The organism is Burkholderia cepacia, assembly GCF_001039005.1.
GTDB lineage: Bacteria > Pseudomonadota > Gammaproteobacteria > Burkholderiales > Burkholderiaceae > Burkholderia > Burkholderia theae.
In genome coordinates this window covers 56,252-113,922 of sequence record NZ_LDWR01000016.1, presented here as the reverse complement: position 1 = coordinate 113,922, position 57,671 = coordinate 56,252, and the positions used below count along the sequence as shown (strand labels likewise).

Genomic DNA, 57,671 nt, shown 5'->3' with positions numbered 1-57,671 from the left:
GTCACGGTCGTTGCGGTCGCGCTGTCCGCGTAATAGGTCGTGTACTGATATGTGCTGTTCCACTGGCCACCGTGGGGCGGATCGGTATACACGCCGCCGATGCTGGTCGGGTCTTTCACGCCGACTTGCCCGGTCTGGCCTTTAATGGGAACGCCAAACTGTGCCAACGTCGACGGATCAATCGAGCCGGTCGAGGTCGTCATTACGCGACGTGTGTTCGTCACCTTGTCGGCATGCAATTCCATGTCGCCGCCGGACTGGATCAACGCCGACGAGTTGTTGACCAGCGCCGCGTTCGTGTAATTGCCGCTCGCATCCTTGCCGCCCGCGAGCACGACCTTACCCATACCGAAAATCGCCGTCGTCGCCATCGTGTCGGCCGCGGTCGTATCGTCGCGGTTCTCGATGTCGTTCGCGAGGATTTCAAGTGTGCCGTTGCTGTCCGATGCGCCAATCAACGCAGTCGGCCCGACGTTCGACACCGTTCCCGTCGCGTTGAGCGATACGCTACCGCCAACCAATGCCCCTGTGTTGAACAGGTTGCCCGATTGCGTATGCAGCAGCCCACCCGCCGACAACGCGCCGGTATTGACGATGTTGCCTGCGTCGACGCTCAGGCCGTTGACCGATTGCAGGGTCGCGTTGTTCGTGAAGGTGCCGGGCAGCGTAAAGGCAAGGTTGTTACCGACGTTGAACTGAGTATTGGACGTTGCCGTGTAGTCGCCTTGCAGGTTCACGTTGGCATCGTGCGTCGCGCTGTACGCGCCTCCGCCTTGCAGCGTCGAGGCCGTTACCGTCAGGTCGTGCGTCGAGCTGATTTGCCCGTTTGTGTTCGTGATCGCGCCGCTCGTCGTCACATCCACGTTTCCGCTCGAATTCGTGACGTTACCGATTTGCCCCCCACTGTTGTCCAAGGTCGCCCCGTGAACGTGGAGGCTTGCGCCGCTCAGTTGCCCGCCTTGCGTGTTGGAAATCGATGCCGCGCTGACCGTTACATCGCCGTTGCCGGTGATCGCGCCCATGCCCTGCACGTTGCCCGCGTGGCTGTTGGTGATCTGGCTAGCACCTTGCACGGTCATCTTGCCGCCGCCAAGGTCGGCAATCGCGCCGTCAGCGTTGTTGATCGAACCGGATTGAATGGAGAGCGTGTTCGCGTCACCCGCCGTTTGCTGACCTGCCTGAATATGCCCGGTCTGGTTCACCAACACGCCACCATTCGTCAGCGACAATGACGTACCCGAGCGAATCAGCCCTTGCGCGTTGTTCACGTCGCCCGCGATCGTGCTGGTAATGCCGCGCTGAGCGGCAAAAATGCCGCCTGAGTTGTCCCAGCTGCTCGCGTCGACAACCGCTTGCCCCTTGGTGACGATGGTCCCCGCTGCGTTGTTAAGCCCGCTCGCGCCGTTGCCTGGCTCGATCGTCAGCGTCCCCGTGCCGGCATGCGTAATCGTACCGCCCGCATTGTTCAATTGGGCCGGGGCGAGCGTAAGGTCCGTGCTGTTCGTCTGGATGACGCCGGCCGCCGAGTTATCCAGCGTGTCGCTGACATTGACACCCATCGCCCCCGATCCATACTGCGTCACGGTACCGCCGTGATTCGTCAAATCCTTCGCTGTCAGCGCGAGCTGATTGGCTTCGAGTTTGCCGCCACTATTGTCAAGCGTCGAATTCGCAGTGACCGACAGATTGGGGGCGACAATCGATCCGCCTTGGTTGGTCATCGACCCGACCTGAATCGACGCGTTCGTGCTCGCGCCAATCTGGCCGCCATCATTCGTCAGCGTACCGCTGGTGATGCCGAGGTCCGTATTGGACAGCAGCTTGCCGTTTGTATTGTTCAGCGCGCCGCCAACCGTGGCCGTCAAGCCGGTTTGGCCGGTAATCGAACCCAAGGTGTTGTTCAACGAGCCGGATTGAGCGACGACATGCCCGTTGCTCGCGATCGCCCCTCCAACGTTCGATATCGACCCCGTTCCGTTGCCGAGCGTCAACGTACCGGTGCCCGCATGCGTGATCGTGCCTCCGTCGTTCACCAGCGTTGCGGGAGCAAGCGTCAGGTCGGTACTGTTGGTTTGCAGCGTACCGCCGTTCGAATTGTCGAGCGTGTCAGAGACGTTGACGGCCATCGCACCGGTTCCGGTCTGCGTGATGGTGCCGCCTTGATTCGATACATTGCTCGCCGTCAATCCGACTTGAGCGCCCTGAATCGTGCCTGAATTGTTATCGACTGATGTCGCGCCGATAGTAGCCGTTTGGCCCGCCATGATCTGGCCGCTGTTGGTCAGTGTGACGACCTGAATCGTCGCGTTGGCGGCCGAGCCGATCACGCCGTTTGCATTCGTCAGCGTGCCGCCCTCGACGCTCAGGTTTCCGCTCGACAGCAATTTGCCGCTCGAATTATTCAGCGTACCGGTTACGGTTGCCGCGAGGCCCGCCTTACTGCTGATGGTTCCGTTCGTGTTAACAAGCGTCGCGGATTGAGCCGAAATTTGTCCGTTGCTGACGACCTCCCCTCCCGCGTTGCTAATCGATCCCGATCCATTGCCGAGCGTCAGCGTGCCGGTACCGGCATGCGTGATCGTGCCTCCGTCGTTCACCAGCGACGCGGGAGCAAGCGTCAGGTCGGTACTGTTGGTTTGCAGCGTGCCACCACTCGAATTGTCGAGCGTGTTCGACACATTGACCGTCATCGCACCTGTGCCGGTCTGCGTGATCGTCCCTGCGTGGTTCACCACGTTGGTTGCGTTCAACGACACTTGATCCGCCTGCACGGTGCCCGAACTGTTGTCGAGCGTCGTGCCGGACAGGGTGGCCGTCTGGCCGGTGATCGCGCCGCCGCTATTCGACAGGTGCGCGCCCGCATCGACCGCGACGTTCTGCGCAGCCTTCAGCGTCCCGCTGTCGTTGTCGATCGACTGGCCGGCAACACGAAGATTCGTGTTCGACGTGATCGTCGCCCGGTTGACGATATTGCCGCCTTGCACGGTCACATCGCCGTTGCCACCGATCACGCCGCCTTGTGCACCGTTCGCCGTCGTGCCGGCCACGTTCGTGAGCTGACCGGTCGCCGTCAACACCAGCCCATCAGTACCGACAGACGTTACCCGTCCCGCTGTATTGTCAATCGTGCTTCCGTCGACAGTCGCGCGGCCCGCGCTCTGGATCGTGCCTTGATTGTTCGCGATGGTGTTACCGCGCAGTGCCATCGTGCTTTCGGACACCAGCAAGCCGGATTGGTTGGCAATCTGTCCAGCGGCCGTCACCGACAGCGGCCCTTGCGACGACACACTCCCGCTCTGGTTCGACACGTTGGCCCCCGTCAGCGTCGTACTGCCACCGCTCGTCAGGTTGCCGTGGTCGTTGATGACCGTGCCGGCGGCGTTTGCCGTCACCGCCCCTTGGGCGCTCGTCGTCGCATTCGCGAGATTCACGTCGCCGCCCGTCGCGGTCATCGACAGGTTACCGTTCGCGGCCGTCGTACTGCCTGCGAGGTTCACGCCGTAGCCTGTCGCCGAAACGTTGCCACCCGCAACGTTCTTGCCCGTCGCGTTCAATTGGCCCGTCGTCGTGACTTGCAGGTCGCCGGCTTGCGTGACGGCACCGTTACTGTCCACGCCCGCGCCGAGCAGACCCGTCGAGTTCAGCGACCCCGCCGTCACGCCCACGTCGTGCTGCGCGGCTACCGTGCCGGTATTGACAACATCGGCACCGGTATTCAGCGATACCGACTGCTGACCGTAAGTCGTACCGCTGTTCTCGATGCCGCCTGCTGCCGATATCGCGACGCTACCGAGCGAACTGACCTTGCCCGATTGCACCAATCGACCATCCGTCGTCAGCGTCAGGCCCATTGCATCGGCCGCGATCGTCCCGGCGTTTCGGACCCCGACGCCCCCCTCGGTCCCGACCAGAAAAATCCGGTTGCTGTACATACCGCCCAATTGACCCACGTCGATCGCGACGGCAGGGGCGGTGCCGTCGCCTTGAATTCGGGTCGTCTGGAGCGTGTCGTGATTCACCTGATTCGCGCCAGTCACGACATTCAGGTTCGACGCGTAAATGGCGGCATTCGCCTGCACTGCCCTGGAAATCAGATCGACCTGATCCACATTCGTGGCATTCAGGCCCGCGCCTTGCACGGTAATCAGGCCGCGGGTGACGTTGAAACCGGCCAACGATCCGTCTGCATTCAGATTCGGGGTTCCCGTCGTGAGGATTGCGCGCGATGTATTGATAAAACCACCACCGTCCACGACCAATCCGGACGGATTGGAAATAATCATTTCGGCGCGCTGCCCGGCAATTTCGACAAAACCTTTCAGTTGCGAAGGATTATTGCTGTTGACCTGATTGATGATGATCTTGGCCGCATCGTTCGCGCCGAAATTCGGATTGCCGTTGATATAACCCGCTTGCTGCGTGTTCGTCAGCACCGGCGAGTTATTGACGATAACGCCAGCCTTCGGTACATCGAATTGCGAGTAGGTATTAAGAGAAACCCCCGCACCCGAAGGTTTCGTAATGTTGACCTGTTGAATACCGTTTTGCGTCTGAATCACCGACGGCGCATGCGCGCCGGCGCCGACCACCTGGGCATCGACCCAAACCGGCGTTGCACCGCCTGCCACCAATGCCGCAAAGGCCACGTGACGAAGCGCGAACCGCGAGAGCACACGTTGAACACTGCCAGCCGTCAAGCAAACCGACTCTCCCCGGCTGGTCTTCCCCGTTGCATTTGCCGTTTCTTCGACAGCGACCAACATGCCGCGCACGCGGCTGAACACCAGACGATATTGATTCTTGTTCATTATTTTTATCTACCCCGAGATTCCCGATTCGCACTACGGCGACTGGATCGCCAAATGATCGACTACAAAGCTGACACGCGGCCGTGAATACGCGTTAAAGAATGTCAAGCGTTGTTCAGGCGAGACGGCAACGTTTGCGCAAATGGGCAGGATTCAATGCACGGTGCATTCGATGCTTGAGACCATGCAAGCGTTTTTCAGAGCGCGTTGCGCGATGGCTTCGAGCACGGCAGCATTGTTGATCGATGAGCGGTAATGCTCGACAAGATTTTCGTTATATGAAGTCATACGTCCGGCTCTCTCAGAAGCGATCGGCTGAATGGTCTGGACCAGCCGACGCACGGCATGTGCGCGCGAAGTGGGCGCGAGCGGACATTAATACATCGGCAAACACACCGCCGTCCATCGAAACGACACGATTTATCAATTCTTGATATTCTCTGTCTTTCAACGATTATCAAGAATCAATTGACATTTGATTTACAGATAATCGAGATGCAGTGTGTGAAAGACCTGTACGTGGTGCGTCATGTTCGTCCGGAACGGATTCACGACCGTCGGGCATTGGCCATCGCCGGGAGAAGGCCATGCGCAGTGATGGGGGATGCGTGCGTCGGGTTCCCCCTCACGGGAGAACCCGCCACGCCAACAGAGAAATCGGGCCGCGGCCCGAGCAAGCCGATTTGCGAGTTGCAATTCATGCCGGGCACCGTCGTGAAGTCGGTGCTATACGGCGACGCTGACGCATGCGTGATCGGGCTTCATGACGCAGTACGCCGGACCGGCACGGGATGCGCGCCGGTCCGGCGTTTCAGTGCACGTGTCGCGCTTACGGGTGATGCCGCACGCCCGCCACGGCCTCTTCCCTCGCGCCCTTCCGACTCAGCATCAGCGTGACGATCGCCGACACCGCGAGCGTGCCCGCCACCACATAGAGCCCTGCCGCATACCCGCCCGTCACGTGCTTCAGCCAGCCGATCGCGAACGGCCCGACGAACCCGCCGAGATTGCCGATCGAGTTGATCATCGCGATCCCGGCGGCCGCGCCGGCGCCGGACAGGAACGCGCTCGGCATCGCCCACAGCGGCGCCTTCGCGGCACTGATCCCGATGTTGACGACGACCAGCGCGAGCACGGTCAGCAGCGCGGTGCTCGCCTGCCCCGCGAACACGAAACCGATGCACGCAAGCACGCACGGAATCACGACGTGCCACGTGCGCTCGCCGGTGCGATCCGAATGCCGCGCCCACGCGATCATCGCGATGACGGCGGCAATGCTCGGGATGCCGGTGAGCAAGCCCGTCTGCAACGCGGTGAAGCCGAACTGCTTGACCATCAGCGGCGCCCACAGACCGAGCGTGTACAGCCCGGCCGACGTGCCGAAGTAGATCAGCGCGAGCGCCAGCACGCGCGGATCGCGCAGCGCCTGCCACGCGCCGGCCGTATGCCCGACATGCGTGTGGCGCGCGTCGGCTTCGGCCTTCAGCTTCGCGATCAGCCAGTCGCGCTCTTCCGCCCGCAGCCACGCGGCCTTCGACGGCGAATCGGTCAGGCACTTGAGCACGACGAAGCCGAGCACGACCGCCGGCAGCGCTTCGACGATGTACAGCATCTGCCAGTCGGCGAGCCCGAACATCGGCGGCATCTGCATGATCGCGCCGGACAGCGGCGAACCGATCGCGGTCGAGATCGGCGCGGCCGCCATGAACCACGCGGCGGCCACCGCGCGCTGCTTCGCGGGGAACCACAGGCTCAGGTACAGGATGATGCCGGGGAAGAACCCGGCTTCGGCCACGCCGAGCAGGAAGCGCAGCACGTAGAAGCTGGTCGGCCCGGCCGCGAATGCGGATACTGCCGACACGAGGCCCCATGTGATCATCACGCGCGCGATCCAGATGCGTGCGCCGACGCGGTGAAGGATCAGGTTGGACGGCACCTCGAACAGGAAGTAACCGATGAAGAACAGCCCGCCGCCGAATCCGAACGCGGTCGGCGACAGGCCGATCGCGTGGTTCATCGTCATCGCGGCGAACCCAACGTTGACGCGATCGAGAAAGCTGACGAAGTAAAGCAGCATCACGAACGGAATGATGCGCCACATCAGTTTCCGCGCGACGCGGGTTTCGAGTTCCGCTTGCATGTGTCTCCTCCTTCGAGGTCGAGCCGTGCTCTGTCTGTGAATGCTCGCCGGCGCCGCCACGAAGCGTGCGGGCCGGCGCCCGGCTCACGTCGAACGCGCGAGTCGCGGGCAGGAAAATACGGCGGACGATGAACGGGCGGCAGCCGCGTTACCGGTTGCGCGCACGCACCGCCGTGATCGGCAAGATCGTCAGGCGGTGGTCACCGCGTTCGCGACGCGCTCGCAGACGGCCGCCGTCACCTGCGCGGTGGTCGCGCTGCCGCCGAGATCGCGCGTGTGCAGCGACGGGTCGGCCGTCACGGCCTCGATCGCCTGCATCACGCGCGCGGCGGCCTCCGTTTCGCCGAGATGCTCGAGCAGCATCACGACCGACCAGAACGTGCCGACCGGATTCGCGAGCCCCTTGCCCATGATGTCGAACGCGGAACCGTGGATCGGCTCGAACATCGACGGATAACGACGCTCGGGATCGATGTTGCCGGTCGGCGCGATGCCGAGGCTGCCGGCGAGCGCGGCGGCGAGATCGCTGAGGATGTCCGCGTGCAGGTTGGTCGCGACGATCGTGTCGAGCGACGCCGGCCGGTTGACCATGCGCGCGGTCGCCGCGTCGACGAGTTCCTTGTCCCACGTGACGTCGGGGAATTCCTGCGCGATCTGCTTCGCGATCTCGTCCCACATCACCATCGCGTGCCGCTGCGCGTTGCTCTTCGTGATCACGGTCAGCAGCTTGCGCGGACGCGACTGCGCGAGCCGGAACGCATAGCGCATGATGCGTTCGACGCCGGCGCGCGTGAGGATCGACACGTCGGTCGCGGCCTCGATCGGATGGCCCTGGTGCACGCGGCCGCCGACGCCCGCATATTCGCCTTCGGAGTTCTCGCGGACGATGACCCAGTTCAGGTCGTCCGGCCCGCAGCGCTTCAGCGGCGCGTCGATGCCGGGCAGGATGCGCGTCGGGCGCACGTTCGCGTACTGGTCGAAGCCCTGGCAGATCTTCAGGCGCAGCCCCCACAGCGTCACGTGGTCGGGCACGTCGGGGTCGCCCGCCGAGCCGAACAGGATCGCGTCCTTGTCGCGCAGCGCGTCGAGGCCGTCGGCCGGCATCATCGCGCCGTGCTGGCGGTAGTAGTCGGCGCCCCAGTCGAAATCCTCGAACGCGAATGCAAAGCGGTCGCTGCCGCGGGCCAGCGCTTCCAGCACCTGCTTGCCGGCCGGCACCACTTCCTTGCCGATGCCGTCGCCGGGAATCGTTGCGATACGGTAGGTCTTCATGCGGACATCCTCGATTGATCGTGAGCGTGAACGCACTTTACCGAACCGGTAGTGCAGGAACCGGTGCTAGACTCAAAGCATCTTTAACTTCAATTCACGAATCCCGTCATGGCGGATACCGTCCAGCCGGCCGATCTCGGCTTCTTCTCGACGCTGGCCGCATCGGGCAGCCTGAGCGCGGCCGCGCGCGAACTCGGGCTGACCGCGGCGGCCGTCAGCAAGCGGCTCACGCAGATGGAGCGGCGCGCGGGCGTGACGCTCGTCAACCGCACGACGCGGCGGATGATGCTGACGCCCGAAGGCGACGTGTATCTCGATTACGCGCGCCGGATCCTCGACCAGATGGACGAACTGGGCGAACTGCTCGGCAGTGCGAAGCAGCGCCCGAAGGGGCTGCTGCGCGTGAACGCGACGCTCGGCTTCGGGCGCAGCCACGTCGGCCCCGCGATCTCGCGCTTCGTCGCGCGCTATCCGGAGGTGTCGGTGCAACTGCAGTTGTCGGTGATGCCGCCGCCGCTCACCGACGATGCATTCGACGTGTGCATCCGCTTCGGCGAGCCGCCCGACACGCGCGTCATCGCGCGGCGGCTCGCGCCGAACCGTCGGCTGCTGTGCGCGGCGCCCGCGTATCTCGCGCGGCACGGGATTCCCGCCACGCCGCACGACCTGACGCGGCACAACTGCATCGGCATCCGGCAGGGCGACGAGGGCTACGGCGTGTGGCGGCTGACGAGCAGCCGCGGCGCGGCGCGCAACACGGAAGCCGTGCGGATCAACGGCAACCTGACGACGAACGACGGCGAAATCGCCGTGAAGTGGGCGCTCGACGGGCACGGGATCCTGATGCGCGCGGAATGGGATATCCGCGACTATCTTGCCGACGGCCGCCTGGTGATCGTGCTGCCCGACCATGAAACACCGAGCGCCGACATCTACGCGGTGTATGCGCAGCGTCACCAGATGTCCGCGCGGATTCGCGCGTTCGTCGATTTTCTGGCGGAGGAACTGGGGCGGTTGAGGGCAGTGTAGGGAGCACAGTGCGGATCGCGCGAACCGCGGTCGCTACATGCGTCCGGCATGGACAACGCGCGGCGGCCGAAGCGCTCTGCACCTGGCGCTTCGCTCCGAATGCACACGGGCTTGTCTCGACTGGACTGACATCAAAAAGAAAATATTCTGGCGAAACACGACCAATAATCGCCAGAATATTTACATCGCCATGCACCGGACCTCACCCTGCGACGCGACTCGCACTGCCCGCGCGGGAACAGGAGCGGATGGCCGGCGCATTCCACCTCGCGAACGATTGATCCGCCTTCGTTCAGCGCGCCTCGTTCACGCCATCGCCACCTGACTGTCCTCGCGGTCGTTCATCTCGATGATCTCCGGCACCGGCCGTCGCGCCATGGCCCCCGCGACGACCACGCCCTCCCGATCCTGCTCAAACCGCTCGACGATCCAGTCGACGAACGCGCGCACGCCGGGCGATACGTGCGGACGCTTCACGTAGACGGCCGACACGGCGATCACGCCCGGTCGCCAGCGCGGCAGCACTTCCCGCAGCCGTCCCGCGTCGATCAGCGGCTGCGCGGCGATACGCGGCGGCTGAATCAGCCCGAGACCATGCACGCCGCACGCCAGATACGCTTGCTCGTCGTCGACGCTGACGATGCCGTCGAGCCGGACCTTGCGCACCGCGCCATCCACCGTGAAATCGAGTTCGGCCACGCGTTGACCGGGCACGAACGCCCCGCTGACCGCGCGATGCGCGGCAAGCTCGTCGAGCGTGCGCGGGGCTCCGTGGCGGTCGAGATACGCGGGGCTCGCGCACGTCACGCGTTCGAGCGCGCCGAGGCGGCGCGCGACGAGCGACGAATCGGGCAGCTCGCCGAGCCGGATGCTGCAGTCGGTCGAGTCGCCGACGCGATCGGCCGCGCGCCCGGACACGCCCAGCATCAACACGAGATCGGGATGCCGCGCGTGAAATTCGCCGAGCGCCGGCAGCACGATCGCACCCGCCACCGATCCCGGCAGCTCGACGCGCAGCGGCCCGCTCGGACGCAGCGCGGCGCCGCGGATACTGGCTTCGAGTTCATCGACGTCCGCCGTGATGCTCAGGCAGCGCCGGTAGTACGCGTCGCCTTCAGGCGTCGCACGCAGCGCACGCGTCGTGCGCACCAGCAACGGCATGCCGAGCGCCGCTTCGAGCTCCTGCACGGTGCGCGTCGCGGTCGCGCGCGAAATGCCGAGCACCTGCGCCGCGCGCGTAAAACTGTTCATTTCGACGATGCGCGTGAAGATGCGCATCGCGCGGATCGGATTGTCCACCGGACACCCCTGCGTGGTTGCAGCATGCCGCGACGCGCGTGTGTGCGCGCCGTGCATGCATGTCGAGGAAAGCCGCGCCGCCGGCGCGGCCGCCGGTTCAGCCGGTTCAGCCGTTCGCCGCCGCGGCGCCGCGCGCCGGTTCGTCGAGCAGCCGTTGCGCCAGCGCGAGCGCGTCGTCGCGGGTCGCCGCCGCGTGCAGCGGATAGCCCCAGACCTTCGCGAACGTGCCCGAAAACGCGTCGAGCGCGACGCGCCGCGATGCATCGGGCTCGATCGCGATCATCGCGGGGATCCATTCGCGCGACTGCGCGCGGTTGGCCTTGCTCCACTTCGCGAGCTGCTTGCGCAGTTCGTGGTCGCCGGCGTCGTGATCGTCGCCGGACGGCGCGTCGTCGGTCAGAAGAACGAAGCGTTCGCGGCGCGCCAGCAACGCGTCGAGTGCATCAATCAGGTGGGTAGGATCGGTGTGCGGCGAGCGCGCGTAACGCAACCAGACAAACGGGAATTCAGTCGTGACGATCTGCATGTCGGCCTCCAGATGAGAACGATTCTCATTTTATGGATCGAGGCCCGACACGTCATTTCTCATCCCGGCCAAGAGCTTTTTCAATCCGGCCAATCGCGCGCGCCGGCGCGATCCGCGCGTTCAGCGTTGCCGGTCGGTCAGGAATTGCGTCGGCGACTTGCCGGTCGCCTTGCGGAACATCGTCACGAAGCTGCTCGCGCTCTCGTAGCCTAGATCGATCGCGATCTGGTGCACGCGGCGGCCGGTCGTCAGCATCCGCAGCGACAGCGCGACGTGCAGGCGCCGGCGCCAGTCGCCGAGGCTCATCCCAAGCTCCTTGGTGGCGAGCCGCGTCAGGCTGCGCTCGCTGATGCCCGCGCGTCGCGCGAGTTCGGGCAGCGGCGACTTGTCGGCCGGATCGTCGAGCAGGTGGTCGACCAGCTTGCGCAGCCGGCGGTCGGCCGGCATCGGCAGGTACAGATCCTCGACCGGCGCCGCGACGAGTTCGTCGAGCAGCGTCGCCATCAGCCGCCCCTGCGGCCCGTCGACGTCGTACAGGTTCGGGAAGCTCGCCGCCTTCAGCAGCAGCTCGCGCAACAGCGGCGACGCGGACAGCGTGCAGCAGCGCGCGGGCAGGTCGAGCGCGGCGTCGGGTTCGACCAGCACCGCGTAGAACGTCGCGCCGGCCGAGCCGCGCGCCGCATGCGGGACGTCGCCCGGTATCCACACCGTGCATTGCGGCGGTGCGCTCCACACACCACCGTCGATCTCGCAATAGATGACGCCGCTCAGCGTGTAGAGCAGTTGCGCCTGGCGATGGCTGTGCCGCTCCAGCCGCCATTCGGGCTCGACGACCGAGCCGCCGAAGACGACGAGCGGACGCGGCACGTGATACACGGCGGCGTCCGCTGCGGGATCGGTGTGCGGTGGAAGGTTGCGCATGAAACGGTCGACGAGGGAAGAAGCCGGACGCCGTGCCCGCGCGCCCTTTCGTGCTTATACCAGAAAGGCGCAGGCGCAGCCGGGCCGTTCGCCGGCCGCGCCTGCGGCCGCGCGCCGAACCGAATACAATGCCCCGATCCCCGCCGCTGCGCCAACCTGCCGGAGCCGCCATGTTCGACCTGACCACGCTGACCACCTTCACGGCCGTCGTTCTGGGCCTGTTCCTGATCCCCGGCCCCGCCGTGCTGCTCGTGCTGAGCCGCACCGTGCAGGGCGGGCGCAAGACCGGCATCCTGACCGGTCTCGGCGTCGCAAGCGGCGATTTCGTGCACACGCTGTTCGCGGCCGTCGGGCTGTCGGCGCTGCTGATGACGTCGGCGCTCGCGTTCAACGTCGTCAAGCTGGTGGGTGCCGCGTACCTGATCTATCTCGGCGTGCGCGCGCTGCTGGAAAAAGCGTCCGATCCGTCGCTGCCGACAGTGTCGCCCGTCACGCCGCTCAAGGCGTACCTGCAGGCGATTCCCGCCGAAGTGCTGAACCCGAAAACCGCGCTGTTCTTCCTCGCGTTCATGCCGCAGTTCGTGCATCCGGAACGCGGCTCGACGTTCGTGCAGTTCGCGGTGCTCGGGCTGATCTTCGTCGTGCTCAGCTCGCTCTACACGACGCTGATCGCGTGCTCGATCCGCCCGCTCGGCCGCATCGTGAAGCGGCTCACGTGGCTCACGCGCTGGCAGGGAAAGATCATCGGCTCGATCTTCATCACGCTCGGGCTGCGCGTGGCCGTGCAGCAGCGCTGATGCGCGCGGCCGCATGACGTTCGGCACGGCGCCCGCCGGCGAAGCCCTCTACACTGACCCGCGCCTCGTCGCAGTCTACGACCTGTTCAATTCGGGCGATCACGACTTCGCGTTCTACGCGTCCGTCATTGGCACTGCACGCCAACGCATTCTCGATCTCGGTTGCGGCACCGGCACGTTCGCGCGCCGGCTCGCAGCGGTCGGGCACGACGTCGTCGCGATCGATCCCGCGCCGGCGATGATCGATTACGCACGACGCCAGCCGGGTGCCGACGCCGTGCGCTGGCACGCGTGCGCACTCGACGGCCTGCCGCCCGGCGCGCCGTTCGACGCGGTCGTGATGACCGGGCACGCGTTCCAGTGCCTGTTGACCGACGACGCAATCGACGCGGCGTTGCGCGGCGTGCGGCGCGTGCTCGCCGACGGCGGCCGCTTCCTGTTCGACACCCGCAACCCGCGCGTCGCGCCGTGGCGTGCGTGGACGCCCGAGCATTCGGCATGCAGCGTCGAATCGCGCGAATTCGGCGTCGTCGATCTCCATCATGCGGTGAGCGCGGTCGACGGCGCGATCGTGACGTTCGACACGCACTACCGCTTCCGCCGCGACGAATCGCGGCTCACGAACGCGAGCCGGCTGCGTTTCATCGCGCAATCGGAACTGCGGGCACGCGTGGCGGCCGCCGGATTCTCGTCGGCCGACTGGTACGGCGACTGGCTACGCGCGCCGTTCGACGACGCGACGAGCGCGGAGATCATCGCGATCTGCCATGCCTGAGTACGCGTTCGATTACGTCAGCCCGCAACGTTCCGCGTATCCACCGCACACGCATGCGGAGCGTGCGGCCCGATTTCCCGATTAAGGAGGCTCGACCATGCCTTTCCCGCTTGATCCCGCGCCGGTTCGCGCGCTGCTCGAATGCTATTTGCGCGCGAAGGACCAGAACCGGCCCGCGCTGATCGCCGACTGCTTCGCGGCCGATGCCGAGCTGAGCTTTTCGCTTGCGAGCGACGATATCGATTTTCCGCCGCGCGTGGCGGGCGCGGCAGCCATTGCACGCACGCTGGTCGAGGAATTCGGCGAGCGGTTCGAGCGGTGCCGGACCTATTACCTCTGCACGGAACCGACCGTCGACGCGCATGGCGTCAGCACGATGCCGTGGCTCGTCGTGATGCGGCAGAAGGACAACGGCGCGTTGCGAATCGGGCATGGCGCGTACCGCTGGCAGTTCGCGTGTGACGGTGAAGGCGTGGCGCGGATCGCCGCGCTGCACATTCATATCGCGCGGATGGATACGATCGACGATCCGCGGTCGATGAAGCTCGACGTGCTGCATGCGTCGTTCGGATATCCGTGGCTGCCGGCGCATGCGTTTGCGCACGGGTTGGCGGATGTCGCGGCAGCGCAGCCGGACTGGGCATTCCTGGCGCCGTTCCGGCAAGCGGCGGCCGCAGCAACAGCGACATAACCAAACCCGCACCCGCACGCGTACGGAGTCTTCCGGCACCACGCAGCATCCGCGCCGCCGCACTTAACGCGCCGCGTCGAGTGCCTTCCGCACGCCGTCCCAATCGAGCCCGAACCGCGCAAGATACTTGCGCAGCCGGTCCGCATCGTTCGGCTGCTTCTTGCTCTGCCGCGACACCGCGAACAGCGTGCGCCCGGCTTCCGACAAACTCGCCGACACGCGGCACACGTCGAGCACGCGTTCGAGTTGCGCGCGATCGAACAGGTCGAGTTCCGCCGCACGCGCACCGAACACCGCGTCGACGCACGTGTCGCACGCCCCCGCGCCACCCGGTAACGACCACGTGCGCGTCAGCCGCTCGACTTCCTGTTCGGCCAGATCCTCGGTAATCCGCCCCGCATCGGCCAGCGTCGCCATCCGCGTGACCGATGCGGACAACTCGCGGAAGTTGCCGGCCCACGCCGCGCGCGGCGACGCCGCGAACGCGAGATAGCGCCGCTTCGCCTCGACGTTGAAACGTACCTGCTCGCCCTGCTCGCGGCCGAACCGGTCGAGCTCGAATTCGAGGTTCGGCTCGATGTCCTCGCGCCGCTCGGCCAGCCCCGGCAATTCGTACGTCCACAGATTGATCCGCGCATAGAGATCCTCGCGGAACGTGCCGGCCGCCACCATCTGCCGCAGGTCGCGGTGCGTGCCCGCGATCAGCTCGAAATCGCTGGTCGCCTCGACATCCGCGCCGACCGGCAGGAAGCGCTTCTCCTCGATCGCCTTCAACAGCATCGCCTGCTCGTCGAGCCCGAGTTCGCCGATCTCGTCGAGAAACAGCAAACCGCCGTCCGCCGCGCGCAGCAGCCCCGCGCGCGCCGACTGCGCGCCGGTGAACGCGCCCTTCACGTGACCGAACAGCGTCGACATCGCCGCGTCGCCGCGCAGCGTCGCGCAGTTGATCTCGATGAACGGCCCCGCGAGCCGATGGCGGCCGCGCTTCAGCTCGTACACGCGTTTCGCGAGAAACGACTTGCCGGCGCCCGTCGGCCCGACGAGCAGCATCGGCGCGCGCGAACGCACGGCCACGCGCTCCAGTTGCTCGATCAGCGCATTGAAACGCGCGTTGCGCGTCGCGATGCCGGCCTTCAGGAACGACACCGTTTCGTCGCGTTCGCGCGTGAAGCGCTGCGCGATCCGGTTGTAGCGCGACAGGTCGAGATCGATCACCGATACCGTGCCCGGCCCGCTCGGCCCTTCGTCGGTCTGCCGCGGCGGCCCCGTCTGCACGAGGCGCGCGGGCAGGTAGCGCGCTTCCGCGAGCAGGAACCAGCAGATCTGCGCGACGTGCGTGCCGGTCGTGATGTGGATCAGGTAGTCCTCGCGGTCGAGGTCGAACGGATACGCGCGGGCGTAGTCGTGCAGCGTCGCATAGACCTCCTCGAAATCCCACGGATCGTGGATCGTCATCGGCGTGAGCCGCACGTCGGTATGCGGCGACAGGCGCGCGAGATCGCCCCGCACCTGTTCGGCGAGACGCGTGTGGCTCAGCGGATGCAGCAGTTCGAGCCGGTCGATCGGCAGGTCGGGCTGCTCGCACAACGAGATCGTCGGCCGCCATTTGCGGTAGCGACGCGGCGCGCGGCCGCCCTGGTCGAGCACCGTGCCGAGAAAACCGATTGCGACGGTCTTTCGCATGTTTATCTCATGGGATAAGAGGCGATCCGATTGTATCGGATTTTCTCGATTGCTCCGCACAAACAAGGCCGTCGCGACCCCACTCCGCAAACTCAATTTCCCTTTACTTTCAATCGATTAAGAAATTTTTCGAGCGCGGCCGCGCCCACTGGCACGCTCCTCGCTAAATAGAAGGCGCCGGATGTCCCGCTGGCCCGCGAGCCAGGGTTCAAAAAGCCCTGCTGGTGCACCGCCGCCGAACCTCGTTCGTCGCGGCAGCGCATGCCGCCATGGACAGACGAAGGCAAAGGGGCGCGCACAGGCATGCCACGTCCGGGTTCGAATCCCGGGGCGCCCACCGTTCGGTAGCTCATTTGGGTAGAGCAGCCTGCGAAAGCAGGTGTGTAGCGGGTTCGAATCCCGCTCGAACACTGTCCGCAAGGGCAGTCTATTGATGGAAGCAGTACCCGCCGGTGCGGGCCGCAAGGCCCGCCGCGCGTCGGACCGGTTGCGGTTCCGCGCGATCGGCCGGGCGGCCGGACGGCCCGCGCGAATGCGCACGACGACGCGATGCAGGATGCGTCGCCGTGCAGCGTCCGCGCCGGCCCCCGCGCCACCCGCCCGATTGCGTCGCACCGTGATCCGCACGATGCGCGTCACCCGGCGGTCATTTAAAAAAAGGACAAGAATATGTGGAAGCGTCATGTAGTGAAAAAGAACGAACGCGCACTGCTGATGAGCGAGGGCGATTTCGTGAAGGTGCTGGAACCGGGCGTGTTCAAGGCCTTCGATCCGTTCAAGCGCCTGTCGGTGCAGACCGCGCGTCTCGACGCGCCGCTCGCCGACGAGGCGCTGGCCGACTACCTGCGCCACGACGCGCAGGACGTGCTCGGGCAATACTTCGTCGCGATGGATCTCGCCGACGACGAAGCGGGCCTGCGTTACGAAGACGACGTGCTCGTCGAGATCCTCGCGCCGGGCACGCGCCGTCTGTACTGGCGCGGCCTGACCACGCACCGTCTCGAACGCGTCGATCTCGCGGAGAACAGCATGCTGCCGGCCGCACTCGTGAAGCGCATCGTGCAACCGGCGCTGCGTGCGCGCGGCGTGGCGGGCCTGACGGGCGTGCTGCTGGCGCAGGTGCCGGCGTACCACGTCGGCGTGCTGAAGATCGACGGCAAGATCGAGCGGCTGCTGGACGCGGGCGTGTCGGCGTTCTGGCGCTTCAACCGCGACGTCGCGGTCGAATTCGTCGACCTGCGCGTGCAGGCGCTCGAAGTCGGCGGGCAGGAAATCCTGACGCGCGACAAGGTCGCGCTGCGGCTGAACCTGTCGGCGACGTGGTGCTATGCGGACGTGCTGCATGCGTTCGGCCAGTTGCAGAAGCCGGTCGAACACCTGTATCGCGAGCTGCAGTTCGCACTGCGTGCGGCCGTCGGCACGCGCTCGCTCGACGAGCTGCTGGAGGACAAGCAGTCGATCGACGACGTCGTGATCGCGCAGGTGCGTGCACGCCTCGAAAACTCGGGCGTGGACGTGCGCAGCGTCGGCGTGAAGGATATCGTGCTGCCGGGCGACATGAAGACGATCCTCGCGCAGGTGGTCGAAGCCGAAAAGGCCGCGCAGGCGAACGTGATTCGCCGCCGCGAGGAAACGGCGGCAACGCGTTCTCTGCTGAACACCGCAAAGGTGATGGAAGAAAACCCGACCGCGCTGCGGCTCAAGGAGCTGGAAACGCTCGAGCGCGTCGCGGAACGGATCGACCGCATCTCGGTGTTCGGCGGTCTCGACCAGGTGCTGAACGGACTCGTCAGCATCAAGGGCGCTTAGGGCATGAAACGGCGCGGCATAGAGGTGCCGCGCCGGACGAATGAACGAATCAGGTGAAGCAGATGAGCAACATGGATTATCAGTTGATGGAACTGGCGCACGGCAAGCCGGTGAAGATGTGGACGCAAGGTGTCGCCGTCGAGGACGAAGCGCGCGCGCAACTGCGCAACACCGCGCAGATGCCGTTCATCTTCCGCCACGTCGCGGTGATGCCGGACGTCCACCTCGGCAAGGGCTCGACGATCGGCAGCGTGATTCCGACGAAGGGCGCGATCATTCCGGCCGCGGTCGGCGTCGACATCGGCTGCGGGATGATGGCCGCGCGCACGACGCTGACGGCGTCCGACCTGCCGGACTCGCTCGCGAGGCTGCGCAGCGCGATCGAACGCGCGGTGCCGCACGGCCGCGCGCCGGGCCGCCGCGATCCGGGTGCGTGGGGCGATCGCACGCCGGCCGCTGTGACCGAATCGTGGAAAGCGTTGCAGCCGGGTTTCCAGCGGATCGTCGACAAGTATCCGAAGCTGGAAAAGACGAACCACTACGCGCATCTCGGCACGCTCGGCACCGGCAACCACTTCATCGAAGTGTGCGTCGATGAAGCGGACCACGTGTGGTTCATGCTGCACAGCGGCTCGCGCGGCGTCGGCAACGCGATCGGCAGCCTGTTCATCGAACTCGCGCAGGCCGACATGCGGCAGCACATCGCGAACCTGCCGGACCGCAACCTCGCGTACTTCACCGAAGGCAGCCGGCACTTCGACGATTACTTCGAAGCGGTCGGCTGGGCGCAGGACTACGCGCGGCGCAACCGGCAGGCGATGATGGACGCGGTGATCGGCGCGGCGCGCGGCGTGATCGGCAAACCGTTCGCGGTCGACGAGCACGCGGTGAACTGCCACCACAACTACGTGCAGCGCGAACGCCACTTCGGCGAAGACGTGCTCGTGACGCGCAAGGGCGCGGTGTCCGCGCAGAAGGGGCAGCTCGGGATCATTCCGGGTTCGATGGGGGCGAAGAGCTTCATCGTGCGCGGGCTCGGCAACCCGGAAAGCTTCTGTTCGTGCAGCCACGGCGCGGGCCGGACGATGAGCCGCACTGAAGCGAAGCGCCGCTTCACGGCCGCCGACCAGGTGAAGGCGACGCAAGGCGTCGAATGCCGGAAGGACGCGGGCGTGGTCGACGAAATCCCGATGGCCTACAAGGACATCGACGCGGTGATGGCGGCCCAGCGCAGCCTCGTCGAAGTGGTGCATACGCTGCGTCAGGTGGTGTGCGTGAAGGGATAGCGCGACGTGATCGACAGTCCTTGAAAAAACGAACGGCTCGGTGCCTGCGGGCATCGCGCCGTTTCCTCATCTGTACATACCCGGCCGCTGCCGGTGAGCAACGTACGTGCCCGCACACAACGCATCGCCGCGTCGGTCGCTACCCGTTGCGGCGGTATACTCGGTCTCATTCGCCAAAGCGCGCCGCATCATGCACCGCTGCAATCCACGTACACCGCTTGCTGACGATGCGCTTGCAGTCCGACGTCTTCCGCCCGCCCATTCACAGCCGATACGAACCGTCATGTCGCACCGCCTTTCGCTCGCCCTCGCCGCCCTCCTCGTGACTTCCCCGCTCGCTACGCAGGCTCGCCCGCTCGCGCGGCCGCCAGTCGAGCGCGACTTCAAGAGCTGGTCGGTCATCTGCGACAACGGCAACCGCTGCATCGCCGAAAGCCACGCCGACGATATCGACGATGCACGCACCAGCCTCATCCTGCGCGTGACGCGCGATGCCGGCCCCGACGCACCGGCGTCGCTCGACATCTTCGCGTCGGCACCGCTGGACCTGCGCACCGCCCGCGTCGACGGCCGCCCGTTCGATGCGATGCCGGCTCAATGGCATGCATCCGGCGACAAGACCGGCGACGACACGTACCCGTTCCGGATCCGGACGAGCGATCCGGCCACGGTTGCTGCATGGCTCGCGGCGGCGCGCAATGCGCAACTGCTGAGTTTCGGCGATCCGGCGTCGGCGCAAGCCGCCCCCACGCCGTTGTCGGGATTGAATGCCGCGCTGCTGCTGATCGACGACACGCAGGGCCGCGTCGGCACGGTCACCGCGCTGCTGCGCCCCGGCACCCGGCCCGCGTCGTCGGTGCCTGCCGCGCCGGCACTGCCGCCCGCCATCGCACCGGCGCCGCCCGTCGCCGACCTGTCGGCCGCCGAGCCGCGCCCGCTCGTCGACGCGGTGCTCGCGAAATTCGGCAGCGACGTGAAGCAATGTGCGGCCGATGTCGAAGACGAGATGTCGGCCGGTAATCGCAGGAAGGTGTCGCGCGCCGTAGCGATCTCGGCCGACGAAGCGCTCGTCGCGATACCGTGCCAGACGAGCAGCATGTATAACCACACCGACCTGTGGTACCGCGTGCGACGTACCGCGCCGTACGCGCCGACGGCAATGAATTTCGGCGAGAACGCGAACGCGGGCCTCGATTCGGCGTCGTTCGCGAACGAACTGACCGAGGCCGGCTACGATACCGCCAACGCGACGCTGTCGAGCAAGGTCAGGCTGCGCAGTGCCGGCGATTGCGGCTCGACCGCGTCATGGATCTTCGACGGCCGACGCTTCGTGCTCCACGACATCGCCACGCACGGCACGTGCAACGGCCTGTTCCAGGATCAATGGCCGCGCCTGTATCGCCGGGCCGACGCGACAGGCAACCACTGACGCGCGCATCGCGCCGATACGCACCGAAAAAAGCCACAACAATCCGAGGGGCCGCCCCATGCATCTCCCGTCCATCAACGCGTCGCGCGCCGCAACCGCGACCGCGACGCAGCGCACGCTCGGCTGGCGCTTCGCGCTTTCGTGCGTGCTGGTCGCCGTCACCGCATTCGCGTTCGCGCCGGCTCACGCGGCAAGCGCCGACGATTCGGTCGAGATCCCGTTCTGGTCGCGCAACTGGACCGGCACGATCGGCAACCGGCACGTCGACGTGTCGCTGTCGCGTGTCGCCGACACGGTATCCGGCTGGTACTGCTACGTGCCCTGCGCATCGGACAAACGCTATCGGCTGGCGCTGAAGGGATCGCTCGATGCGCACGGCGCGACGCTGTCGGAACGCGACATCGGCGCAAAGACGGATGCCGATCGCACGACAGGCACATGGCGCGTCGCGTCGCTCGACGGCACGGCGACCGGCACGTGGGCGTCGCCGGACGGCAAGCGCACGCTGCCTGTCTCGCTCGCGCTGAAACACGATGGCCAGCCGTTTCCTTACGAGATCCGCCTCGTTGCGGACAAGCTGCCGGACGATAGCGGGTCATGCAACGACGTGCCGCACGTCAGCGCGATCCGCCTGTACGATCACGGCCGCGTCGTGCAAACGCTGCAGACCGACTCGCACGGCACCTGCAACCTGTTCACGCCCGAATTCGCCGACGTGAACTTCGACGGCTGGCCCGACCTGATGCTCGCGCAATCGATGGGCGCCGGCCCGAACATTCCGTACCAGACGTGGATCTTCGACCCGAAGACGCGCCGCTTCGTCGACGCCCCGCAAGGGCTGCAGGACATCACGTCGCCGGACTTCGATCCCGTGCACCGGATCATCTGGACGAGCTGGCGCGCGAGCTGCTGCGAGCACGGCGTGACGACCTACCGCTGGCAGGGCAACGACGTGAAGGAAATCGATTCGGCCAGCAGCTACATGCTGCCCGTGCTCGACGGGACCACGCGCCGCTATTGCTACGTCATACCCGGTTACGGCGACGGTTATATCGAGTTTCCGGAGCGCATCGAACAGACCGGCACCGGGCTGCGGTCGACGCTGGGCAACCCGAAAGGTTGCGACGCGAGCGATTCGCCGTCCATGACGCGGGTGTATATCGACATCTGGAAACCGGGCACGCCCGGCCACGCACCGACGCTCGTGCGCACCGAGAAGGTCACGTGGAAGCGTACGCAAACCCGTGCCGGCATGAAGTTCTGCCCCGATGTGCCGTTCTACGACAACGGCCGCATCCGCCGCATCGTGCTGAGCGACGATCCCGACCAGTGCAGCGCCGAGAATCCCGACAAGAACTAACGCGACGCACGCCCGCACGGGCGTGCCGCCGTCACGTCACGCGCCGACGATCGAGATCGAGAAGCCGTCCCAGCCCTTCTGCCCGACCGTCTGCACGGCCGTCGTCGTGAGCTTCGGTTCGGCCACGAGACGCGCGAACCCGTCGCGCACGCCGACCACATCGGGTTCGCGATTGTCGGGATCGGCCACGCGCCCGCCGCGCACGACGTTGTCGACGACGATCACCGTGCCGGGCCGCGACAGCTTCAGCGCCGCGTCGAGATAAACGGGGTTGTTGTCCTTGTCGGCATCGATGAAGATGAAATCGAACGGCGGCTCACCCGCGTCGACGAGCCGTGCAAGGCTGTCCTTCGCGCTGCCGACGATCACCGACACGACTTCCGCGAACCCGGCGCGCGCGATGTTCTGCGTCGCGACCTTCGCGTGCTCGGGGCTCAACTCGAGCGTCACGAGCGTGCCGCCCGGCGGCAACGCGCGCGCGAGCCAGATCGTGCTGTAGCCGCCGAGCGTGCCGACCTCGAGGATGCGCCGCGCACCGCGGATCGTCGCGAGCAGCTGCAGCAGCTTGCCCTGGTTCGGCGCGACGTTGATCGCGGGCAGCCCGGCCGCGTCGCTCGCCGCCAGCGCGGCGTCGAGCGCGTCGTCGGACGGCACGAGCGTCGCAGAGAAATACGCATCCACCTGGTTCCACTGATCCTGATCCATCGCGCCCCCCTAGTCTGCGGAAAAAGGCATTCTATGCGCCGCGAACCCATAAGCAACAAACCATTCGTTCTAAGGACAGCAGCGCACGTGCTCCCATAATCGCCGGACAGCCGGACTCTCGACCTTCACAACAACAAACGGAGCACCCATGACCAATCAGGCCTCTTCGAACTGGCGTCTCGAAACCATCGCCGTGCACGGCGGCTATCGTCCCGACCCGACCACGCGCGCGGTCGCGGTACCGATCTACCAGACCGTTGCGTACGCATTCGACGACACGCAGCACGGCGCGGACCTGTTCGACCTGAAGGTCCAGGGCAACATCTATACGCGGATCATGAACCCGACAACCGACGTGCTCGAGCAGCGGATCGCCGCGCTCGAGGGCGGTATTGGCGCGCTCGCGCTCGCGTCGGGGCAATCCGCCGTCACGTATGCGATCCAGACGATCGCCGAAGCCGGCGACAACATCGTGTCCGCGAGTTCGCTGTACGGCGGCACCTACAACCTGTTTGCGCACACGCTGCCGCAGTACGGGATCACGACGCGCTTCGCCGACCCGCGCGACCCCGCGTCGTTCGAGCCGCTGATCGACGCGCGCACGAAAGCGATTTTCGCGGAATCGGTCGGCAATCCGCTCGGCAACGTCACCGACATCGCCGCGCTCGCGGAAGTCGCGCATCGCCACGGCATCCCGCTGATCGTCGACAACACGGTGCCGTCGCCGTACCTGCTGCGCCCGTTCGAGCACGGCGCGGACATCGTCGTGCACTCGCTGACGAAGTATCTCGGCGGGCACGGCACGAGCCTCGGCGGCGCGATCGTCGATTCGGGCAAGTTCCCGTGGGCGCAGCACGCCGACCGCTTCAAGCGGTTGAACGAACCCGACGTCAGCTATCACGGCGTCGTCTATACGGAAGCATTCGGGCCGGCCGCCTATATCGGCCGCGCGCGCGTGGTGCCGCTGCGCAACATGGGCGCGGCGATCTCGCCGTTCAATGCCTTCCAGATCCTGCAGGGGATCGAGACGCTCGCGCTGCGCGTCGAACGGATCAGCGACAACGCGCTGAAGATCGCGCAGCATCTGGCGCACCACGAGCACGTCGAGTGGGTGAACTATGCGGGCCTGCCCGATCACCCGGACCATCCGCTCGTCGCGCGTTACCTGTCGGGCCGCGCACCGGGCATCCTGACGTTCGGCGTGAAGGGCGGCCGCGACGGCGGCGCGAAGTTCCAGGACGCGCTGAAGCTGTTCACGCGGCTCGTCAACATCGGCGATACGAAGTCGCTCGCGACGCATCCCGCGTCGACGACGCACCGGCAACTGTCGCCGACCGAACTCGCGAAGGCCGGCGTGAAGGAGGAAACGGTGCGGCTGTCGATCGGCATCGAGCATATCGACGACCTGCTCGCCGATCTCGACCAGGCACTCGCGCAGCTTTGACCGGAAACGGGCGCGTCGGCCGGCGCGTCCTCTCTCATCAAATGCCTTGACCCTGGAGCGGCTTCAGGGTGTTCAATCCCCGGTTGATGCCGGGGCAACGCCCGGCGCGTACGAACCGCGCGACGCATCGGGTGCAGGACAGTACGCCCGCTGCGGCCCGCCCACTGCCCGAGGCCACATGACACCGACCGCGAAGCTTGCGCTGCTCACGTTACCGCCCGTGCTGGCGGCCTGTTTCGGCGCCCTCGCGGCCGCATGGCGTGCGCCCGGCCCGAAAACGTCGAGCGTCATCCAGCATTTCACCGGCGGCATCGTGTTCGCGGCCGCCGCGCTCGAACTGCTGCCGCAGGACCGCGCGCACGCGCTGTTTCCGGTCGTCGTCGGTTTCGTGCTCGGCATCGCGCTGATGCTCGCGATCCGTGCGCTGTCGGGTGCGATCGAGACGCGCTTCGAGGAGGCACGCCTGCCCTTCAGCCTGATCATCGTCACCGCGATCGACCTCGTCGTCGACGGCCTCGTGCTCGGCATCGCGTTCTCCGCGAGCGACGAAAGCGGCATCATCCTGACCGTCGCGCTGACGCTCGAAGTGCTGTTCCTCGCGCTGTCGGTCAGCGCGGCGCTCGCGGCGGCCGGCATCGGTCGTACGCTGTCGATCGTCGTGCCCGTCGCGCTCGCGGCGCTGCTGAGCATCGCGGCCGTGGCCGGCAACGCGGCGTTCGCGGGGCTGCCGGCGAATATCTACGCGGCGCTGCTGGGGCTGGGCACCGTCGCGCTGCTGTACCTCGTCACCGAGGAACTGCTGGTCGAAGCGCACGAAGTGCCTGAGACGCCGTTCGCAACGGCCGCGTTCTTTATCGGCTTCATCGTGTTCTTCCTGATCGAAGGATCGGTGAAGGCCGGGTAAGCCGCACGCGGCGGCTCGACGGCGCGCCGGCTACCACGTCGTCGCGCCCGCCGGATACGTGTCGACGATGCGCGTGCCGTTGACGGGCGTCACGCCCTCGTTGCGCAGCGCGGCCCACAGGTCGATCGCATGTTCGCGCGACTTGCGGCGGCCGTCGTCGGTCAGCACGTTCAGCGCAATCACTTCGTCGCGTGTCGTCAGCTGCAGTTGCTCCTTCAGCTTGCGCGACTGATGCGACGCGGTACGGACTTCACCCAGCAGAATCCGCTTCTCCGCGACATTCGACTCGCCGCCCGCGTCGGCCGGCACGAACGTCAGCCGGCCGTTGTCGACTTCGCATTGCCCGCGCGTGAACGTAGCGCTCCACTCGCCTGCCGGCACGGCCGCGAATTCGCAGCGCATCCGCTCGTTCGCACGGCTGCCGACGTCGTGCGCCGACGCGTGCGACAGCGCCCGTTCCGGCCAGCCGGCCGCCATCGCCGCCGTCGACATCAAGCAGGCGGCAAACACGATTCCTGTTGCGATAGTGCGCATGGCGCGCTCCTTGTCATAGGGGAAATTGGCCGAGCGGCGTCACCGCGATCGGCCGTGAATGAAGGATCAACGCATCGCGAAGCGGTTGTCGTGCGCATCGACCGTCGGCGCCTTCTCGCCGCGATGCACCGTCGAGCGATGGATTTCCTGATTGCGCGCGATGGTTGCCGGGCTCGCCGGATAGTCGTGATTCGGGCTCGGGATCACGCCGTCGTGCCGCGCGCGCACCAGCTCCTGGCGCACTTCCTGCCGCGTTTTCGCCTGCGCGGCCGCGGCTTGCGAGAAGGCCGCGATCGACAGCGCGGCAACGGTCAAAACGATCATCGGTCGCCGAATGTTCATGGGGTTCGCTCCTTGCTGGTATCCGTGACGGGAGCCTTCACTTTGATCCTGCGGCGGTGCGGAATCGTGAGCGCAGCATGACGGTTTCGTCACGGATTTCTCATGTACTGCATCGCAGTGCGAATGAAACTGCGCATGAATCGATGTCCTCATGACGTCGCGATGACATTTTTCTCATTTGTCCCTCACCTTCACGATCCGAACACTTTCCAGAATCGCCAGCGCGTTCGCGACATTCCCGCTCGCCGGCAAAAAGCGCGGCTCCGGAATCGACCGATGCACGGAACGATCATCTTGAACCTCAGGGACACTCCATGAAAACTCCAGTTCGGCTCGTCATGATGTCAGGTGCGCTGCTCGCGACCGCCCACGCGGCGCACGCGTCGGAAGTCACGCTGTACGGCCTGTTCGATACGTCGCTGACGTATGTGTGGAACGCCAACGCGGACGGCAAAAACCTCGTCGGCCTCGGCAACGGCAATCTGCTCGGCAACCGCTTCGGCGTGAAAGGCTCGGAGGATCTGGGCGGCGGGCTGAAAGCGGTCTTCACGCTGGAGAACGGCTTCAATCCGAACACCGGCGCGCTCGGGCAAGGCAACCGGATGTTCGGCAGGCAGGCGTTCGTCGGTCTCGAAAGCGCGCGCTGGGGCACGCTGACGCTCGGCCGCCAGTACGACGCGCTCGCCGATGTCGCGTGGCCGGTGACCGGCGACTTCCACTTCGGCAGCGTCTACGCGACACCCGGCGACGTCGACAACTACGACACGTCGTCGCGCACCGACAACGCCGTGAAGTACACGTCGCCCGTGATCAGCGGATTCCAGTTCGTCGGGATGGTTGCGCTCGGCGGCGTGGCCGGCAAGAGCGGCGCCGGGCAAACCTGGTCGGCCGGCCTGTCGTACAGCAATGGCCCGATCGACGTGGCCGGCGGCTACTATTACGCGGCCAATCGTTCATCGCTCGCCAACGGGATCCGGACCGGCTGGAACGGCACCTCCGACGGAACGTTCGACGGGTCGCTGGTCAACGGCGGCTACATCTCCGCGAAATCGATCGGCATCTCGCGCGGCGCGCTGCGCTACAACTTCGCGCCGTTCGCGGTCGGCGTCGACTACAGCAACGCGTTGTACAAGGCCGATGCGATGTCCGCGTTTCGCGGCACGCAGAAGTACGACACCGCACGCGGTTTCTTCAACTACCAGGCGACGCCCAGCCTGCTCGTCGGTGTCGGCTACAGCTACACGCGGGCCCGCGGCGATACGAGCGCGACCTATCACCAGGTGTCCGCGGGCGCCGACTACGTGCTGTCGAAGCGCACCGATCTTTATGCGGTCGGCGCGTGGCAACGCGCGAACGGAGAACAGCGCACGCTCGACGGCGGCACGCAAACGGCGCAGGCGTCGATCGGTTCGTATGGCTACGGCGGCACGCGCACGCAAGGCATCGTCAATCTCGGATTGCGCCACCGGTTCTGATCGCGACGGCGGCACGCGCGCCTGCGTGACGAAAATGTCACGTTCCGATCAGGTTCACGATGCGTCGTGCCGCTACGATCGGAACGGTAACGGGCGCGTCCCGTTCCCACCCACGCAGCGGGTCGCTGTCGCACGACACGATCACGCTTTCAGCCCGGACTCGTCGAGTACCGGGCTTTTTTTTGATCGCGAGTCCCGCGCTCACGGCGCGGGATTGCGTTGCGGGAACAGGCAAGGATGCGTCTTCACGTGCAGGTTCGGATTGCCGCAGCGATGCCCGGCATAGTCGATCTGCTCGCCCGGCATCAGGTCGGTCGGCACCGGCTTGCGCGCGGCGGCCGACACGGTCGTGCCGGGATCAGAACGTGTCGATACGCAGCCCGCGAACAACGGGACGATCAGGACTGCGATAAACGACAGGCGAATGGCGGGACGATGCACTTTTCGGTCCGGAATGAAAGTCTGAACGGGACCGCCCGCGTTCGATGCTGCTGTCGCGAGCGGTGAAAAACCGAAGGCCGCGACGGCCATCGGCAGACTTCATGATCCACTTCCCGCTCATTGCGCCCATGACGCGAACATGACGATTGCGTCATGCCGATCGAGCGCGACCCGCGCGTCGTCACGCAATCTGACGTTTTTTTCATCTCCCGATCACGGTGGCGCACGGCTGCTTTCGCATACTGGGTCCACGGTTCGCCACCCGGCGACCCTGATCAAGGAGAGCACTCAATGAACACCGCAAAACTCGCAGCACTGTTCGTCACCGCCACGCTGTCGCTCGGTATGGCCACGCAGGCCGCGTTTGCACAGTCGCAGACGCAAACGCAGGGCAAGACCCGCACGCAGGTCGTCAATGAACTGAAGCAGGCACAGCACGAAGGCGTCGTGCCGACGGGCAAGACGCAGTACCCGCCGACCGGCGAGATGGTCGCGCGCAACAAGGAGCTTCACGGGATTTCGGTGCATCGCGGCGAGAAGGCACCGCAAACCGACAACCACGACGACCTGGCCAAGCGCTGATGTTGCGCCGGCAACCGATCGCGGGTAGCGTGCCGCGCGCGACCGCCTCACGGCGAACGCGCGGGCGTGCCTGCCCGCGGTGTCAGGCGGAGTTGGCCGGCGGCCGCTGCGGCTCGGCCGGCCGCCGCGGAAAGCGCAGCCAGAACGTCGTACGCCGGCCGGGATCACTGTCGACGCCGCATTCGCCGCCGTGGTTGTCCATGATCGACCGGACGATCGCCAGGCCGAGCCCCGTCCCCGACGCCGAATTGTGCCGCGACGGGTCAACGCGGTAGAAGCGCTCGAAGATCCGCCCGACATGCTGCGCGTCGATGCCGGGCCCCGTATCCGACACGGCGATGGTCGTCGCGCCGCCCTGCTCCACGCAGTCGATCGTCACGACGCTGCCGCGCGGCGCATAGGTCAGCGCATTGGACAGCAGGTTGCTCAGCGCGCGCTGGTACAGCATCAGATCCGCATCGACCCACGCGTGGCCGTCGACCTTCACCGACACGCCCTCATCCTCCGCGAGCGACTCGTAGTAGCCGGCGACACGCCCGGCCTCCTCCGCCGCATTCAAACGCCGCACGTCGATCGACGTGCCGGCCTGTTCCGAGCGCGCGAGAAACAGCATGTCCTCGATCATCCGCGACAGCCGCTGGTATTCGTCGATGCTCGACTCGATCACGTTCCGGTATTCCTCCGCGCTGCGCGGCTGCGACAGCACGACCTGCGCGGCCGCCTGCAGGTTCGTGAGCGGCGTGCGCATGTCGTGCGCGAGATTCGACGAAAACTGGCTCAACCGCGTGAACGATTCGTCCAGCCGCGCGAGCATCCCGTTGAACGCATGCTCCAGCTCCTTCAGCTCGCCTGACGTATCGAGTTCCGGCAGCGGATGGGCGAGCCGGCTCGACGACATCTGCTCGGCGCGCGCCGCGAACCGCCGCAGCGGGCTCAGCCCGAGCGCCGCGATGCCGTACGCGATCGCGGCCGCGAGCACCACGCCGAACACCTCGATCACGACGATCGTATAAGCATGCGTGCGCAGCAGCAGCACGTCGGCGCTGCGGTCGTACTGCACCGCGACGCGCACCACGGGCGCGCCCGCGCCGGCGAGCGGCACGGTCGTCACGAGATACTGGTGCCGCGCGCCGGGCGGCGCGACGCCGACCGGCACGCGCCCCGTGTCCATCGACAGCAGCGGCGCATAGAGGCGGAAACCGGGCGTGCCGACGAGGCGCGTGCCCGCCGCATCGTAGATCGCGAGATCCATGTTCGGATGGCCGTGCAGCTGGTCGATCCAGATATCGGTGTTGCGCGCGACCTCGGCCGTCGTGCGTGCGTCGGCCAGGTGAGCGCCCAGCGCCGCGGAAATGCCGGCCATCTGCTCGGCCGCCGTCGTTTCGACGCGGTTGCTCAGCGCTTCGTAGAGTGCGAAGCCGCTCGACGCAAGGATCACCGACGTCGACAGGATGATCAGCGCGGTCAGGCGTCCGCGCAGCGTGCGCGGCAGCAGGCGCGCGATCATGCGGCCGCGCCGCCGCGCGCTTCGAGCACGTAGCCCATCCCGCGCACGGTGTGGATCAGCTTCGGTTCGTAGGCGTCGTCGATCTTCGAACGCAGGCGCCGGATCGCCGAGTCGACGACGTTCGTGTCGCTGTTGAAGTTCATGTCCCACACCTGCGACGCGATCGTCGCGCGCGGCAGGATCTCGCCCTCGCGGCGCATCAGCAGCCACAGCAGCGCGAATTCCTTCGCGGTCAGCAGGATCGTGTCGCCTTGCCGCGTGGCCTTGCGGCGCGTCAGGTCGAGTTCGAGATCGGCCACGCGCAGCGTGTTCGAATCGCGCGGCTGGCCGCGCCGCAGGATCGACTTGATGCGCGCGGTCAGCTCGACGAAGTCGAACGGCTTCGCGAGATAGTCGTCGGCGCCGAGTTCGAGCCCCTTCACGCGATCGCCGACGTCGTCGCGCGCGGTGAGGAACAGCACGGGCGTCGACTTGCTGAGCCGCAAGTTCTGCAACAGCGTCCAGCCGTCCTGCCCGGGCAGCATCACGTCGAGCACGAGCAGGTCGTATTCCTCGGTCTCGGCCTGATGCTGGCCCGTGATACCGTCCTCGACCCAGTCGACGACGTAGCCGGCCTCCGTCAGGCCCTTGCGCAGATAGGCGCCCGTCTTCGGTTCATCCTCGACAATCAGAATTCGCATCACGCATTACCCTTGAAGAAACCCAGCCGGCGCAGCATGCCCATGCCTACGCCGCCGCGAAACGCGGCGCGCCACGACACCGCATGGCTGACGCGGTACAGCACGGGCAGCACCAGCAGCGTCAGCGCCGTGGACGACAGGATACCGCCGATCACGACCGTCGCGAGCGGGCGCTGCACCTCGGCGCCGGTGCCGGTCGCGAACGCCATCGGCAGGAACCCCAGCGACGCAACGAGCGCGGTCATCAGCACGGGGCGCAGCCGCGTGAGCGCGCCTTCGCGCACGGCGACGTCGAGCGGCGTCCCTTCGTCGCGCAGGTTGCGGATGAACGAGATCATCACGAGACCGTTGAGCACCGCGACGCCGGACAGCGCGATGAAGCCGACCGCCGCGGTGATCGACAGCGGAATCCCGCGCAGCCACAGCGACACGACGCCGCCGCTCAGCGCGAACGGAATGCCGGTGAACACGAGCAGCCCGTCCTTCACGTTGTTGAACATCACGAACAACAGCACGAACACCATGAACAGCGCGAGCGGTACGACGAGCTTCAGGCGCTCGCTCGCGCTTTGCAGCTGCTCGAACTGCCCGCCCCACGATACCCAGTAACCGGCCGGCACGCGCACGTCCTGCTGCAGTTGCTCGCGCGCATCGGCGACGAACGAACCGACGTCGCGGCCGCGCACGTTCGCGCTGACGACGACGCGCCGCTTGCCGTCCTCGCGGCTGATCTGGTTCGGACCCGGCGCGACGTCGATCGTCGCGAGTTCCGCGAGCGGCACGTACGGCGCCGCCGCGAGCGGCGCGCGTGCGCCGGCCGCCGGCGCAGGCAGCGCGATCGGCAGCCGCTTGATCGCTTCGATATCCGAACGCAGCTCGTCGGGCAGCCGCACGACGATGTCGAAGCGGCGGTCGCCCTGGAACAGCGTGCCGGCCTTCTGGCCGCCGACGGCCGCGGCCACGGTGTCCTGAAGGTCGGCGACGCTCACGCCATAGCGGGCGAGCTTGTCGCGATCGAGCGTGACGGTCAGCACGGGCAGGCCCGTGGTCTGTTCGACCTTCACCTCCGACGCGCCCGGCACCTTCTGCAGCGCGGCCGCGATCTGCTCGCCGGTCTGGTTCAGCACGGCCATGTCGTCGCCGAAGATCTTCACGGCGACGTCGCTGCGCACACCCGAGATCAGTTCGTTGAAGCGCAGCTGGATCGGCTGCGAGAACTCGTACGCGTTGCCCGGCAGCTCGGCGAGCGCTTCCTCGATCTCGCGCACGAGCGTGTCGCGCGGTTTCTTCGGGTCGGGCCACTGATCGGCCGGCTTCAGCATGATGTAGCCGTCCGACAGGTTCGGCGGCATCGGGTCGGCGGCGATTTCGGCCGTGCCGGTGCGCGCGAACACGCGCTCGATTTCGGGGAAACGCGCCTTCAGCGTCTTCTCGATCGACTTCTGCATCTCGACCGACTGCGACAGACTCGTGCCGGGAATCCGCAGCGCGGAGACGGCCAGGTCGCCTTCGTTGAGACTCGGGATGAACTCGCTGCCGAGCCGCGTGGCGAGCCCGAGCGTGACCAGCACGATCGCGACCGCACCGAGCATCACGCGCGCCGGGCGCGTCATGAACGCGGCGAGCACCGGTTCGTACGCGCGCCGCGCCCAGCCCATCAGCCGGTTCTCCTTCTCCTCGACCCGCTCGCCGATGAACAGCGCGACGGCCGCCGGAATGAACGTGACGGTCAGCACCATCGCGGCCGCGAGCGCCATCACGACGGTAATCGCCATCGGATGGAACATCTTGCCTTCGACGCCGGTCAGCGCAAAGATCGGCAGGTACACGACCATGATGATCAGTTGCCCGAAGATCAGCGCGCGGCGTGCCTCCTGCGATGCACCGAACACCTCCGCGAAACGCTCGTCGCGCGTGAGTGGCCGGCCGGCGGCGGCCTGCGCATGCGCGAGCCGCCTCACGCAGTTCTCGACGATCACCACCGCGCCGTCGACGATGATCCCGAAGTCGAGCGCGCCGAGGCTCATCAGGTTCGCGCTCACCTTCGCATTCACCATGCCGGTGAAGGTCATCAGCATCGACAGCGGAATCACGAGCGCGGTGATCAGCGCCGCGCGGATATTGCCGAGGAACAGGAACAGCACGGCGATCACGAGGATCGCGCCTTCGAGCAGGTTCTTCTTCACCGTCGCGACCGCCTTCTCGACGAGCACGGTGCGGTCGTACACCGGAATCGCCTTTACGCCGGACGGCAGCGTGCGGTTCACGTCCTCCATCTTCGCGGCGACGGCCTTCGCGACCGTCCGGCTGTTCTCGCCCATCAGCATGAAGACCGTGCCGAGCACGACTTCCTCGCCGTTCGAGGTCGCCGCGCCCGTGCGCAGCTCGCGGCCGATGTCGACCACGCCTACGTCCTTCATCCGCACCGGCACGCCACCGACGTTGGTCAGCACGATGTTCGAGATGTCGTCGACGGTACGTGCCTGACCCGGCACGCGCACGAGATACTGCTCGCCGCGCTTCTCGATGTAGCCGGCGCCGACGTTGTCGTTGTTGCGTTCCAGCGCGCGCACGACGTCGGCGAGCGTCAGCCCGTACGACATCAGCTTCGCCGGATTCGGCGCGACGCGGTATTCCTTCACGTAGCCGCCGATCGAGTTGACCTCGGTCACGCCGCGCACGTTCCTGAGCTGCGGCCTGACGACCCAGTCCTGCAGCTCGCGCAGGTCGGCCGCCGTATAGCGCGTGCCGTCGGGCTTGCGCGCGGCCGCGTCGGCCTCGACGGTCCACAGGTAGATCTCGCCGAGGCCCGTCGACGTCGGGCCCATCGCGGGCGCGATGCCGGGCGGCAGCTTGTCCTTCGCTTCCTGGATGCGCTCGTTGACGAGTTGCCGCGCGAAATAGATGTCGGTGCCGTCCTTGAAGATCACGGTGACCTGCGACAGCCCGTAGCGCGAGATCGAGCGCGTCTGCTCGAGGCCCGGCAGCCCGGCCATCACGGTTTCCACCGGATAGGTGATGCGCTGCTCGGCCTCGAGCGGCGAATAACCGGGCGCGGCCGTGTTGATCTGGACCTGCACGTTGGTGATGTCGGGCACCGCGTCGATCGGCAGCTTCTGATAGCTGAAGACGCCCAGCGCGGCCACGGCCGCGATCGCCAGCATCACGAGCCAGCGGTGCGCAATCGCAAAGCGGATCAGGCGCTCAAACATGACGGAATTCCTTGAAACGGGGAACGGTCGCCCGCACCGGACGAGCCGCCCGGCCGGTCACCCGGAGGGGCGTATTGCGCGCCGCATGGCGGGCCACGTTTCGGGCTGCGAATCGTGCGACGGCACGCGCGTGACGCTCATTCATGTTCCGCGCTCCCCTTGCCGAGCTCGGCCTTCAGCACGAAGCTGTTCGACGCCGCGTATTCCTGGCCCGGCTTGAGCCCCTTCAGCACTTCGGTTGCGCGCTCGTCGCGCCGCCCCGTCTCGACGGCCTGCGCGACGAACCCCTTCGGCGAGCGCACGAACACCGACGGCGCGCCGTCGACGTCCTGCAGCGCGTCGCTAGCGACCGCGAGCGGCACACCCTGCCTGCCCGCGTCGACCGACACGTTCACGAACATCCCGGGCCGCCACACACCGTCCGGGTTCGGCAGCACGACGCGCGCCGGCGCGGTGCGCGTCTGCTCGCCGAGCAAGGACCCGACATAAGCGATCGGGCCGCTCGAACGCGATTCGAACGCGGTCGCGCTCACGGTCGCGTCGCGGCCGACCCGCACGTCGTTGAGCCGCTGCGCCGGCACGGCCATCTCGGCCCATACCGTCGACAGGTCGGAGATCACGAACATGCTGGCATCGGCGGCGATCGCCTCGCCGGGCGTCGCATGCTTCTCGACGATCGTGCCCGCGAACGGCGCACGCAGTTCGTAGCGGTTCAGCGCGCCCGCGCCGACCGGCGCGTTCAGCGCGGCGAGCTTCTGCCGCGCGTTCTGCACGGCGATCTCGGCCTCGCGCAACTGCACCTGCGCCTGCTGGTAGTCCTGCTCCGCCGAGATGCGCTCCTTCCACAACGTGCGTTCACGCTCGTAGGTCGCGCGTGCACCCGACAGCCGGCGCTCGGCCGTCAGCAGTTCGCTGCGCCGGTCGGCGAGATCGGTGCTCGCGATCACGGCCAGCACCTGCCCCTTCGCGATGGTCTGCCCGAGCGACACCGACACCTGCTCGACGATGCCGGCCACGCGCGGCACCACGTGCGCGGTGCGATCCTCGTTGAACTTGATCTCGCCCGGCAACTGGAACGGCGTCGCGATCTGCGCGGGGCCGGCCTTCGCGAGCGCGATCTTCGAGGTCGCCAACTGCGCGTCGGTCAGCGCGATCGCGCCGTCGGCGCGCGCGAACGGGAACGACGCAGCGTCGTTGCCCGCCTTGATGTCGATCGTCGCATCGAACACGTGCGGCTTCGCGATCGGCTGCGCGGACACGAACTTCTGGCCGGCCGCATCGAAACGCAGCGGCTCATGCGAGCGGTCGTAGCGGACCAGCGTGCCGGACACGGTCACGCCCTTGTCGGCCGGCTTGCCGTCGACGAACGGATAGACGACGAGGCGCGCGTCGCCGGGTTTTTCCGTCATCACGATCTCGACGGCGAGCCTGCCGCGCTTCAGCACGACGCCGCCGCGCGCGCCGACGCCATCGGCCGGCCGCGCGGCTTCGGCGGCCGCGGGCGCGGACGCGCTGCTCCCGCCCCGCGTGACGGCGAGCGCGCCGAGCGCGATCCCGGCGGCGCCGAGCACGGCGGCCGCAATAACGATGATTCTGCTGCGTGACATGATGATCCTTCAGGTAAGAGGCGCGCTTATCGCGCGACAGCCGCGAGCGGCGTGCCGACGAAACGGCCGATGTCGGCGCGGGCGGCGTGCGCGCCGGCGAGCGCGCGGACGTATTGCGACTGCCCCTGGAACAGCGTGCGCTGCGCGTCGAGCACGTCGAGGAAGCTGAACTTCCCGAGTTCGTAACCGCGCGACATCGCGTCGAGCGCGAGCCGCGCGGCCGGCAGGATGTCGGCCTTCAGCCGCTGCGCTTCCTGCTCGGCCGCCTCGAAATTCGCGTATGCCTGCGTGAGTTCCAGCCGCAGCCGCGTGCGTTCGCGATCGAGATCGGCATTCGCGCGCTCGGCCTTGTGCGTCGCTTCGAGCAGCGCGCCCTTGTTCGTGTTGAACAACGGGATCGGGATCGACACGCCGACCACCGCCTGGTTGTCCGGCACGCCGCCCGTGGTCACCCGCTTCACGCCCGCACTGACCGTGACGTCCGGAATGCGCCGCGCGCGTTCGAGCGACACGGCCGCATTCGAGCGCAGCATCTCGGCGCGCGCGATCCGCGCGAGCGGCGCGTCGTCGAGCTGCGCGGTCAGCGCGGACAGCGATTCGACCGGCGGCACGGCTTCGAGATCGCCGAGCACCGCGAGCCGGTCGCCGCGCGCTTCGCCCATCACCGCGTTCAGCTTCTCGCGCGCGACGTCGACGCGGCCGCGCGCGGTCACGACTTCGATCTGCACGCCGGCCGCCGCCACGTGCGCCTTCGTCGCCTCGACCGGCGACACCTTGCCGGCCTGCGCGCGACGCCCCGCGAGATCCGCGGAGCGTGCGGCGATCGCGGCCGATTCCTCGGTGACCTGAAGCTGGCGCTGCGCGGCAAGCAGCCCGTAGAACGCGGCGATCACGTCGGCGCGCACGGCGGCGCCCTGCTCGTCGAGCGACGCGTTGGCAGACTCACGTCCGTACGACGCGACGTCGAGCCGCGCGCTGCGCTTGCCGCCCAGCTCGATGGTCTGGTTGATCAGCGCGGTCGACGTGCGCTCGGCGCGGCTGAAGCCTTCCTGCAGGAACGACACTTCGGGATTGGGGCGCGCGCCGGCTTGCATCAGCGCGCCGGCCGACGCATCGACGTCCGCGCGCGCGCCGCGCAGCGCCGGATTGTTCCGGGCCGCGACCGCGAGCGCGTCGGGAAGCGTCAGTGTCGTGGCAGGGAGTGTGTCGGACGGCGGTGCGCTGCCGGAAGCAGCCGGGGCCGGCCCCGGCGACAGCGGCGGCTGCGCATGAGCCGTCGCGGCCATCGCGAAGACGATGACCGCGGCGAGAGTGAGCTTGAGCATGTTCGGTTCTGCGGTAACGGTTTGCGACCGATGCTACGGTCCGGCCGCAGTGCGAACATGAGGCGAAGATGACATTTCCGTCATCTTGGGCACGGCTGCGTGCACGCGTGCGGCACCCCGCGGGAACGGCGTCCCGCTTCGACGATCAGGAGAATTCGGTGAACATGCGGCGCGACGGCCGCACGGAAGACTGCAGCGATGCGGGGAATCGGCACAGGTGTGCCAACCTCCCCGCTATGCGAATCAGGCGGTCCCTTGCTTCACGCGCCGGCGTTGCACCAGCCAGTCGAGCAATTGCCGCCCGTCGCGCTCGCCGAACCAGCGCGCGTGCCCGATCAGGTAACCGTCGTATGCGATGTCGACGATCGCCGGCGCATCGATGATGCAGCCGAAATACGCGACTTCCGACAGCGCGAACTCCGTATGCACGATCGGCAGCAGCGCGACCAGCGCCGCATGGGCATCGTCGCTCAGCGGTTCGAGCGATTCGTAGCCGTCGATCAGCGCGTCGATCTGCGCGTATTCGACGCGCCGCGCATCGGCCGGTGCCATCCAGTCGACGGTATTGCGCTCGATCGCGAGCGCGAGGTCCATCACCGCGCAAGTGCGATCCGACAACCCGAAATCGAGCACGGTGCGTACCTGCGCGCCGGGCCCCGCATCGGTCCACAGCAGGTTCGACGCATGCCAGTCGCCGTGCGTCCACAGCGGCGGCAACGCGGGCAGCAGCGGCACGAGGCGCGCGTGATACGGGCCGATCGCGTCGGCCACGTCGCCGCGCCAGTCGCGCGCGCCGAGCGCACGCACGAGCAGCGGCTGTGCCTCGACCCAGCGTTCGAGCGCGCCCGCCAGATCGGCGGACGACAGCACGCGAAAACTCGACAGCAGCGTGCGCACGGGCCGCGCGGGCGCGTCGTAGCCGACCGACGCGCGATGCAGCTCGGCGAGCGCGCGGCCGGCCGCGTACGCGTGCGAAGGATGCGTGAACGGCTGCCACGACATTACGCCGCGATACGGGTCGACGCCGGGCGCGAGCACATGCACCTCGTAGGTCCAGTCGCCGGATGCGAACGCGGTCGCGCCGTCGCGATCCGCCAGCACATCCACCACCGGCATCCCGCGTTCACGCAGATGCGCGATGAAGCGATGCTCTTCCTCCAGCCCCGCGACATCGCGCAGGCTTACGTGATGACGCTTGACGAACAACCCGCGCCCGTCCGTCATCCGCACGAGCACGGCGGCCGCGAACTGGCGCGGGCTGTGCCACGTCAGCCGGGCCGGCTCGCCGGCGCCGTCGATCCGCGCGAGCACCGCCGCGACCTCGTCGTGCGTCATCAGCGGCCAGTCGCGTTCGGCCTGCACGCCGTCGACGCCGAATTGCGGCGGCGCGACGTCACGCGATACGGGCCCGTCCTGCTCGAGTGGGAATGACATGAACGACGTTGCTCCGTAGTTGAATCGGCGCGTGAATCAGCGCGCACCGCCGCCCGGCGCAAGCGTGCCGCCGGCCGCCGCGCGCAGCGTCGCGGCCGTCCGGCTCCAGTCGCGCCAGCCGACGACGGCCAGTCCGATGAACAGCGCGTAGAGCCCGGCCGTCAGATACAGTTCCTTGAACACGAACATCCCGACGTACACGACGTTCACGACGATCCACAGCCCCCACGACGCAATGTAGCGCCGCGCGGTCCAGTATTGCGCAACGAGGCTGAACGCGGTCAGCGACGCATCGACGAACGGCAGTGCCGCATCGGTCCAGCGCGCCATCATGCCGCCGAGCAGCGCGCTGCCGACGACGGCCGCGATCAGGTCGGGCAGCATCTGCCGCGGCCGCACGCCCGTGACCGGGGCCACGTCGCCTGCCGGCGCCGCGCCACCGCCGGCCTCGCTCGCGCGCTGCGCGAGCCAGCGTTGCCAGCCGTACACCTGCAGCACCGCGAACGCACCCTGCAGCAGCATGTCCGAGTACAGCTTCGCATCGAAGAAGATCCAGCCGTACAGCGCGACCGACGCGAGCCCGACCGGCCAGCACAGCATGCGGCGCTTCGCGGTCAGCCAGATCGCGAGCGCGCTGACGATCACGCCGGCGATTTCGAGTGGGGACATCGTCTGTGCTCTCCAGGTTAGCTGCCGGGGCCGCGCGTCACGCGGCCGGTTCCGGCCGGTCAGAAATCATAGGTCAACGACACGCGCGCAGTGCGCGGCGCACCCGGGAACAGGTACGCATCGCCCTGCTGTTCGCCCGCGTCGCGCCAGTAGAACTTGTTGAACAGGTTGTCCACCGACACGCGCAGCACCGTGCGATGACCGCCGATCTTCGTCGTATAGCGCGCGCCGAGATTGAACACGAACCACGACGGCACGCGCGCGGTGCCTTCCTCGTTCGCGTTGCGGGCATCGCTGTACTCGACGCCGCCGAGCACGTTCAGGCCCGCGACGCCCGGCACCGCATAGTCCGCATACAGCGACGCGCGCAGCGCGGGCACGTTGATGATCTGGTGCCCTTCGTACGCCGGCGAACCCGAATCGTAAGCGCGGGCGCGAATCGCCGCGACGCTGGCCGTCAGCCCGAGCCGCTCGGTGACGCGCCCGGCCGCGCCGAGCTCGATCCCCTGGTGCCGCTGCGTGCCGCGCTGCACGAACGTGTAGGTCGTGCCCAATGCGTCCGGATCGGCGAACTGGAACGGCTTGCTGATCGAGAACACGGCGGCCGTGAGGCTCAGCCGGTCGAGCCAGTCGTATTTCGCGCCGAGCTCGATCTGGTGCGACTCGACGGGCGGCAGGAACGCATACGCGTTGGTCGCGCGCACCGGCGCCTGGTCGCCCAGCGACAGCGCCTTGCTGTACGACGCATACAGCGACAGCACGTTCACCGGCTTGTAGACGAGCGCGACCTGCGGCAGGAACACCGAGCGATCGGTGCGCGTATCGGCGCCGTCGAGGCTGCTCCAGCTGCGCTGGCGCAACAGCACTTCCTTGCCGCCCGCGAGCACCTGCCAGTGTTCGCCGATGCTGATCCGGTCAAGCCCGAACACGCCGTACTGCCACGCGTCGAGACGCGGATACGACGGCCCGGGCGAATTCGGCGACGGCGGGAAGGCCACGTCGGGCCCGTAGATGTTCTCGCTGCCCACGTAGTCGTACACGGCGTCGGCCATGTGCACGACGCGGCGCTGCACGCTCACGCCGAGCGTCAGCTCGTGCCGCAGCGGCCCGGTCGCGAACTTGCCCGTCGTGACCGCGCGCAGGTCGTCGTTGCGCCGGTATTCGCCGGGGCTGCGGAAATCGTAGACGTCGTAATCGCCGTTCGCACCGAAGAAGAACGGCGACGTCGCGCCGGCCGTGCAGCTCGCCGCGTACGAGCAGCCGTACGCGAACGCGCTGTTGTCGTCGATCATCGTGCGGCTGCGACCCGCGGCGATGTAGGCCTTCCAGTCGTCGTTGAACTGGTAGTCGAAGCGCGCGTTCAGGTTCAGCGCGTCGGTCGTCACCGGCTTCGCCCACGGCTGCGTGCCGAGCGCCTTCGACGTCGTGCTGACGGACGGCACGACGGTGCCGCCGAGCAACTGATAGCCGGGCGCGGAACGCTGGATCCACTGCTGGAATTCGGCGTTGAGCTGCAGGCTCGCACGCGGGCTGATGTCCCAGTCGGCGGCGATCGAGCCGAACGTGCGCCGCCCGTTCGTGCCGTCGATATACGAGTGCATGTTCTCCTTCGCGGCATTGATCCGGAAGCCGAACTGATTGTCGGGGCCGAAACGGCGGCCGAGATCGACGGCCGCCGACGTCGAGCCGCGGCTGTCGACGCCGGTCGTCACGCTCGCGACGTTCGCGGAGCGCTTCGTCACGAAGTTGATCACGCCGCCGGGCGCGACGACGCCGCTGTCGATGCCGGCGAGCCCCTTCAGGATCTCGACGCGCTCCTTGTTCTCGAGCGGCACGTTCTGCTCGCCGGACACCGTCAGCCCGTCGATCCGGATCGCGCTCGCGAGATCGACCGGGAAACCGCGGATCGCGAAGCCTTCGTAATAGCCGACCGGCGCATAGTCGTTGACGACCGACGCGTCGTTGCGCACGACGTCGCTCAGCCGCTTCGCCTGCTGGTCGTCGAGCAGCGCGCGCGTCATGACGCTCACCGACGCCGGCGTATCGCGCAGCGGCGTGTCGTCGAGCCCCGCGACCGACGCGTTGTGCACGCGAAACGCATTGCCGCGCTCGCCACTCACCGTGATCGTCGGCAGCGTCGCGCTGCCGGCTGCATCGGTATCCGGTGCCGGTGTGTCGCCCTGGGCCGCGGCCGCCTGCGCCGCGATAAGCGTGATGCCGAGACCGACACCGAGCCCGACCTTCGCGCGCCGCCGCCGTGCGGGCGACGCTGTTGTTCTATTCGCCGTCATTGTTCTGGATGGAAAACTCGCCACTCGACCCTGTCGAAACACGTTACGAAGCTGCGAAGCGCGCGCCCGCGCACGAACCCGCTCCCGATCGCCGGACGCATGCGTCGGCGCGATATTCATCAGACGAATCGGACGATACGGCACGCATGCGGGCCGATCGGACGGGAAGACGCAGGATGGGACATCGGATTCGGGTGACGCACCGGGAACCGACGCAGCCGTCGACGGGTTCGTCGGGTGCCTGTCGGGCGGCCGGCTGCATCGCGCGGTCTTGTCATGCGGGGGGCGCTTCGAACGCCACGGTGCGAACGGCGGGCACTTGCGCGCGCCGTTCACTGGAACGGCGGCCTGCCCGTCGCGCGCGACATCGCGGCGTGGCGCGCATTTTACCCCGGGCGGGGCCGAAGGCCGTGGAATTGGGCGGAACGGGGGGAAGAACAGCAGGAAAGGCGAAACGCGACTCGTGCAACACGGCAACGGCGGCGCTGTAGCCGCGATGCTCATCGTGCGCGGCAATCGCGAAGACCGGCGCGATCATGCGCCCGTCATGCGGCTGGAAACCGGAGCGGGAACGATCTCCCGCTCGCGGTTCACGGGCCGCTCAGAACCCCTGCATCGTCACCGTCGGATCGACGACCAGGTGCACGACGCCGTAAATGATCGCGCCGACGAGCAGCGCGAGCAGGATCGCCACGAACGGCAGCAGCGTGAAGTTGACGTTCGCGAGATCGGCCGCGTGCGCCTTGCTGTTGCGCACGCCGAAGAAACTCCACAGGACCAGCTTGATCATGCCGAGCAGTTTCATGATGTTGCTCCTTTCGTCTATCGGTTGACGCTATCGTCGATCCGACCGGCATCCGAAAAAAGAAGCAGTTGCGCGCGATTTTCGCGCAGCACGCCATCTGCGGCGGCATGTCGCAGGCGCGTCAGCGGTCGAGCACGAGCGGCTCCGTGGCCCCTTGCGCGGGCCGCGCGACGCACAGCAGCGCGCAGCCGGGTTCGACCGCCGCATCGGGCATTTGCTCGTAATCGACCGCGCCGGACAGCACGCGCGTCGCACATGTGCCGCACGAACCGGAGCGGCATTCGGACGGCACGGCGACGCGCTGCCCTTCCGCGAATTCGAGCAGCGTGCCGTCGACAGGCGTCCACGCGGCTTCACGCCCCGTGCGCCGGAACACGACCGGCACGCTCGGCACCGCCGGCATGCCCGCCGCGCGGGTCGCGGTGCGGGCCACGCTCGACGGCCCGAACGCCTCGAAACGGATGCGCTCGTCCGGCACGTTCAGCGCGCGCAGCCCGTCGTACAGGTCGCGCATGAACGCCGACGGCCCGCACAGGTAGAAGTCGTAGTCGTCGAACGGCAGGATCCGCTTCAGTTGCCCGATGTCGATGCGGCCCGCCTGCGCTGCCGCGTCGCCTTGAGGGCGGCTGTCGAACCAGTGGAGCGACAACCTCGCATCGGCAGCCGCGACACGCGCCAGATCCGCCGCGAACGGCCGGTCGGCCGCTTCACGCGCACCGTGCACGAACACCACGCGGCGCGACGGCGCGGCGTCGGCCAGCGCGCCGCGCAGCATCGCGACCATCGGCGTGATGCCGATGCCGGCCGACACGAGCACGGCCGGGCGCGGACTCGCGGCATCGAACGTGAAGCGGCCGCGCGGCATCTGCGCGTCGAGCGTCATGCCCGCCTGCGCATGATCGTGCAGCCAGGCCGATACGTGCCCGTCGCGCTTCACGGTGATCCGGTAATGTGCGCCGCCCGGCGCATCGGAAAGCGTGAAGCTGCGAATCGACGGCGCGTCGCCGCCCGGCAGCGTGATACGCAGCGTCAGATGCTGCCCGGCTTCGTAGGCGGGCAACGTGCCGCCGTCCGCCGGTTCGAAATGGAACGAGCGGATCGCGCGCGCTTCGTCGACGATCCTCGCGATGCGCAGCGGCCGCCACGCGCTTGCCGATATGGACGGCGCGGGCGCAGGCGCGGGTTCTGATGCAAGTGCCGATGCGGGCGGCACCGGCGCGACCGTCACCGTCGCCGCACCACCGGCACCCGCCGCCATCGCCGCGAACTGCGGCGCGCGTTCGACCGCCGACCATCGGAACGGCAGCACCGCGCGCATGCGCCGCACTTCCCGCACATGGAACCGCACGACGCGCTGCGCGCCGTCGAACGACGCGACGAGCGGCCCGTCCCACACGATCTCGGCGCGCGCGGCGACATACACCAGGTCGCCGCTGTCGAAATCGACGAACAGCAGCCCCGCGCGCGGATCGTGCTGCAGGTTGCCGAGGGTGTTGAAGAAGCGGTTGCCGCTGAAATCCGGCGTCGTCAGCGTGCGCGCATCGTCGACGCGCACGAAGCCCGGCATCCCGCCGCGATGCGACACGTCCGCGCCGCGTGCAACGCCCGCTTCCGCCGACGTGTTCGCGCTCGCGACGAAAAACGTATCGGCCTGCGCGAGCAACGCGCGATCCGCATCGTTCAGTTGGTCCGACACGTCCGGCGCGCCGTGTGAATCGCTATCGCGCGCGACGAACGTCGGCGTGCGGCCCTGGATGTACTTCGCGCAGTTGCCGAAGCTCTGCTCGACCGCGATCGTCAGCGCATCGTCGTCGACGGCGCGCACGACGCCGTTGACGCGATTGCGCCGCCGCGTATCGAACTCGATCCCGAGCCCGCCGAGCGGCGCGCCCGGCCGCCACGCGCCGGCCAGCGGATCGCCCGGCAGCGCGGGCGCGGCGATGCGCAGCGTGCGCGCATCCGTCGACGTCACGAAGCCCGGCGCGCCGGCCCGCAACGTCGCCCACGGCTGGCCGTGCGCATCGACGCCGCCGAGCACGAAGAACGGCAGTTGCGCGAAAAACGTCCGGTGCTGGTCCGGCATGAAGCGCCGGATCCCGCGCCGTCCGGCCGAACCCGCGGCCTCCGTGACGCCCGCGCGCTGCTGCACGGCGAGTTCGCCCGCGTGAAACGGCGCGGCATCGAGTTCCCAGCCTGGTACGACGGCGGTCGGGGCGTTCATCGCGTTCTCCCGGAGAAGGCGTGGCGTTGAGAAACGTTATGCGGCGAGCAGGCCCGCGCGCGTCGTCGGCATGCCGACAAAGCCCGGCAGCGCCTCGACGCGCGCGAGCCATGCGCGCACGTGCGGATACGGTTCGAGCGACACGCCGCCTTCCGGTGCGTGCGCGATGTACGTGTACGCGGCGATGTCCGCGATCGTCGGCTGCGCGCCGGCCGCGAACGGCTTGCCGGCCAGCTCGCGGTCGATCACGTCGAGTACTTTGGCGGCCGTGCGCTTGGCCGCATCCTGGTCGAGCGGCGCGCCGAACACGGTCACGAGCCGCGCCGCGGCCGGCCCCGTCGCGATCGGGCCGGCCGCATACGACAGCCAGCGCTGCACGACCGCCGCGGCGGCCGGATCGTCGGGCAGCCAGTGCGCGTCGCCGTAGCGCTTCGCGAGATACACGAGGATCGCGTTCGAATCGGCGATCACGGTGCCGCCGTCGTCGATCACGGGCACCTGCCCGAGCGGATTGAGCGCGAGGAACGCCGCTTCGCGCTGCGCGCCGGCCGCGAGATCGACCTCGACGGTCTCGGACGGCAGACCGAGCAGCGACAGGAACAACCGGACGCGGTGCGCGTGCCCGGACAGCAGGAACGAATAGACGCGAATCGGTGCGACGGGCTTACCGGCGGCGGGCTTGGCGGACATGAAAACACTCCGGAATCTCGCGCCGCCGGGAATCGGCGACGAACGGCTCCAGCGTAACGCTCGCCGTTCGCGGCCAGAAGACGGATAATCGCGGAAACATTATCCTCTTCTATAGGACAATCGACGATGGCCGATCTGCGCGACGTGAACCTGAACCGGCTGGCGATCTTCGTCGCGGTGGTCGATGCCGGCTCGCTGACGGCCGCGGCCGAGCGGCTCGGCCTCGCGAAGACGGTCGTCAGCACGCACATGCAGCGCCTCGAATCCGAGGTCGGCGCGAACCTGATGGTACGCACGACGCGGCGGCTGAGCGTGACCGACGCGGGCCGCGCGTTCTACGACGCGTGCCGCGACATCATGCGCGCCACCGAAAGCGCGCTCGACGCGGTGGCGTCCGATACGGGGCCGCTGCGCGGCACGCTGCGCGTGAGCGTGCCGATCGACTACGGCGCGCTGGTCGTCGCGCCGGCCGTCGTCGCGTTGCGCGACGCGCATCCGGGGCTCGACGTCGAGCTCGTCGCGAACGACCGCGTCGTCGATCTCGTCGCGGACAACCTCGACGTCGCGATCCGCATCGGCCGCCTCGCCGATTCGAACTATCGCGCAGTGCAGCTCGGCACGTACGAGAAGTGGCTGGTTGCGAGCCCCGCGTTCGTCGCGCGAAACGGGCTGCCGCGCGACACGAATGCGCTCGCGGCACTGCCGTTCGTGATGCTGTCGACGCTGCCGCGTCCGCACACGCTCGAACTCGACAACGCCCGCGGCGGCAACGCGTCGGTGCGCTGCGTCGCGCCGGTCGTGTCGAATACCGCGACAGCGTGCCGCGCGATCGTGCTCGCGGGCGGCGGCTTCGGGTTGCTGACGGATTTCTCGACCGCCGACGACGTCGCGACCGGCCGGCTCGTGCGGCTGCTGCCCGCATGGCACGCGGCGCCGGCCGGGATTCATGCGGTGTATCCGTCGACGCGGCTGCCTTCGCCGAAGGTGCGGGCGTTTATCGATGCAATGAAGGAGAGGATTGGGGAAACGCGGCCGGCACGCAAGACGAAGCGAGAACGCTAGCGAACGCCGAAGTCCGTTGCGGCTGCGCGCCGCGCCGGTTGCCGGCCGCTGCGGGTTTCGCGCCGCGGCCTGGCCGGCGACCGGACCGCCGTTGCCGGCCCGCGCATTCCATTACTCCGACGAATCGCGACATCCTCGCGACCACGCATCGCCATGCACGGCGCTCATGCGCGGCATGAAAACTAATCGATTGTTGGCGCCCCGGATCGACGCCGACAATCCGCTGCATGCCCCCTCGTTTGCGGTACGGGCCACTCACCCTCCCAATCGGCACGTCACGATCCATGAACCATCCAGTCCCCCTCTCCTGTATCGCCGAGGCCCGCACGGCCGCGCCGGCACCGTTCCTTGCCCGTCCCCGCACCTGCGGCGAAGCACTCGTCGACCTGCTCGAACGTTATGGCGTCGAATGCGTGTTCGGCATTCCCGGCGTGCATACCGTCGAGCTCTATCGCGGGCTCGCCGAATCGACGATCCGCCATGTGACGCCGCGCCACGAACAGGGGGCCGGCTTCATGGCCGACGGCTACGCGCGCGTCACGGGCCGGCCGGGCGTCTGCTTCATCATCACCGGGCCGGGCATGACCAATATCGCGACCGCGATGGCACAGGCCTACGCGGATTCGATCCCGATGCTGGTGATCTCGAGCGTCAACGCACGGCGCGAGCTCGGCAACGGCGACGGCCGCCTGCACGAGCTGCCGTCGCAGCGTGAAGTCTTCGCGGGGCTCACCGCGTTCTCGCACACGCTGCTCGACGCGGCCGATCTGCCGCAGGTGCTCGCGCGCGCCTTCGCGGTCTTCGAAAGCGCACGGCCGCGGCCCGTGCACATCGAGATTCCGCTCGACGTGATCGTGATGCCGGCGCCCGCGCTGCCCGCCGCACCGCCCGCGCTGCCCGCCCGCCCCGCACCGGACTCCGGCGCGCTCGCGGCGGCCGCGGACCTGCTCGCCCATGCGCGCCGGCCGCTGATCCTGGCGGGCGGCGGCGCCGTGCATGCGGCGACCGAATTGCGCGAGCTCGCCGAACGCCTGCACGCACCGGTCGCGCTGACGATCAACGCGAAGGGTCTGCTGCCGGCCGGCCATCCGTTGCTGATCGGCTCCACGCAATCGCTGCCCGCCACCCGCGCGACGATCCGCGACGCCGACGTGGTGCTCGCCGTCGGCACCGAGCTCGGCGAAACGGATTACGACGTCACGTTCGACGGCGGCTTCGCGATCGATGGCCGGCTGATTCGCATCGACATCGACGCGCAGCAGTTGATGCGCAATGCGCGCGCGGAGATCGCCATCGCCGGCGATGCGCGGCTGGCGCTCGGCGCGCTGTCGACCCGCCTGCACGAAAAACCGGCGCCGACCCCCGAAGCCGGCTGGGGCGCGCCGCGCGTGGCCGCCGTGCGCGCCGCGATCGCGTCCGGCCACGACGGCCCCGCGCGCGCGCAGGCGCGGCTGATCGACACGATCGTCGCGGCGCTGCCTGGCGTAATCGTCGCCGGCGATTCGACGAGCCCCGTGTACGTCGGCAATTTCACCCACGACGCACACGCGCCGCGCAGCTGGTTCAACTCGTCTACCGGCTACGGCACGCTCGGCTACGGGCTGCCCGCCGCGATCGGCGCGAAGCTCGCCGCGCCCGAGCGCCCGGTCGTCTGCCTGATCGGCGACGGCGGCCTGCAGTTCACGTTGCCGGAGCTCGCGAGCGCGGTCGAGGCCCGCGTGCCGGTGATCGTGATCGTCTGGAACAACCGCGGCTACGGCGAGATCCGCAAATACATGGTCGCGCGCGACATCACGCCGGTCGGCGTCGATCCGTACACGCCCGATTTCCTGGCGCTCGCGCGCGGCTTCGGCTGCGCGGCGCACGCGGCCGCGACGCCCGACGCACTGGCCGCCACGTTGCGCGATGCCGCCGCGCGCGCGATTCCGACCGTGATCGAGATCGACGAAGCGACATGGTTCGAGCAGGTGCAGCGATGAGTCGGGCTCCCGATTTTCACTTTGATCCGCCGCTGCGTACCGGGCTTTTCATCGACGGCGCGTGGGGGCCCGGCGCCGACGGCGCCACGCTGCCGATCGTCGATCCGTCGACAGAAGCGGTCCTCGCGCATGTGGCTGCCGGCGGCAGCGCGGACGTCGAGCGCGCCGTCCAGGCCGCGGCCCGCGCGTTTCCCGGCTGGAAACGCACGACGGGTGCCGCGCGCGCGACCCTGCTGCGCGTAATCGCGCGCGGCGTCGACACGCACCGCACACGGCTCGCAACGCTGCAGTCGTTCAATAACGGCAAGCCGTTCGCCGAAGCGGAGATCGACGTCGCCGACGTGATCGCCACGTTCGACTACTACGCCAGCCTCGCGGAACGCGTCGACACGGACGGCGAAACCGAGGTCGCGCTGCCCGGCGACGACCACCGCGCATGGATCCGGCGCGAACCGGCCGGCGTCGCCGCGCTGATCGTGCCGTGGAATTTCCCGATGGTGACGACCGCGTGGAAGCTCGCGCCCGCGCTCGCGGCCGGCTGCACCGTCGTGCTGAAGCCGTCCGAGATCACGCCGCTGCCGGAACTCGAACTCGCCGCGATCGCCGCCGCAGCGGGCCTGCCGCCCGGCGTGCTGAACGTCGTGACGGGCACCGGCCCCGACGTCGGCGCCCGGCTGTGCGCGCATCCGCTCGTCGCGAAGGTGTCGTTTACCGGCAGCACGGCGGTCGGCGCGCAGGTCATGAAAACGGCCGCGGACACGATCAAGGGCGTCGGCCTCGAACTCGGCGGCAAGTCGTCGATCGTCGTATTCGACGACGCCGATCCCGACCACGCGGTCGAGCTGATCGCGGGCGGCGGCCTGTTCAACGCGGGGCAGATGTGTTCGGCGACCTCGCGCGTGCTCGTCGCCGCGCCGCTCGCCGACGACCTGATCGCGCGCCTCGCGCGGCGGATCGACGCGACCGTCGTCGGCCCGCCGTTCGCGCCCGGCGTGCAGATGGGCCCGCTGACGAACCGCGCGCAATACGAACGCGTGAAGCGCCACATCGCGCAAGGCCGGGCCGACGGCGCGCGGCTCGTGACGGGCGGCGACGTGCCCGCCGGCTCCGGTTACTTCATCCGGCCCGCGCTGTTCGCCGACGTGCCGGCCGACAGCGCGCTATGGCGCGACGAAATCTTCGGGCCGGTGCTGTGCGTCCGCACGTTCGATACCGAGGACGACGCGATCGCGGCCGCCAACGATACCGAATACGGGCTCGTCGCGACCGTCGTCACGCGCGACGCGGCACGCGGCAAGCGGGTCGCCGACGCGCTCGAGGCAGGCGTCGTGTGGATCAACACGCCGCAATTGATCTATCCGCAAACCTCATGGGGCGGCTACAAGCGCAGCAGCGTCGGACGCGAGCTCGGCCCGTTCGGGCTGGCCGCATTCCAGGAGATCAAGCAGGTCATGATGCCGGCCCGCTGAGGCCGTCCGGCCCATGCGTTTATGTCATGCCGCGCATGCGGATATTTCGTTTGTTGCGGAAATTTGACCTCCCTACAGTTCATCCACACCCCGCGCCGCCGTTCGGCGACCGGCATCGAACCACCCGGCATCGTTCATCAGGAGACGGCCATGCAACACTTCAAGGCGGGCAGAAGGCAGGTGATCAAAACCCTCGGCACGGCACTCGCCGCATCCGCCCTTCCGATGCCATTCATCAGTACTGCGAAGGCACAGACGAGCAGCTTCGCGGGCAAGACGCTGCGCATCCTCACGTGGTCTGACGATACCGGTGCGGCCGCGCTGCGCAACATCGCGGAAACGTTCAGCAAGCAGACCGGCGCACGCGTGATCGCCGACCGCGCGGACGGCACGTCGGGCATGGTCGCGAAGGTCAAGGCCGCCGGCGAGCGGCCGACCTACGACGTGATCACGCTGGCCGGCGTTGGTGCGGCCGGCCTCGCCGACGCGGGCCTGCTCGCGAAGCCGGACCTGAACCGGCTGCCGAACCTGAAGGACGTCGCGCCGCAGTACCGCACGGGCGCGAACGGGTTCGGGGTCGGCTACCTGCTGTGGTCGGACGGGCTGATCTACAACACGTCGACCGTCAAGACCGCACCGGCGAGCTACGAAGCGCTGTGGGATCCGAAATATGCGGGGCGCCTGTTCCTGCCGCCGCCGGAGTGGGCCGAGGCAGTCGATCTCGCGATCGTCGCCGCGAAGCTGGCCGGCGGTTCGCAGCAGAACATCGAGCCGGGCTTCCGCAAGCTCGCGGCGCTCAAGGATCGCGTGATGACGCTCGGCGAAAACCCGAACCAGGTCGCCGACCTGTTCCGCACCGGCTCGCTCGACATCGGCGGCATCTATTCGCCCGCGTTCTTCCCGGACCAGATCCGCAAGCCCGACTACAAGATGGGCGTGACGTACGGGATGAAGGAAGGCTTCGCGACGCAACTGATGTTCACGGTGATTCCGAAAGCGCACCCGGGCGACCTCGACCTGATCCATGCGTTCATCAACCACACGCTCGACGCGGGCGTGCAGGGCCGGATGGCGGCCGACGTGCTGAACGGGCCGGTGAATTCGAAGGCCGTGATCCCGGCGGAAAGCCGCGCATTCGTGCCGTCGCCGCAGCAGATCGCGGAGAAGGCCATCCTGCATGACGACAAGGCGCTCGCGGCCGTCCAGCCGGCGTGGATCAAGCGCTATACCAGCCTCTTCGCGGCCTGACGACATGGCCTCGCTGCCCTCCTCCCGTCACGCGGACCCGGTCGCCGCCGGCCCTGCCGACGGCGCTTCGGCCGCCGCTGCCGCGCGGCCCGGCGTGCCGCCGTGGCTGCTGCTTGCGCCGATCCTCGCATTCCTCGCGGTGCTCGCGGCGGCGACGCTCACCGTGCTGCGGATGAGCGTCGGTACGCCGGGCGACGAATGGCACACGTTCACGCTGCAGAACTACGCCGATCTCGCCGACCCGTACTTCATGCACTCGCTGTGGCTCACGCTGCGCCTCGCGTTCCAGAGCATGGTGTGCGCGGTGCTGCTCGCGATTCCGGTCGCGCTGGCGATGGCGCGCGCCGAATCGCGGCTCGCGCGGCGACTCATGCTCGCCGGCGTGCTGCTGCCGCTGCTCGTCAACCTGCTGCTGCAGGGTTACGGCTGGCTCGTGATGCTCGGCCCGGCGGGCCTGCTCAACCGCTCGCTGCTGGCAGCCGGTGTCATCGAACGGCCGCTGCAGCTGCTGTACCGCGAACACGGCGTGCTGCTCGGGCTGATCCAGACCGCATTCCCGCTCGCCGTGCTGCCGCTGTCGAGCGCGCTGCGTGCCGTGTCCCGCGCGTACGACGAAGCCGCCGCGACGCTCGGCGCGACGCGCTGGCAGACGCTGCGGCACGTGACGCTGCCGCTCGCGATGCCGGGGCTCGTATCGGGCGCGCTGCTCGTGTTCGCGTACAACGCGAGTGCGTTCGCGGTGCCGCTGCTGCTCGGCGGCCGGCGCGTGCCGATGCTCGCGGTGCTCGTGCATGACCAGGTCGCGCCGCTGCTGAACTGGCCGGCCGCGTCGGCGTCGGGCGTCGTGCTGATGGGTGCGACGCTCGTCGTGATGGCGGTGTCCCAGCGCCTCGTGCGCGCCGTGCAACATGATGAGGTAAACCGATGAATGCCCTTCTGCCGCGCGCGCCGCTGCCTGGCCGCCTCGGACGCTCGACCGGTGCGCTCGCGACGCTCGTGCTGTGCCTCGCCGCACTGCCGATCGTGACGATGATCACGATGTCGTTCGGCTCGTCGGGCACGCTCGAATTCCCGCCGCGCGATTTCAGCCTGCACTGGTACCGCGCCGCCTGGCAGACCTTCGTGACCGCCGATGCCGGCAGCGCGCAATCGATGGGCGCCGCGCTGACGACGAGCCTCGTCGTCGCGATCGCGACGATGCTGGTCGCGACTGCGGTTTCGGTACCCGCCGCCTATGCGCTGTCGCGCTACCGCTTCCGCGGCAAGACGCTGGTCGAGCAGCTCGTCGCGCTGCCGATCGTCTATCCGCTCGTCATGCTCGGCCTCGCGCTGCTGCTCGTGTTCAACGCGCTGCCGGTCGAACTCGGGCTCGTGCGGCTCGTCGTCGCGCACGTGATCCTGACGCTGCCGTTCACCGTGAAGAACTGCGCGGCGTCGGTCGCATCGATCGGCCCGGAATTCGAGGAAGCCGCGTGCCTGATGGGCGCGAGCCCGCGCCGCGCGTTCGTCGATGTCATCCTGCCGCTGATGCGGCCGGGCGTCCTCGCCGGCATGCTGTTCGCGTTCATCGTGTCGTTCAACGAGTTCACGGTGACGTTCTTCCTGTACAGCGTCGACACGATGACGCTGCCGGTCTGGCTCTACAGCCGCACCGTGTCGTCGCTCGACCCGACCGTGTTCTGTTTCGCGGTGTTCACCGTCGCGATCGATTTCGCGCTGATCTGGATGCTCGAAAAACTCGTCGGCGACAAGGGCGTTGCGCTCTGATACGCGCACGACGCCGCCCTCGCCCATCCAAGGACTCCCCATGACCCAGCTCACCCTTCAGAGCGTGACGAAGCGCTTCCACCACGCGTATGCCGTCGATCACGTCGACCTGTCCGTGCCGGACGGCAAGCTCGTCTGCTTTCTCGGCCCGTCGGGCTGCGGCAAGACCACGCTGATGCGGATCATCGCCGGCCTCGAGACGCCGACTTCCGGCACGCTCACGTTCGCCGGCCGCGACCTCACGCACGTGCCGGCCAACCGGCGCGACTTCGGCATGGTGTTCCAGTCGCTCGCGCTGTTCCCGCACATGACGGTCGCGCAGAACATCGCGTATCCGCTGCGGCTGCGCAAGACGGCCAGGACGGCCCAAGCGCAGCGTGTCGCGGAGCTGCTGGAACTCATCCAGCTTCCGCACCTGGCCGACCGGCTCGTCACGCAACTGTCGGGCGGGCAGCGCCAGCGCGTCGCGATCGCGCGCGCGATCGCTTCGTCGCCGCGCCTGCTGCTGCTCGACGAGCCGCTGTCGGCGCTCGACGCGAAGCTGCGCGAGGCGATGCAGGTCGAGATCCGGCTGCTCCAGCAACGGCTCGGCATCACGACGATCATGGTCACGCACGACCAGCGCGAGGCGATGACGATGGCCGACGAGATCGTCGTGATGGAGCAAGGCCGCATCCAGCAGGTCGGCCGGCCGCTCGACATCTATCGCGATCCGGTCAACGAATTCGTCGCGGATTTCATCGGCCTCGGCAACATCCTGCCGGTCGCGTGCGACGGCGACGACGCGATCGTGCTGCCCGGCGGGCAGCGGCTCGCGATCCGGCGCGCGCCCGACGCGCCGCGCGCGGACGACGCCGTGCGCCTGCTGATTCGCCCCGAGGACGTGTGCGTGCGCGCGGCCGCGGCATCGCCGTCCGCGCCGAACACGCTCGCCGGCACGGTCACGTTCGTGCGCGACGTCGGCGCGTCGATCGAGGCGACGATCGATTGCCGCGGCTTCACGCTGACGGCCGCGACGACGCCGCGCGAGACGCCCGACCTGCACGTCGGCATGCCGGTCGCCGCCGAGCTGCCCGCGCATGCATGCAAGCTGATCGCCGCACGCGGCGCCTGATTTCCTGTTCTTTCCCCAGCGCAGCAACAAGGACTCCACCATGAACGCATCGACCCAAGCCCACCGTCTCGTGCGACGCCTGCTCGCCCGCACCGCCCTCGTCTGCACCTGCGCGGCGGGTCTCGCCGCCGTCGCGCCGCTCGCGCATGCCGACGCACTCGACACGATCGCGAAATCCGGCGTCGTGCGCATCGGCGTGTTCGAGGACTACCCGCCGTTCGGCTCGATCGGCCCCGACATGAAGCCGCAAGGTTACGACATCGACATGGCCACGCTGATCGGCAAGGCGCTCAACGCGAAGGTCGAGCTCGTGCAGGTTACCGGCGACAACCGGATGGCGTATCTCGCCGACCGCAAGACCGACATGCTGCTGTCGGTCGGCCAGACGCCGGAGCGCGCGAAGGTGATCGATTTCTCGAATGCGTATGCGCCGTACTATCTCGCGGTATTCGGCCCGAAATCGCTCGCCGTGAAGGGCACCGCCGATCTCGCCGGCAAGTCGGTCGCGGTCGCGCGCGGCACGCTCGAGGACCTGAGCGTGAGCAAGGTCGCGCCGCCGAACGCGACGATCAAGCGCTTCGACGATCCGAACGGCGCGATCGCGGCGTTCCTGTCGGGACAGGCGCAACTGCTCGTGGTCGGCAACGACGTCGGCGCGACGATCATCGCGCGCCATCCGTCGATCGATCCGGAGCAGAAGTTCTCGCTGTTCAGCTCGCCCGATCACGTCGGCCTGAACAAGAACGAGCCGCGCCTGATGCAGAAGGTCAATGATGCGATCGCCGGCGCGAAGAAAAGCGGCACGCTGAACACGCTGTCGCAGAAGTGGCTGCACGCGGCACTGCCGGCCGACCTGTGATGCGCGTCGCGCCCGCCCCGCATTCACGACGAGAGGTATCGTTATGACCTACGTGTTCGACTTCAGCGATTTCGGCCTCTACGCCGGCATGCTCGCGCGCGGGATCGGCGTGACGCTCGGCCTCACCGCGGCCTCCACCGCGCTCGGCGGCCTGATCGGCACCGCCGGCGCGTGGGCCGCGCTCGCCGGCCCGCGCTGGGCACGCACGCTCGTCGCAGCCTACGTCGAGCTGATCCGCAATACGCCGTTCCTGGTCCAGCTGTTCTTCATCTTCTTCGGGCTGCCCGGGATCGGCGTGCACATCGACGAAGCGCAGGCGGCCGTGCTGGCGATGACGGTCAACCTGGGCGCGTATGCGGTCGAGATCCTGCGGGCCGGCATCGAATCGGTGCCGCACGGGCAGACGCAGGCCGCACGCGCGCTCGGGCTGCACGGCCGGCAGGTGTTCGGTCACGTCGTGCTGCCGCAGGCGCTCGCGAACGTGTACCCCGCGCTGCTCGGGCAGGTGCTGATCGTGATGCTCGGCTCGGCCGTCGTGTCGCAGATCTCGGTGCCCGACCTGACCTATGCGGCGAATTTCATCCAGTCGCGCAATTTCCGTGCGTTCGAGATCTACATCGTCGTGACTGCGATCTACCTGCTGCTGTCGATCGCGCTGCGCATGCTGCTCAATCGCGTCGGCCGCCGTCTGTTCGCGGGCCGCGCGCCGCACGGCACGACCGCCGCACCGCGCCGCTCGTGCGTCGCCCGCTTCACGTGGCGCGCACGCTCCCCTGAAACCGGCCTCCCGACGGAGCGTGCCCGATGATCGAATTCACCTTCCAGGATATTGCGTGGAACCTGCTGCTGGCCGCACGCTGGACCATGCTGCTGTCGCTGATCACGTTCGTCGGCGGCAGTGTCGCCGGGTTCGTGTTGCTCGCGATGCGCATCTCGCCGGTGCCGGCGCTGCGCCGTTTCGTGAGCCTGTACGTCGAGCTGTTTCAGGGCACGCCGTTGCTGATGCAACTGTTCCTCGGTTTCTTCGGACTGCCGCTGGTCGGCATCGACGTGACGCCGTGGGTCGCCGCATCGGTCGTGCTGACGCTGAACGCGAGCGCGTACCTGGCCGACATCTGGCGCGGGTGCGTCGACGCCGTGCCGCGCGGCCAGTGGAGTGCGGCGGCCAGCCTCGGCATGACGTGGACGCAACAACTGCGTTATGCGGTGTGGCCGCAGGCATGGAAAATCGCGCTGCCGCCGACCGTCGGTTTTCTCGTGCAGGCGGTGAAGAGCACGGCGCTGACGTCGATCATCGGGCTGACCGAACTCACGAAGACCGGCAACATCATCACCAACGCGGTGTTCAAGCCGTTTCCGATCTACGCGATGGTCGCGCTGCTCTACTTCGCGATGTGCTTCCCGTTGACGTGGTACGCCCGCGTGCTCGAACGCCGCTACCGCGTCGCGAAGGCACGCTGAACCGGCGCCACGCGCGCCTCATTACGATGCAGGTATCCCCCATGATTTCCATCAGCAACGTTTCGAAGTGGTACGGCCCGTTTCAGGTCCTCACCGACTGCACGACCGAGGTCAGGAAGGGCGAAGTGGTCGTCGTGTGCGGCCCGTCGGGTTCCGGCAAGTCGACGCTGATCAAGACCGTGAACGGCCTCGAGCCGTTCCAGCAGGGCGAGATCCTGGTGAACGGCCAGTCGGTCGGCGACAAGAAGACGAACCTGTCGAAGCTGCGCTCGAAGGTCGGGATGGTGTTCCAGCATTTCGAGCTGTTCCCGCACCTGTCGATCACCGAGAACCTGACGCTCGCGCAGATCAAGGTGCTCGGCCGCGGCAAGGACGAGGCGAACGAGAAAGGCATGAAGCTGCTCGATCGCGTCGGCCTGAAGGCGCATGCGCACAAGTTCCCGGGCCAGCTGTCGGGCGGCCAGCAGCAGCGTGTCGCGATCGCGCGCGCGTTGTCGATGGACCCGATCGCGATGCTGTTCGACGAACCGACGTCCGCGCTCGATCCCGAGATGATCAACGAAGTGCTCGACGTGATGGTCGAACTCGCGCAGGAAGGGATGACGATGATGGTCGTCACGCACGAGATGGGCTTCGCGAAGAAGGTCGCGCATCGCGTGATCTTCATGGACAAGGGCGCGATCGTCGAGGACGACCGCAAGGACGATTTCTTCTCGAATCCGAAATCGGAACGCGCGAAGGACTTCCTCGCGAAGATCCTGCACTGAACGCTGCCGCGGCACGTCGTGCGCACGACGCGTCGCACCCGCCCCTTCCGATCGCCCCTTCCGATCGCCCGTTCCATGCCGGCCTTTCCGATGAAACGACTGCCTTCCCTCAACGCGCTGCAGATCTTCGACATCGTCGCCCGCCACGGCAGCTTCACGCGCGCCGCCGAGCAGCTGTGCCTGACGCAGGGTGCGGTGAGCCGGCAGATCCTCGCGCTGGAGGCGTTCTACCAGTTCCCGCTGTTCAAGCGCACGCCGAAGGGCCTGACGCTGACGGCCGAAGGCGAACTGCTGTTGCCGACGGTGCGCGAGAGCTTTGCGCGCATCGAAGAGGTGTCGATGCGCCTGTCGCGCCGGCGCACCGAGCTCGCGCTGAAGGTGCCGACCTGCATGATGCAGTGGATGTTGCCGCGGATCATGCGGTTTCAGTCCGAGCACCCGGAGCTCCAGGTGCAGATCACGACGACCTGGGGCCATCACGTCGATTTCCGCATGGAGCCGTTCGACGCCGCGGTGATCTACGCCCCCGGCGCCGGCCCCGACATGCATGCGATCCCGCTGTTCGAAGAGCGGCTCACGCCGGTATGCTCGCCTGACCTGCTGGACCGGCATCCGCTCGCGAACGTCGACGACCTGGCCGACCATACGCTGCTGCATCCGACCCGCGATCACCGCGACTGGAAACGGTGGCTCGACCATGCGGGCGCACCACACGTCGACTCGACGCGCGGATTGAGCTTCGAGACGCTCGACCTCGCCACCCACGCGGCGATCGACGGCTACGGCATCGCGATCGGCGACCGGACACTCGTCGACGAAAGCGTGGCGGCGCACCGGCTCGTGACGCCGTTCGACGTGTCGCTGCCGACCGGGATGGGCTACTACTTCGTGTATCCAGGCGGCGCCGAGCAGCAGCAGAAGATCCAGCTGTTCGGCGACTGGATCGCGGGCGAACGCGAGCGCCAGACATCCGCTTTCAATCGGCCCGCTTAAGCCGGCTCATCGGCACGGCGCGCAAGCGCTTGCGTGCCGCATGCGGCCGCCCGGCGGGCATGACGGGCAACGCGACGCCATCCGGTCAGCCGATCTCGCGCAACGTCCCCAGCAGCACCTTCCTGCAACTCGCCACCATCTGCGCTTCCGGATCGCGATATTCGGTGAGCAGCCACGCCGCGCCGACGTTCGTCATCGCGCCGACGAGCGCGAGCCCGATCAGCCGCTGCTCGGTGCGCTCCGCGGGCGTCGTCGCTTC

General features: G+C 67.6%; 47 protein-coding genes and 1 tRNA gene (2 of these 48 running past the window's edge). 25 read left to right on the top strand and 23 right to left on the bottom strand.

The genetic code is table 11. From position 1 onward, the window contains the following. The 3 genes from VL15_RS10095 to VL15_RS10085 all read right to left on the bottom strand — a co-directional run. The coding region annotated (locus VL15_RS10095) for a hemagglutinin repeat-containing protein (protein ID WP_048245341.1) crosses the window boundary (this coding region is incomplete at its 3' end): on the bottom strand, window positions 1-4,808 show 4,808 of its 8,642 nt. The annotated region extends 3,834 nt beyond the left edge of the window. Window positions 4,809-5,637: 829 nt separating this feature from the next. Further along, a complete protein-coding gene (locus tag VL15_RS10090; protein ID WP_048245329.1) occupies window positions 5,638-6,948 on the bottom strand; it encodes an MFS transporter in 1,311 nt (436 codons plus the stop codon). Between the two features lie 189 nt (window positions 6,949-7,137). Continuing rightward, window positions 7,138-8,220, bottom strand: a complete 1,083-nt coding sequence (locus VL15_RS10085; RefSeq protein ID WP_048245328.1) for a tartrate dehydrogenase — start codon at window positions 8,218-8,220, stop codon at window positions 7,138-7,140. Window positions 8,221-8,328: 108 nt separating this feature from the next. Between VL15_RS10085 and VL15_RS10080 the strand changes: the two genes are divergently transcribed. After that, a complete protein-coding gene (locus VL15_RS10080) occupies window positions 8,329-9,249 on the top strand; it encodes a LysR substrate-binding domain-containing protein (RefSeq protein WP_048245327.1) in 921 nt (306 codons plus the stop codon). Between the two features lie 306 nt (window positions 9,250-9,555). Here VL15_RS10080 and VL15_RS10075 read toward each other — a convergent pair whose 3' ends face one another. From VL15_RS10075 to VL15_RS10065, 3 genes are all read right to left on the bottom strand, one after another. Continuing rightward, a complete protein-coding gene (locus VL15_RS10075) occupies window positions 9,556-10,548 on the bottom strand; it encodes a LysR family transcriptional regulator (RefSeq protein WP_048245326.1) in 993 nt (330 codons plus the stop codon). A gap of 106 nt (window positions 10,549-10,654) precedes the next feature. Further along, on the bottom strand, window positions 10,655-11,074 hold the full coding sequence (locus VL15_RS10070; protein WP_048245325.1) for an ATP--cob(I)alamin adenosyltransferase: 420 nt from the start codon (window positions 11,072-11,074) through the stop codon (window positions 10,655-10,657). A gap of 120 nt (window positions 11,075-11,194) precedes the next feature. Beyond that, complete coding sequence (locus tag VL15_RS10065) at window positions 11,195-11,995, bottom strand: AraC family transcriptional regulator (RefSeq protein WP_048245324.1); 801 nt, start codon at window positions 11,993-11,995, stop codon at window positions 11,195-11,197. Between the two features lie 170 nt (window positions 11,996-12,165). On the opposite strand from VL15_RS10065, the gene VL15_RS10060 reads away from it, so the two are divergent. From VL15_RS10060 to VL15_RS10050, 3 genes are all read left to right on the top strand, one after another. Beyond that, on the top strand, window positions 12,166-12,792 hold the full coding sequence (locus VL15_RS10060; protein ID WP_048245323.1) for a LysE family translocator: 627 nt from the start codon (window positions 12,166-12,168) through the stop codon (window positions 12,790-12,792). 13 nt (window positions 12,793-12,805) lie between these two features. After that, entirely contained in the window at window positions 12,806-13,567 is a 762-nt protein-coding gene (locus VL15_RS10055) for a class I SAM-dependent methyltransferase (RefSeq protein WP_048245322.1), read from the top strand. 97 nt (window positions 13,568-13,664) lie between these two features. Next, on the top strand, window positions 13,665-14,258 hold the full coding sequence (locus VL15_RS10050) for a nuclear transport factor 2 family protein (RefSeq protein WP_048245321.1): 594 nt from the start codon (window positions 13,665-13,667) through the stop codon (window positions 14,256-14,258). Window positions 14,259-14,321: 63 nt separating this feature from the next. Here VL15_RS10050 and rtcR read toward each other — a convergent pair whose 3' ends face one another. Beyond that, window positions 14,322-15,941, bottom strand: coding sequence for an RNA repair transcriptional activator RtcR (gene rtcR / locus VL15_RS10045; RefSeq protein WP_048245320.1), 1,620 nt, complete (start codon window positions 15,939-15,941; stop codon window positions 14,322-14,324). A gap of 338 nt (window positions 15,942-16,279) precedes the next feature. On the opposite strand from rtcR, the gene VL15_RS10040 reads away from it, so the two are divergent. The 5 genes from VL15_RS10040 (at window position 16,280) to VL15_RS10020 (ending at window position 21,825) form a co-directional block, all read left to right on the top strand. Continuing rightward, window positions 16,280-16,352 (top strand) — tRNA-OTHER (locus VL15_RS10040). A gap of 258 nt (window positions 16,353-16,610) precedes the next feature. After that, window positions 16,611-17,750 (top strand): slipin family protein, encoded by a 1,140-nt coding sequence (locus VL15_RS10035; RefSeq protein WP_048245319.1) that lies wholly within the window; start codon window positions 16,611-16,613, stop codon window positions 17,748-17,750. Window positions 17,751-17,812: 62 nt separating this feature from the next. Beyond that, entirely contained in the window at window positions 17,813-19,036 is a 1,224-nt protein-coding gene (locus VL15_RS10030) for an RtcB family protein (protein ID WP_048245340.1), read from the top strand. 283 nt (window positions 19,037-19,319) lie between these two features. Further along, on the top strand, window positions 19,320-20,465 hold the full coding sequence (locus VL15_RS10025; protein WP_048245318.1) for a DUF1176 domain-containing protein: 1,146 nt from the start codon (window positions 19,320-19,322) through the stop codon (window positions 20,463-20,465). Window positions 20,466-20,523: 58 nt separating this feature from the next. Further along, the gene (locus VL15_RS10020; protein ID WP_048245317.1) at window positions 20,524-21,825 is read left to right on the top strand and encodes an XAC2610-related protein; all 1,302 of its coding nucleotides are present in this window, start codon (window positions 20,524-20,526) and stop codon (window positions 21,823-21,825) included. 36 nt (window positions 21,826-21,861) lie between these two features. Here the strand turns inward: VL15_RS10020 and VL15_RS10015 are convergent, their stop codons facing one another. After that, complete coding sequence (locus VL15_RS10015; protein WP_048245316.1) at window positions 21,862-22,530, bottom strand: O-methyltransferase; 669 nt, start codon at window positions 22,528-22,530, stop codon at window positions 21,862-21,864. 148 nt (window positions 22,531-22,678) lie between these two features. Between VL15_RS10015 and VL15_RS10010 the strand changes: the two genes are divergently transcribed. Further along, window positions 22,679-23,974: an O-acetylhomoserine aminocarboxypropyltransferase/cysteine synthase family protein gene (locus VL15_RS10010; RefSeq protein WP_048245315.1), complete on the top strand. Its 1,296-nt coding sequence runs from the start codon at window positions 22,679-22,681 to the stop codon at window positions 23,972-23,974. 178 nt (window positions 23,975-24,152) lie between these two features. Beyond that, window positions 24,153-24,878: a ZIP family metal transporter gene (locus tag VL15_RS10005; protein ID WP_048245314.1), complete on the top strand. Its 726-nt coding sequence runs from the start codon at window positions 24,153-24,155 to the stop codon at window positions 24,876-24,878. Window positions 24,879-24,908: 30 nt separating this feature from the next. On the opposite strand, the gene VL15_RS10000 is transcribed toward VL15_RS10005, so the two are convergent. Then, window positions 24,909-25,412, bottom strand: a complete 504-nt coding sequence (locus VL15_RS10000; RefSeq protein ID WP_048245313.1) for a hypothetical protein — start codon at window positions 25,410-25,412, stop codon at window positions 24,909-24,911. A 66-nt stretch (window positions 25,413-25,478) separates the two neighbouring features. After that, on the bottom strand, window positions 25,479-25,754 hold the full coding sequence (locus tag VL15_RS09995) for a DUF4148 domain-containing protein (protein ID WP_048245312.1): 276 nt from the start codon (window positions 25,752-25,754) through the stop codon (window positions 25,479-25,481). A gap of 314 nt (window positions 25,755-26,068) precedes the next feature. On the opposite strand from VL15_RS09995, the gene VL15_RS09990 reads away from it, so the two are divergent. Continuing rightward, window positions 26,069-27,229: a porin gene (locus VL15_RS09990; RefSeq protein WP_048245311.1), complete on the top strand. Its 1,161-nt coding sequence runs from the start codon at window positions 26,069-26,071 to the stop codon at window positions 27,227-27,229. 201 nt (window positions 27,230-27,430) lie between these two features. Here the strand turns inward: VL15_RS09990 and VL15_RS09985 are convergent, their stop codons facing one another. Then, on the bottom strand, window positions 27,431-27,670 hold the full coding sequence (locus VL15_RS09985) for a hypothetical protein (RefSeq protein WP_230684416.1): 240 nt from the start codon (window positions 27,668-27,670) through the stop codon (window positions 27,431-27,433). A gap of 291 nt (window positions 27,671-27,961) precedes the next feature. Here VL15_RS09985 and VL15_RS09980 point away from each other — a divergent pair, with 291 nt between their 5' ends. Further along, entirely contained in the window at window positions 27,962-28,252 is a 291-nt protein-coding gene (locus VL15_RS09980) for a DUF4148 domain-containing protein (RefSeq protein ID WP_048245309.1), read from the top strand. 82 nt (window positions 28,253-28,334) lie between these two features. On the opposite strand, the gene VL15_RS09975 is transcribed toward VL15_RS09980, so the two are convergent. The 11 genes from VL15_RS09975 to VL15_RS09925 form a co-directional block, all read right to left on the bottom strand. Beyond that, complete coding sequence (locus VL15_RS09975) at window positions 28,335-29,759, bottom strand: heavy metal sensor histidine kinase (RefSeq protein ID WP_048245308.1); 1,425 nt, start codon at window positions 29,757-29,759, stop codon at window positions 28,335-28,337. Further along, window positions 29,756-30,439, bottom strand: a complete 684-nt coding sequence (gene irlR / locus VL15_RS09970; protein ID WP_048245307.1) for a heavy metal response regulator transcription factor IrlR — start codon at window positions 30,437-30,439, stop codon at window positions 29,756-29,758. The genes VL15_RS09975 and irlR overlap by 4 nt, the downstream gene beginning before the upstream one ends. Then, window positions 30,439-33,651 (bottom strand): efflux RND transporter permease subunit, encoded by a 3,213-nt coding sequence (locus VL15_RS09965; protein WP_048245306.1) that lies wholly within the window; start codon window positions 33,649-33,651, stop codon window positions 30,439-30,441. The genes irlR and VL15_RS09965 overlap by 1 nt, the downstream gene beginning before the upstream one ends. A gap of 137 nt (window positions 33,652-33,788) precedes the next feature. After that, window positions 33,789-35,258 (bottom strand): efflux RND transporter periplasmic adaptor subunit, encoded by a 1,470-nt coding sequence (locus tag VL15_RS09960; RefSeq protein WP_048245305.1) that lies wholly within the window; start codon window positions 35,256-35,258, stop codon window positions 33,789-33,791. A 26-nt stretch (window positions 35,259-35,284) separates the two neighbouring features. Beyond that, complete coding sequence (locus tag VL15_RS09955) at window positions 35,285-36,583, bottom strand: TolC family protein (protein ID WP_048245304.1); 1,299 nt, start codon at window positions 36,581-36,583, stop codon at window positions 35,285-35,287. 243 nt (window positions 36,584-36,826) lie between these two features. Beyond that, window positions 36,827-38,017, bottom strand: coding sequence for a phosphotransferase enzyme family protein (locus tag VL15_RS09950; protein WP_048245303.1), 1,191 nt, complete (start codon window positions 38,015-38,017; stop codon window positions 36,827-36,829). 36 nt (window positions 38,018-38,053) lie between these two features. Beyond that, entirely contained in the window at window positions 38,054-38,686 is a 633-nt protein-coding gene (gene pnuC / locus VL15_RS09945; protein WP_048245302.1) for a nicotinamide riboside transporter PnuC, read from the bottom strand. A gap of 59 nt (window positions 38,687-38,745) precedes the next feature. After that, complete coding sequence (locus VL15_RS09940; protein WP_048245301.1) at window positions 38,746-40,977, bottom strand: TonB-dependent siderophore receptor; 2,232 nt, start codon at window positions 40,975-40,977, stop codon at window positions 38,746-38,748. A 601-nt stretch (window positions 40,978-41,578) separates the two neighbouring features. Beyond that, window positions 41,579-41,782, bottom strand: a complete 204-nt coding sequence (locus tag VL15_RS09935) for a DUF2970 domain-containing protein (RefSeq protein ID WP_048245300.1) — start codon at window positions 41,780-41,782, stop codon at window positions 41,579-41,581. Between the two features lie 121 nt (window positions 41,783-41,903). Next, window positions 41,904-44,003: a pyridoxamine 5'-phosphate oxidase family protein gene (locus tag VL15_RS09930; protein ID WP_048245299.1), complete on the bottom strand. Its 2,100-nt coding sequence runs from the start codon at window positions 44,001-44,003 to the stop codon at window positions 41,904-41,906. 36 nt (window positions 44,004-44,039) lie between these two features. Next, window positions 44,040-44,693 (bottom strand): glutathione S-transferase family protein, encoded by a 654-nt coding sequence (locus VL15_RS09925; RefSeq protein WP_048245298.1) that lies wholly within the window; start codon window positions 44,691-44,693, stop codon window positions 44,040-44,042. Between the two features lie 126 nt (window positions 44,694-44,819). Between VL15_RS09925 and VL15_RS09920 the strand changes: the two genes are divergently transcribed. The 12 genes from VL15_RS09920 to VL15_RS09865 all read left to right on the top strand — a co-directional run bounded on the left by VL15_RS09920 (window position 44,820) and on the right by VL15_RS09865 (window position 57,412). Continuing rightward, window positions 44,820-45,755 (top strand): LysR family transcriptional regulator, encoded by a 936-nt coding sequence (locus VL15_RS09920; protein ID WP_048245297.1) that lies wholly within the window; start codon window positions 44,820-44,822, stop codon window positions 45,753-45,755. Window positions 45,756-46,039: 284 nt separating this feature from the next. Further along, window positions 46,040-47,734: a 5-guanidino-2-oxopentanoate decarboxylase gene (locus VL15_RS09915; protein ID WP_155420182.1), complete on the top strand. Its 1,695-nt coding sequence runs from the start codon at window positions 46,040-46,042 to the stop codon at window positions 47,732-47,734. Next, on the top strand, window positions 47,731-49,203 hold the full coding sequence (locus tag VL15_RS09910) for an aldehyde dehydrogenase family protein (RefSeq protein WP_048245296.1): 1,473 nt from the start codon (window positions 47,731-47,733) through the stop codon (window positions 49,201-49,203). Before VL15_RS09915 ends, VL15_RS09910 begins: the two co-directional genes overlap by 4 nt. Before the next feature lie 150 nt (window positions 49,204-49,353). Next, a complete protein-coding gene (locus VL15_RS09905; protein WP_048245295.1) occupies window positions 49,354-50,451 on the top strand; it encodes an ABC transporter substrate-binding protein in 1,098 nt (365 codons plus the stop codon). A gap of 4 nt (window positions 50,452-50,455) precedes the next feature. Beyond that, window positions 50,456-51,379 carry an ABC transporter permease gene (locus tag VL15_RS09900; RefSeq protein WP_048245294.1) on the top strand — a complete coding sequence of 308 codons (924 nt, stop codon included), beginning with the start codon at window positions 50,456-50,458 and terminating at the stop codon, window positions 51,377-51,379. Beyond that, window positions 51,376-52,218, top strand: a complete 843-nt coding sequence (locus VL15_RS09895) for an ABC transporter permease (RefSeq protein WP_048245293.1) — start codon at window positions 51,376-51,378, stop codon at window positions 52,216-52,218. The genes VL15_RS09900 and VL15_RS09895 overlap by 4 nt, the downstream gene beginning before the upstream one ends. Window positions 52,219-52,258: 40 nt before the next feature. Further along, complete coding sequence (locus tag VL15_RS09890; RefSeq protein ID WP_048245292.1) at window positions 52,259-53,332, top strand: ABC transporter ATP-binding protein; 1,074 nt, start codon at window positions 52,259-52,261, stop codon at window positions 53,330-53,332. A 40-nt stretch (window positions 53,333-53,372) separates the two neighbouring features. Then, on the top strand, window positions 53,373-54,191 hold the full coding sequence (locus VL15_RS09885; protein ID WP_048245291.1) for a transporter substrate-binding domain-containing protein: 819 nt from the start codon (window positions 53,373-53,375) through the stop codon (window positions 54,189-54,191). Window positions 54,192-54,234: 43 nt separating this feature from the next. Next, window positions 54,235-54,999, top strand: coding sequence for an amino acid ABC transporter permease (locus VL15_RS09880; protein ID WP_048245290.1), 765 nt, complete (start codon window positions 54,235-54,237; stop codon window positions 54,997-54,999). Further along, window positions 54,996-55,652: an amino acid ABC transporter permease gene (locus VL15_RS09875; protein ID WP_048245289.1), complete on the top strand. Its 657-nt coding sequence runs from the start codon at window positions 54,996-54,998 to the stop codon at window positions 55,650-55,652. Before VL15_RS09880 ends, VL15_RS09875 begins: the two co-directional genes overlap by 4 nt. 41 nt (window positions 55,653-55,693) lie before the next feature. Beyond that, a complete protein-coding gene (locus VL15_RS09870; RefSeq protein ID WP_048245288.1) occupies window positions 55,694-56,419 on the top strand; it encodes an amino acid ABC transporter ATP-binding protein in 726 nt (241 codons plus the stop codon). A 90-nt stretch (window positions 56,420-56,509) separates the two neighbouring features. After that, window positions 56,510-57,412, top strand: coding sequence for a LysR substrate-binding domain-containing protein (locus VL15_RS09865; protein WP_048245338.1), 903 nt, complete (start codon window positions 56,510-56,512; stop codon window positions 57,410-57,412). Between the two features lie 85 nt (window positions 57,413-57,497). On the opposite strand, the gene VL15_RS09860 is transcribed toward VL15_RS09865, so the two are convergent. Next, window positions 57,498-57,671, bottom strand: the final stretch of a protein-coding gene (locus tag VL15_RS09860; protein ID WP_048245287.1) for a TetR/AcrR family transcriptional regulator. It continues 483 nt past the right edge of the window; the window shows 174 of its 657 coding nt (coding positions 484-657); its start codon lies beyond the right edge, outside the window — the gene reads right to left on this strand; its stop codon occupies window positions 57,498-57,500.

What these genes read in the sequence shown, in the direction of transcription:
- VL15_RS09910 (WP_048245296.1), top strand. Translation starts at nt 47,731, where the DNA reads ATGAGTCGGGCTCCCGATTTTCACTTTGATCCGCCGCTGCGTACCGGG.
- VL15_RS10030 (WP_048245340.1), top strand. Translation starts at nt 17,813, where the DNA reads ATGAGCAACATGGATTATCAGTTGATGGAACTGGCGCACGGCAAGCCG.
- VL15_RS09900 (WP_048245294.1), top strand. Translation starts at nt 50,456, where the DNA reads ATGGCCTCGCTGCCCTCCTCCCGTCACGCGGACCCGGTCGCCGCCGGC.
- VL15_RS09925 (WP_048245298.1), bottom strand. Translation starts at nt 44,693, where the DNA reads ATGTCCGCCAAGCCCGCCGCCGGTAAGCCCGTCGCACCGATTCGCGTC.
- VL15_RS09935 (WP_048245300.1), bottom strand. Translation starts at nt 41,782, where the DNA reads ATGAAACTGCTCGGCATGATCAAGCTGGTCCTGTGGAGTTTCTTCGGC.
- VL15_RS09885 (WP_048245291.1), top strand. Translation starts at nt 53,373, where the DNA reads ATGAACGCATCGACCCAAGCCCACCGTCTCGTGCGACGCCTGCTCGCC.
- rtcR (WP_048245320.1), bottom strand. Translation starts at nt 15,941, where the DNA reads ATGCGAAAGACCGTCGCAATCGGTTTTCTCGGCACGGTGCTCGACCAG.
- VL15_RS10070 (WP_048245325.1), bottom strand. Translation starts at nt 11,074, where the DNA reads ATGCAGATCGTCACGACTGAATTCCCGTTTGTCTGGTTGCGTTACGCG.
- VL15_RS09870 (WP_048245288.1), top strand. Translation starts at nt 55,694, where the DNA reads ATGATTTCCATCAGCAACGTTTCGAAGTGGTACGGCCCGTTTCAGGTC.
- VL15_RS10050 (WP_048245321.1), top strand. Translation starts at nt 13,665, where the DNA reads ATGCCTTTCCCGCTTGATCCCGCGCCGGTTCGCGCGCTGCTCGAATGC.
- VL15_RS10000 (WP_048245313.1), bottom strand. Translation starts at nt 25,412, where the DNA reads ATGCGCACTATCGCAACAGGAATCGTGTTTGCCGCCTGCTTGATGTCG.
- irlR (WP_048245307.1), bottom strand. Translation starts at nt 30,439, where the DNA reads ATGCGAATTCTGATTGTCGAGGATGAACCGAAGACGGGCGCCTATCTG.
- VL15_RS10020 (WP_048245317.1), top strand. Translation starts at nt 20,524, where the DNA reads ATGCATCTCCCGTCCATCAACGCGTCGCGCGCCGCAACCGCGACCGCG.
- VL15_RS09990 (WP_048245311.1), top strand. Translation starts at nt 26,069, where the DNA reads ATGAAAACTCCAGTTCGGCTCGTCATGATGTCAGGTGCGCTGCTCGCG.
- VL15_RS09895 (WP_048245293.1), top strand. Translation starts at nt 51,376, where the DNA reads ATGAATGCCCTTCTGCCGCGCGCGCCGCTGCCTGGCCGCCTCGGACGC.
- VL15_RS09865 (WP_048245338.1), top strand. Translation starts at nt 56,510, where the DNA reads ATGAAACGACTGCCTTCCCTCAACGCGCTGCAGATCTTCGACATCGTC.
- VL15_RS09975 (WP_048245308.1), bottom strand. Translation starts at nt 29,759, where the DNA reads ATGATCGCGCGCCTGCTGCCGCGCACGCTGCGCGGACGCCTGACCGCG.
- VL15_RS10035 (WP_048245319.1), top strand. Translation starts at nt 16,611, where the DNA reads ATGTGGAAGCGTCATGTAGTGAAAAAGAACGAACGCGCACTGCTGATG.
- VL15_RS09995 (WP_048245312.1), bottom strand. Translation starts at nt 25,754, where the DNA reads ATGAACATTCGGCGACCGATGATCGTTTTGACCGTTGCCGCGCTGTCG.
- VL15_RS10085 (WP_048245328.1), bottom strand. Translation starts at nt 8,220, where the DNA reads ATGAAGACCTACCGTATCGCAACGATTCCCGGCGACGGCATCGGCAAG.
- VL15_RS10005 (WP_048245314.1), top strand. Translation starts at nt 24,153, where the DNA reads ATGACACCGACCGCGAAGCTTGCGCTGCTCACGTTACCGCCCGTGCTG.
- VL15_RS09905 (WP_048245295.1), top strand. Translation starts at nt 49,354, where the DNA reads ATGCAACACTTCAAGGCGGGCAGAAGGCAGGTGATCAAAACCCTCGGC.
- VL15_RS09875 (WP_048245289.1), top strand. Translation starts at nt 54,996, where the DNA reads ATGATCGAATTCACCTTCCAGGATATTGCGTGGAACCTGCTGCTGGCC.
- VL15_RS09930 (WP_048245299.1), bottom strand. Translation starts at nt 44,003, where the DNA reads ATGAACGCCCCGACCGCCGTCGTACCAGGCTGGGAACTCGATGCCGCG.
- VL15_RS09955 (WP_048245304.1), bottom strand. Translation starts at nt 36,583, where the DNA reads ATGCTCAAGCTCACTCTCGCCGCGGTCATCGTCTTCGCGATGGCCGCG.
- VL15_RS09880 (WP_048245290.1), top strand. Translation starts at nt 54,235, where the DNA reads ATGACCTACGTGTTCGACTTCAGCGATTTCGGCCTCTACGCCGGCATG.
- VL15_RS10090 (WP_048245329.1), bottom strand. Translation starts at nt 6,948, where the DNA reads ATGCAAGCGGAACTCGAAACCCGCGTCGCGCGGAAACTGATGTGGCGC.
- VL15_RS10055 (WP_048245322.1), top strand. Translation starts at nt 12,806, where the DNA reads ATGACGTTCGGCACGGCGCCCGCCGGCGAAGCCCTCTACACTGACCCG.
- VL15_RS10015 (WP_048245316.1), bottom strand. Translation starts at nt 22,530, where the DNA reads ATGGATCAGGATCAGTGGAACCAGGTGGATGCGTATTTCTCTGCGACG.
- VL15_RS10065 (WP_048245324.1), bottom strand. Translation starts at nt 11,995, where the DNA reads ATGCGCAACCTTCCACCGCACACCGATCCCGCAGCGGACGCCGCCGTG.
- VL15_RS09890 (WP_048245292.1), top strand. Translation starts at nt 52,259, where the DNA reads ATGACCCAGCTCACCCTTCAGAGCGTGACGAAGCGCTTCCACCACGCG.
- VL15_RS09960 (WP_048245305.1), bottom strand. Translation starts at nt 35,258, where the DNA reads ATGTCACGCAGCAGAATCATCGTTATTGCGGCCGCCGTGCTCGGCGCC.
- VL15_RS09920 (WP_048245297.1), top strand. Translation starts at nt 44,820, where the DNA reads ATGGCCGATCTGCGCGACGTGAACCTGAACCGGCTGGCGATCTTCGTC.
- VL15_RS09965 (WP_048245306.1), bottom strand. Translation starts at nt 33,651, where the DNA reads ATGTTTGAGCGCCTGATCCGCTTTGCGATTGCGCACCGCTGGCTCGTG.
- VL15_RS09980 (WP_048245309.1), top strand. Translation starts at nt 27,962, where the DNA reads ATGAACACCGCAAAACTCGCAGCACTGTTCGTCACCGCCACGCTGTCG.
- pnuC (WP_048245302.1), bottom strand. Translation starts at nt 38,686, where the DNA reads ATGTCCCCACTCGAAATCGCCGGCGTGATCGTCAGCGCGCTCGCGATC.
- VL15_RS10080 (WP_048245327.1), top strand. Translation starts at nt 8,329, where the DNA reads ATGGCGGATACCGTCCAGCCGGCCGATCTCGGCTTCTTCTCGACGCTG.
- VL15_RS10060 (WP_048245323.1), top strand. Translation starts at nt 12,166, where the DNA reads ATGTTCGACCTGACCACGCTGACCACCTTCACGGCCGTCGTTCTGGGC.
- VL15_RS10010 (WP_048245315.1), top strand. Translation starts at nt 22,679, where the DNA reads ATGACCAATCAGGCCTCTTCGAACTGGCGTCTCGAAACCATCGCCGTG.
- VL15_RS09940 (WP_048245301.1), bottom strand. Translation starts at nt 40,977, where the DNA reads ATGACGGCGAATAGAACAACAGCGTCGCCCGCACGGCGGCGGCGCGCG.
- VL15_RS09915 (WP_155420182.1), top strand. Translation starts at nt 46,040, where the DNA reads ATGAACCATCCAGTCCCCCTCTCCTGTATCGCCGAGGCCCGCACGGCC.
- VL15_RS10025 (WP_048245318.1), top strand. Translation starts at nt 19,320, where the DNA reads ATGTCGCACCGCCTTTCGCTCGCCCTCGCCGCCCTCCTCGTGACTTCC.
- VL15_RS09950 (WP_048245303.1), bottom strand. Translation starts at nt 38,017, where the DNA reads ATGTCATTCCCACTCGAGCAGGACGGGCCCGTATCGCGTGACGTCGCG.